The sequence below is a fragment of the Paenibacillus psychroresistens genome, assembly GCF_009728935.1.
Classification (GTDB): domain Bacteria; phylum Bacillota; class Bacilli; order Paenibacillales; family NBRC-103111; genus Paenibacillus_AC; species Paenibacillus_AC psychroresistens.
Genome location: NZ_CP034235.1, coordinates 4,993,615 through 5,051,285, shown reverse-complemented (window position 1 = coordinate 5,051,285; position 57,671 = coordinate 4,993,615). Strand labels below are relative to the sequence as shown.

Annotated in this window: 51 protein-coding genes and 1 pseudogene (2 of these 52 only partly in view); 38 read left to right on the top strand and 14 right to left on the bottom strand. The window is 36.8% G+C overall.

The features are described 5' to 3' along the window. A protein-coding gene (locus EHS13_RS23200; RefSeq protein WP_155702673.1) for a hypothetical protein crosses the window boundary here: on the top strand, positions 1–649 show its 3' portion. 173 nt of this gene lie to the left of the window's left edge; only the last 649 of its 822 coding nucleotides appear in the window; its start codon lies beyond the left edge, outside the window; its stop codon occupies positions 647–649. Between the two features lie 539 nt (positions 650–1,188). Here EHS13_RS23200 and EHS13_RS23195 read toward each other — a convergent pair. Together EHS13_RS23195 and EHS13_RS23190 are read right to left on the bottom strand one after the other, a co-directional pair. Continuing rightward, positions 1,189–2,400, bottom strand: a complete 1,212-nt coding sequence (locus EHS13_RS23195) for a site-specific integrase (RefSeq protein ID WP_155702672.1) — start codon at positions 2,398–2,400, stop codon at positions 1,189–1,191. A gap of 47 nt (positions 2,401–2,447) precedes the next feature. Then, positions 2,448–2,642 (bottom strand): helix-turn-helix domain-containing protein, encoded by a 195-nt coding sequence (locus EHS13_RS23190; protein ID WP_155702671.1) that lies wholly within the window; start codon positions 2,640–2,642, stop codon positions 2,448–2,450. A gap of 358 nt (positions 2,643–3,000) precedes the next feature. Here EHS13_RS23190 and EHS13_RS23185 point away from each other — a divergent pair, with 358 nt between their 5' ends. Continuing rightward, positions 3,001–3,357, top strand: coding sequence for a hypothetical protein (locus EHS13_RS23185; RefSeq protein ID WP_227013487.1), 357 nt, complete (start codon positions 3,001–3,003; stop codon positions 3,355–3,357). Positions 3,358–3,482: 125 nt separating this feature from the next. On the opposite strand, the gene EHS13_RS23180 is transcribed toward EHS13_RS23185, so the two are convergent. The 5 genes from EHS13_RS23180 to EHS13_RS23160 form a co-directional block, all read right to left on the bottom strand. Continuing rightward, positions 3,483–4,511: a tyrosine-type recombinase/integrase gene (locus EHS13_RS23180; RefSeq protein ID WP_227013486.1), complete on the bottom strand. Its 1,029-nt coding sequence runs from the start codon at positions 4,509–4,511 to the stop codon at positions 3,483–3,485. A gap of 714 nt (positions 4,512–5,225) precedes the next feature. Next, positions 5,226–5,753 (bottom strand): hypothetical protein, encoded by a 528-nt coding sequence (locus EHS13_RS23175; RefSeq protein ID WP_155702669.1) that lies wholly within the window; start codon positions 5,751–5,753, stop codon positions 5,226–5,228. 612 nt (positions 5,754–6,365) lie between these two features. Beyond that, complete coding sequence (locus EHS13_RS23170) at positions 6,366–6,815, bottom strand: hypothetical protein (RefSeq protein ID WP_155702668.1); 450 nt, start codon at positions 6,813–6,815, stop codon at positions 6,366–6,368. Positions 6,816–6,841: 26 nt separating this feature from the next. Further along, the gene (locus tag EHS13_RS23165; RefSeq protein WP_155702667.1) at positions 6,842–7,474 is read right to left on the bottom strand and encodes a hypothetical protein; all 633 of its coding nucleotides are present in this window, start codon (positions 7,472–7,474) and stop codon (positions 6,842–6,844) included. Continuing rightward, on the bottom strand, positions 7,475–8,155 hold the full coding sequence (locus tag EHS13_RS23160; protein ID WP_162463213.1) for a nuclease-related domain-containing protein: 681 nt from the start codon (positions 8,153–8,155) through the stop codon (positions 7,475–7,477). Positions 8,156–8,343: 188 nt separating this feature from the next. Here EHS13_RS23160 and EHS13_RS23155 point away from each other — a divergent pair, with 188 nt between their 5' ends. Beyond that, complete coding sequence (locus EHS13_RS23155) at positions 8,344–8,682, top strand: helix-turn-helix domain-containing protein (protein WP_155702665.1); 339 nt, start codon at positions 8,344–8,346, stop codon at positions 8,680–8,682. Positions 8,683–8,685: 3 nt separating this feature from the next. Here EHS13_RS23155 and EHS13_RS37260 read toward each other — a convergent pair whose 3' ends face one another. Further along, positions 8,686–8,811 (bottom strand): hypothetical protein, encoded by a 126-nt coding sequence (locus EHS13_RS37260; protein ID WP_264373547.1) that lies wholly within the window; start codon positions 8,809–8,811, stop codon positions 8,686–8,688. Between the two features lie 75 nt (positions 8,812–8,886). Next, on the bottom strand, positions 8,887–9,165 hold the full coding sequence (locus EHS13_RS23150) for a hypothetical protein (protein ID WP_155702664.1): 279 nt from the start codon (positions 9,163–9,165) through the stop codon (positions 8,887–8,889). 148 nt (positions 9,166–9,313) lie between these two features. On the opposite strand from EHS13_RS23150, the gene EHS13_RS23145 reads away from it, so the two are divergent. The 7 genes from EHS13_RS23145 to EHS13_RS23115 all read left to right on the top strand — a co-directional run bounded on the left by EHS13_RS23145 (position 9,314) and on the right by EHS13_RS23115 (position 16,670). Further along, positions 9,314–9,526 (top strand): helix-turn-helix domain-containing protein, encoded by a 213-nt coding sequence (locus EHS13_RS23145; RefSeq protein ID WP_155702663.1) that lies wholly within the window; start codon positions 9,314–9,316, stop codon positions 9,524–9,526. Positions 9,527–9,714: 188 nt separating this feature from the next. Beyond that, complete coding sequence (locus EHS13_RS23140) at positions 9,715–11,052, top strand: competence protein CoiA family protein (RefSeq protein ID WP_155702662.1); 1,338 nt, start codon at positions 9,715–9,717, stop codon at positions 11,050–11,052. Between the two features lie 74 nt (positions 11,053–11,126). Further along, positions 11,127–13,109: a DUF262 domain-containing protein gene (locus tag EHS13_RS23135; RefSeq protein ID WP_155702661.1), complete on the top strand. Its 1,983-nt coding sequence runs from the start codon at positions 11,127–11,129 to the stop codon at positions 13,107–13,109. A 73-nt stretch (positions 13,110–13,182) separates the two neighbouring features. After that, a complete protein-coding gene (locus EHS13_RS23130; protein ID WP_155702660.1) occupies positions 13,183–13,395 on the top strand; it encodes a hypothetical protein in 213 nt (70 codons plus the stop codon). A gap of 121 nt (positions 13,396–13,516) precedes the next feature. Next, the gene (locus tag EHS13_RS23125) at positions 13,517–13,864 is read left to right on the top strand and encodes a DUF4062 domain-containing protein (RefSeq protein WP_155702659.1); all 348 of its coding nucleotides are present in this window, start codon (positions 13,517–13,519) and stop codon (positions 13,862–13,864) included. Between the two features lie 77 nt (positions 13,865–13,941). Continuing rightward, positions 13,942–14,967, top strand: coding sequence for a YaaC family protein (locus EHS13_RS23120; RefSeq protein WP_155702658.1), 1,026 nt, complete (start codon positions 13,942–13,944; stop codon positions 14,965–14,967). A gap of 362 nt (positions 14,968–15,329) precedes the next feature. Continuing rightward, positions 15,330–16,670, top strand: coding sequence for an AbiJ-related protein (locus EHS13_RS23115; RefSeq protein WP_155702657.1), 1,341 nt, complete (start codon positions 15,330–15,332; stop codon positions 16,668–16,670). 78 nt (positions 16,671–16,748) lie between these two features. Here the strand turns inward: EHS13_RS23115 and EHS13_RS23110 are convergent, their stop codons facing one another. After that, positions 16,749–17,054: a hypothetical protein gene (locus tag EHS13_RS23110; protein ID WP_155702656.1), complete on the bottom strand. Its 306-nt coding sequence runs from the start codon at positions 17,052–17,054 to the stop codon at positions 16,749–16,751. Positions 17,055–17,382: 328 nt separating this feature from the next. Here EHS13_RS23110 and EHS13_RS23105 point away from each other — a divergent pair, with 328 nt between their 5' ends. The 4 genes and pseudogenes from EHS13_RS23105 to EHS13_RS23090 all read left to right on the top strand — a co-directional run. After that, positions 17,383–19,470, top strand: coding sequence for a type I restriction-modification system subunit M (locus EHS13_RS23105; protein ID WP_155702655.1), 2,088 nt, complete (start codon positions 17,383–17,385; stop codon positions 19,468–19,470). Further along, the gene (locus tag EHS13_RS23100; protein ID WP_155702654.1) at positions 19,470–20,852 is read left to right on the top strand and encodes a restriction endonuclease subunit S; all 1,383 of its coding nucleotides are present in this window, start codon (positions 19,470–19,472) and stop codon (positions 20,850–20,852) included. The genes EHS13_RS23105 and EHS13_RS23100 overlap by 1 nt, the downstream gene beginning before the upstream one ends. Continuing rightward, positions 20,849–23,839, top strand: a complete 2,991-nt coding sequence (locus EHS13_RS23095) for a type I restriction endonuclease subunit R (protein ID WP_155702653.1) — start codon at positions 20,849–20,851, stop codon at positions 23,837–23,839. Before EHS13_RS23100 ends, EHS13_RS23095 begins: the two co-directional genes overlap by 4 nt. 5 nt (positions 23,840–23,844) lie before the next feature. Beyond that, positions 23,845–24,063 (top strand): annotated as a pseudogene (locus EHS13_RS23090) (YdbC family protein); the annotation flags it as partial. Between the two features lie 1,005 nt (positions 24,064–25,068). On the opposite strand, the gene EHS13_RS23085 reads toward EHS13_RS23090, so the two are convergent. Next, on the bottom strand, positions 25,069–25,749 hold the full coding sequence (locus EHS13_RS23085; protein ID WP_155702652.1) for an MvaI/BcnI family restriction endonuclease: 681 nt from the start codon (positions 25,747–25,749) through the stop codon (positions 25,069–25,071). 131 nt (positions 25,750–25,880) lie between these two features. Here EHS13_RS23085 and EHS13_RS23080 point away from each other — a divergent pair, with 131 nt between their 5' ends. The 5 genes from EHS13_RS23080 (at position 25,881) to EHS13_RS23060 (ending at position 33,944) form a co-directional block, all read left to right on the top strand. Further along, complete coding sequence (locus EHS13_RS23080) at positions 25,881–27,365, top strand: P-loop ATPase, Sll1717 family (protein WP_155702651.1); 1,485 nt, start codon at positions 25,881–25,883, stop codon at positions 27,363–27,365. A 141-nt stretch (positions 27,366–27,506) separates the two neighbouring features. After that, on the top strand, positions 27,507–28,148 hold the full coding sequence (locus EHS13_RS23075) for a hypothetical protein (RefSeq protein ID WP_155702650.1): 642 nt from the start codon (positions 27,507–27,509) through the stop codon (positions 28,146–28,148). Between the two features lie 1,366 nt (positions 28,149–29,514). Continuing rightward, on the top strand, positions 29,515–31,479 hold the full coding sequence (locus EHS13_RS23070) for a beta propeller repeat protein (RefSeq protein ID WP_155702649.1): 1,965 nt from the start codon (positions 29,515–29,517) through the stop codon (positions 31,477–31,479). Positions 31,480–32,040: 561 nt separating this feature from the next. Beyond that, positions 32,041–32,358, top strand: coding sequence for a hypothetical protein (locus EHS13_RS23065; protein ID WP_155702648.1), 318 nt, complete (start codon positions 32,041–32,043; stop codon positions 32,356–32,358). After that, positions 32,355–33,944: an alpha/beta hydrolase fold domain-containing protein gene (locus tag EHS13_RS23060; protein WP_155702647.1), complete on the top strand. Its 1,590-nt coding sequence runs from the start codon at positions 32,355–32,357 to the stop codon at positions 33,942–33,944. The genes EHS13_RS23065 and EHS13_RS23060 overlap by 4 nt, the downstream gene beginning before the upstream one ends. A 262-nt stretch (positions 33,945–34,206) precedes the next feature. Here EHS13_RS23060 and EHS13_RS23055 read toward each other — a convergent pair whose 3' ends face one another. After that, a complete protein-coding gene (locus tag EHS13_RS23055) occupies positions 34,207–35,094 on the bottom strand; it encodes a fructose bisphosphate aldolase (RefSeq protein ID WP_155702646.1) in 888 nt (295 codons plus the stop codon). A gap of 472 nt (positions 35,095–35,566) precedes the next feature. On the opposite strand from EHS13_RS23055, the gene EHS13_RS23050 reads away from it, so the two are divergent. The 10 genes from EHS13_RS23050 to EHS13_RS23005 all read left to right on the top strand — a co-directional run bounded on the left by EHS13_RS23050 (position 35,567) and on the right by EHS13_RS23005 (position 47,741). Next, on the top strand, positions 35,567–36,403 hold the full coding sequence (locus EHS13_RS23050; protein ID WP_155702645.1) for a helix-turn-helix domain-containing protein: 837 nt from the start codon (positions 35,567–35,569) through the stop codon (positions 36,401–36,403). A 95-nt stretch (positions 36,404–36,498) separates the two neighbouring features. Continuing rightward, complete coding sequence (locus EHS13_RS23045) at positions 36,499–37,074, top strand: dihydrofolate reductase family protein (RefSeq protein WP_155702644.1); 576 nt, start codon at positions 36,499–36,501, stop codon at positions 37,072–37,074. 68 nt (positions 37,075–37,142) lie between these two features. Beyond that, entirely contained in the window at positions 37,143–38,969 is a 1,827-nt protein-coding gene (locus EHS13_RS23040; RefSeq protein ID WP_155702643.1) for a sensor histidine kinase, read from the top strand. Continuing rightward, positions 38,947–40,104, top strand: coding sequence for a response regulator (locus tag EHS13_RS23035; RefSeq protein ID WP_155702642.1), 1,158 nt, complete (start codon positions 38,947–38,949; stop codon positions 40,102–40,104). Before EHS13_RS23040 ends, EHS13_RS23035 begins: the two co-directional genes overlap by 23 nt. A 148-nt stretch (positions 40,105–40,252) precedes the next feature. Then, the gene (locus tag EHS13_RS23030) at positions 40,253–43,915 is read left to right on the top strand and encodes a cadherin-like beta sandwich domain-containing protein (RefSeq protein ID WP_162463211.1); all 3,663 of its coding nucleotides are present in this window, start codon (positions 40,253–40,255) and stop codon (positions 43,913–43,915) included. A gap of 101 nt (positions 43,916–44,016) precedes the next feature. Next, positions 44,017–44,439 (top strand): DUF1801 domain-containing protein, encoded by a 423-nt coding sequence (locus EHS13_RS23025; protein ID WP_155702640.1) that lies wholly within the window; start codon positions 44,017–44,019, stop codon positions 44,437–44,439. 155 nt (positions 44,440–44,594) lie between these two features. After that, positions 44,595–46,067 carry a sensor histidine kinase gene (locus tag EHS13_RS23020; RefSeq protein WP_155702639.1) on the top strand — a complete coding sequence of 491 codons (1,473 nt, stop codon included), beginning with the start codon at positions 44,595–44,597 and terminating at the stop codon, positions 46,065–46,067. Further along, positions 46,064–46,756, top strand: coding sequence for a response regulator transcription factor (locus EHS13_RS23015; protein ID WP_155702638.1), 693 nt, complete (start codon positions 46,064–46,066; stop codon positions 46,754–46,756). The genes EHS13_RS23020 and EHS13_RS23015 overlap by 4 nt, the downstream gene beginning before the upstream one ends. A gap of 21 nt (positions 46,757–46,777) precedes the next feature. Then, the gene (locus tag EHS13_RS23010; RefSeq protein WP_155702637.1) at positions 46,778–47,290 is read left to right on the top strand and encodes a hypothetical protein; all 513 of its coding nucleotides are present in this window, start codon (positions 46,778–46,780) and stop codon (positions 47,288–47,290) included. Between the two features lie 19 nt (positions 47,291–47,309). Next, a complete protein-coding gene (locus EHS13_RS23005; RefSeq protein ID WP_155702636.1) occupies positions 47,310–47,741 on the top strand; it encodes a DUF6220 domain-containing protein in 432 nt (143 codons plus the stop codon). Here the strand turns inward: EHS13_RS23005 and EHS13_RS23000 are convergent. After that, on the bottom strand, positions 47,738–48,550 hold the full coding sequence (locus tag EHS13_RS23000; protein WP_155702635.1) for a metallophosphoesterase family protein: 813 nt from the start codon (positions 48,548–48,550) through the stop codon (positions 47,738–47,740). The genes EHS13_RS23005 and EHS13_RS23000 overlap by 4 nt on opposite strands. Before the next feature lie 143 nt (positions 48,551–48,693). Here EHS13_RS23000 and EHS13_RS22995 point away from each other — a divergent pair, with 143 nt between their 5' ends. The 9 genes from EHS13_RS22995 (at position 48,694) to EHS13_RS22955 (ending at position 56,931) form a co-directional block, all read left to right on the top strand. Beyond that, positions 48,694–49,725: an ATP-binding cassette domain-containing protein gene (locus EHS13_RS22995; protein ID WP_155702634.1), complete on the top strand. Its 1,032-nt coding sequence runs from the start codon at positions 48,694–48,696 to the stop codon at positions 49,723–49,725. After that, positions 49,722–50,537: an ABC transporter permease gene (locus tag EHS13_RS22990; protein WP_155702633.1), complete on the top strand. Its 816-nt coding sequence runs from the start codon at positions 49,722–49,724 to the stop codon at positions 50,535–50,537. The genes EHS13_RS22995 and EHS13_RS22990 overlap by 4 nt, the downstream gene beginning before the upstream one ends. Before the next feature lie 212 nt (positions 50,538–50,749). After that, positions 50,750–51,967, top strand: coding sequence for a sensor histidine kinase (locus EHS13_RS22985; RefSeq protein WP_227013485.1), 1,218 nt, complete (start codon positions 50,750–50,752; stop codon positions 51,965–51,967). 2 nt (positions 51,968–51,969) lie between these two features. Beyond that, the gene (locus tag EHS13_RS22980) at positions 51,970–52,596 is read left to right on the top strand and encodes a response regulator transcription factor (RefSeq protein WP_155702632.1); all 627 of its coding nucleotides are present in this window, start codon (positions 51,970–51,972) and stop codon (positions 52,594–52,596) included. A gap of 91 nt (positions 52,597–52,687) precedes the next feature. Continuing rightward, on the top strand, positions 52,688–53,818 hold the full coding sequence (locus EHS13_RS22975) for a response regulator (protein ID WP_155702631.1): 1,131 nt from the start codon (positions 52,688–52,690) through the stop codon (positions 53,816–53,818). Positions 53,819–54,022: 204 nt separating this feature from the next. Next, the gene (locus EHS13_RS22970) at positions 54,023–54,523 is read left to right on the top strand and encodes a MerR family transcriptional regulator (RefSeq protein WP_155702630.1); all 501 of its coding nucleotides are present in this window, start codon (positions 54,023–54,025) and stop codon (positions 54,521–54,523) included. Positions 54,524–54,526: 3 nt separating this feature from the next. Further along, the gene (locus EHS13_RS22965) at positions 54,527–55,027 is read left to right on the top strand and encodes an SRPBCC family protein (RefSeq protein ID WP_155702629.1); all 501 of its coding nucleotides are present in this window, start codon (positions 54,527–54,529) and stop codon (positions 55,025–55,027) included. Positions 55,028–55,336: 309 nt separating this feature from the next. Then, on the top strand, positions 55,337–56,434 hold the full coding sequence (locus tag EHS13_RS22960; protein ID WP_162463210.1) for a glycosyltransferase: 1,098 nt from the start codon (positions 55,337–55,339) through the stop codon (positions 56,432–56,434). Further along, positions 56,431–56,931, top strand: a complete 501-nt coding sequence (locus tag EHS13_RS22955; protein WP_155702627.1) for a PIG-L family deacetylase — start codon at positions 56,431–56,433, stop codon at positions 56,929–56,931. The genes EHS13_RS22960 and EHS13_RS22955 overlap by 4 nt, the downstream gene beginning before the upstream one ends. Before the next feature lie 128 nt (positions 56,932–57,059). Here the strand turns inward: EHS13_RS22955 and EHS13_RS22950 are convergent, their stop codons facing one another. Beyond that, positions 57,060–57,671 carry the 3' portion of a DeoR/GlpR family DNA-binding transcription regulator gene (locus EHS13_RS22950; RefSeq protein ID WP_155702626.1) on the bottom strand. The gene runs 150 nt beyond the window's last position, so the window shows 612 of its 762 coding nt (coding positions 151–762); its start codon lies beyond the right edge, outside the window; the stop codon is at positions 57,060–57,062.

Sequence of the window (57,671 nt, the reverse complement as noted above, 5' to 3'; positions counted from 1 at the left end):
TTTTTGTATTGAATTTTTGACGAGAAGGTTTATTTCGGCAGATTATAATCAAATAGCCACAGTAAACTACAGCAAGATTGAATACTTATGCTCGTACCAAACAGGTGCTTATTGTTTTCAAAAGCTCTCGGACAGCCAAATAATAAGAAAGAAATATCTTTCACTCTCGAACACTCCAGTGTTTATTGAGGACGAACCAATAGTGGTAATTAATAATATCCCGGATGCTATCTATAAAAAAAATGAAGATGTTTTATACTTTAAAAAATTGACTACTATTTCAAGTATATTTAGAGGTATTGATTCCCTTTATAAGGAAGCAACACAAGTAGAAACCGAATCGTTTTTACAAAATGATTTCATCCAACTTGAGAATGAATTTGATGCTAACAAAGTAAAAACAGCCAATAGAAAACGTATAGCTATGGCAATGGACACAGTAAACACATTCTCAGATACTGATCGACAAAGTATATTTGGGTATATAAAGGATTATTGTGAAGATTTACAATATGATGAAGAGAGTTCTCATTTTAATATTACATCTGAAATCGATCTAAAGAAACTACTTTTCGGAATCGAACAAAGGTACTATACTACATTGCTCGGTGGTGAAAAAAGATTAGCAAATTCTATTTTAGTTCTGTAATTACAGTTAATAATGAAAAGAAAGAAAATTAATATACGGTAGTTTATCGTTGACAATGCTGAGGTTAAGGTTCGATCTTCCTAGGATGCGTATAGTTCTGAATAGAGAATGGCAGAATGCCGAATTTTTTCGATAATGGCGGGCACATTATTCATGTACTTCCAACTGATGAAGTCATATTTAAGTGGGCTTTAAGAGTTGTATTCTGTGAAAGAAGTTTCAAAGAAAATTAAAACCAATGAAATAAGATTCCAGCAATATGAAACAGAAACATTATTACTAAGTAACTCATTGAGCCTATGAAAATGAAATAAATTCGTGGACTTTTGCAACGATTTATCGAGCGACACGAGTGGATCGAAATTGAAGTGGATTTTAATATAACCAAAGTTACTACTATAATTTCAAAAATCCTTTATTGCAGGGAGCTAGGCTGCCCCTAGTTATTTGGCAAAATTACGCTCTCCATGCATTTAGAATGCTTGGCTTTTAGACTTGCCATAAACAATTGTGGGGATATAGAAAAACCGAAGAGTGTTTCACTCTTCGGTTTCCTCAGATTCATTTGCTGCAATACTTGCCATAAGAGCACGATATTTTTTAAAACTATCGGCTTGCATTCCATCGATGTAATGCTGATAAATGTCTTGAGTTATACGAGTGGAGCTGTGACCGAGTATTAATGAAAGAATCTTCACATCGACCCCTGCAATTAAAGAATGTGTTGCAAAGCTATGCCGTAATTCGTGGAAAGTTATTTTGGTAATTTTAGTTGCCTTGATAATTTTATTTAAACTCCTTCTTAAATTGCTGGGGTTAACTGGCGTACCAAACCCTGTTGGACAGACAAGATCAAGATCCTGATATAAGTCACCATGTAGCTTTTTATCCTGTTCAACTTTTCCCTTCTGTTTTAATAATACAAGAATAATTTCATTATCAATCTCAATAGGACGTGTTCCTGCTGAACTTTTTGTCCCATCGCTTACTGAATTTTCTTCATCTTCATTATCTAGAGTACGAGTAATCCGCATTGTAAGTCTGTGAAAATCAATATCATTCCATTTAAGTCCAAGTATTTCCGCTTGGCGTAGACCAATTGTTATTGCGAGATAAAAAATACAGAAAAAAGGATCATCTGAAGCTCCAATTAAAAATGGTTTCACTTCTTCTGGTTTCAACACTTTATAATTTTTTTTATTAACTTTTGGCGATACAAGTTGAAAGGAAATATTTTTAGGAATGATGTCATCTTTATATGCTTGTGATAATGCCATTTTTAATACTTTGTGAGTATCGTAAATGGTACGACTAGAAAGCTTATAGGTACTTGTTTTATCATTAATAATTTTAGTGACGGCACTTAATTTGAGTTCCTTATAAAAATTGTGGATTAAATCTTTGTTTACTTGATTTAATTCAATTCCACCAATAAATTTAATGATCAGATTAATACGAGCTCTGTACGATTGCAGTGTTACGCTTTTAAGGCTTAACTCTTTCTCGTCTAACCATTGGAGTAGCCACTGCTTTAAGGGCATTCTAGAAGGTTCTAAATAGATGCCTTTATGTTGATCATTCTTCATTCCAGTAAGATTCATATAGGCATCTTCGTGGTTAGTAAACCCACCATATTTTTTCTGTTTACGTCTTCCGGTTGTTGGGTCAATTGTAGCAAACATAAAATAATATGATTTACCATTGGTATCATTTCTCTCATAAATACCAGGATATTTTTTTGCTCTAGCCATTTTTGATACCTCATTTACATATATATTTTTACGAAATTTTGTAGGTGTTACCCAACTTGACCTTGAAACCAATTTAAAAAGTTTTTCTTGCTAAATCGTATAGATCTGCCAATTCTAACAATATGAAACTCGCATTTTTCAATTTGTTTATAAGCTTGCACTCTGCCGATTCCTAAAAAAACCTGCATGTCTTGAACATTCATTACCTCTGGCAGTGCATCCACATTACAGTTCTTCTTCATATTGTTGTCCTCCTTAGAATTGAATTCCTATCGCGAATAAACTACCAAATTTCCTTGAGAAAAAAGAGGTTGTTCTGATGTGATCGTTTATGCGATAGTTTAATTCAGTGGTAGTAACAAAATGATGATCATCAATTGATTAAATAATGTTTTGGATTCCTATAATATGAATTTTATGAAGATTTTCTTAATGATCAATTGGTCATCTTTACTACACAATATCTAAATTTAGATTCCTTCTTGATGGCTTGTTTATTTGTCGTGGCTAGTATAGAAACGGTTTTTTTAGATTTACAGGGGAAAATAGAGGGTTTAGCAAAAAAATCTCTTAAATGTGTCTATGATGTGACAATGTGTGGTGGGATTAGTACCGTTAGAAGACAATTGGGGTGTTGGTATGGGGCAAGGTTATGTTCTAATAAATAAAAGTAGTAAAGAAGTTATTACCTATGCTTTTCTAAGAGCTAGTAAAGCGAGAGAATTATCTGGGAATTCTGTTACATCAGCAATTACATCATGGTATTTGCTAAAGAACATGGGAGAGAATATTCAATTTATTGAGGAAGAAAAAGTGGTAGATGGCTATACTGACGTAACAAATCAAATTATTGATGAATTGATAGTGAATAAAATATTAATAGACAACGGTCTTGAAGTCTTTGATGAAGAGCCAATAGTCTATATGAGAAAATTAGAGAATTTTTGGGCAAAATAGATTATAAGTTGTTGGGGAAAGTTATATTTGGTTGCAATAGCAGTTCGGTCAACGGAATGGAGATAAGGTAAGCCCAGAACTTATTTAAGGCTCTGGACTTCCTATTTTGTTATAGGAATGCAATTTTAAATTTCCGAAATTAATTGTTGTAAATAAATCTCAATAACCTCTTTTCGCTCGTGGCCGATTTCTTTAGTTACTAATTTGTAGGCTTCTTCTAATGAAAGGCCCTTATTTATAAAATGAGTTACTCGATCTTTTACATAAGCATATCGCAATCCATGGTAGGTCAATTCATGGGATTTGGAAGGATCACGAGTATCAACCCTGATTTTTTTACCCTCCAAGGTTGTGAATCTATCTCGATAATAATTAATAAAGTTTTGAACCTTGTTTACAACTTCATGAGTTTTTTCTCCATCCTTAATAAATAGCCTATATTGATTGCTTTCTTTCAATTTTCTTTCGAAAACTTCTCGCGCTTCTTTTGATAAACTTACCTCACGGTGTTTTCCGTTTTTGGCTTCGCCCTTAACAGAATATATGCCCGTTTTTAATGCATTTATTGCTTGGGGTCTAGAACAAGCAACTGCTTCTGTAACTCTAACTCCAATGGTGCGGGACAAGATCAGTGTATCTGATACCACATCTTTTCCAAGTTTTTCAGCAAAATTTTTGAAATTACTATACTCTTGATTAGTCCAAGCCCTGTCACCGTTCTTTGGATTCGTTTTTTCTAGGTCTAATCCCTTTAGTTTTAAACCATTGTTATCTGAAATTTGCTGACGAACTTTTGGTGTATGATAGTTCATATACCGAATTGCTGAAAGGTCATTTTTCAAACTTTTCGGACTAATTCCATCTTCTTGTCGATGTTTTATAAATGCAATGAGATGCTTGTCAGAAATATTTCTTAAGTTTTGTAATTTAAAGTGGTCAACACAGAATGCAGTAAATTGTATACAGGAATGCATATATCGGTCTTGGGTTCCATATGAATTTGTCTTGGCGTGTTTAAAAATCTTCTCCATTTGTTGTTCAATTGCGTGTTTACCTTTTTCATTATCATTATGATTATTCATATTCTCAGCTCCTATAAATTTAATGATTACTTTTTTGATTTTTAAAAAAGGACAGATTCCACCTATTGGCAAATCCCTTATCCTCTGACCATCCTCATATTTATAAAAAACATATGAAGGTTTTTTTGAGGAAACATAAGGCTTTGCGACTGGGCGTTATTTCCTTCTCTCTTGGCTCCGCTAAGAGAGAAGGAAATGGTTTGTTTAAAATAGCGAGTTTGAGTATTAAAGTTGCATATATACCCACGAATGGGTGTAGCATTGCTACTGCAACGAAAGCTGACCAAATGTTTGGTTTGCCAATTTGGCAAAAGCTTTCTTTTCCCAATTATTCTACCTGCATCAGCCAGTCGGGTTAGCCCTGATTAATGTAGTCTTCAATGAAGACAAGTAAATGTTTATCCGAAATATTCGACTTTCCACTACTTTCAATTTCAATAAATAAAAAATATTACGGGTTGTCCAAGTTCTTTTTTTTACGACTGTTTAAAATGATTAATTTTGTCTTGATGCTTTTGTCCATTTTTTATACCTTCTTTCTTATTGTTTTTTTGGGTCGAGAATACAGTAACTGGTTATTTGAAAATTACAAGCCAAGTTTGAATTTTTTTAACATAGAAAAAATATCCTTTATAATAAGAAAAAGATGTCATCCCATTAAAGGAGACATCTTCTATTTAAAACTACTATTTGGTTAACATGCTGGATTATTATCATTTTCTGCTGAGTTACTATGACCATTGTTGTTGGTAATAATGTCCGGAAGCCTCAAAAGACACTTCTCTGCTATCTAGAATTAGTTACCGAGTATGGTTTGAATTTTAGAAGATTGAATAGCAAATGATATTTTACGAAATCTTTTAAGGAAACTCCCCAAAGGTTATTTAAGATTTGAGTATAAATATCTGCAATAGAACTTTGATCAATTAAATCATCGTCAATTTCTCTGGAAATTAATATCATTCTTTCATTGACCAATTCTTTCATTATACCTTTTACTTCATGAACGTACTTATTAACCAAGAATTGGGCATATTCAAATTTAATATTATTGATAATGATTTGATTAGAATCAGAGTAATTGTAATTTTTACAATTAGATCTGATATATAATTCTAAATCTTCGACTAACTGATTCTTCAAAAAAATAGGTAAAGCTTTCTTAATAAAGGAATCATAAATGTCATTTATTTGGAGAGAGCTTATAAAATGTTCCTCGATTTGCTTGCGTAAATTATATATATGATAATCCGGTACATTAGCTCGATTATGAAATATATCTAATATTTTATTAATTCTTTCTTGGCTTATCATTTTGTATTCCAGCTTTCTTTATTTAAAAAATTATCAGTCTTCATCTAGTACAACCAATGAATAAAAATCAATTGTACCAGTAATCTTCAATTCTTGAATCAACCGTGCAGCTCGTAAATGCAATAACGTTGAGAAGGTGTATTCGCATGAAAGCAATAGATTTTGACAATCATACGTTGGGAATTGGGTTACTATAATTTTTTCTATTTCTATAGTTCGCTTTATTACAGATTGCTTCTTCAAACATTGATGACATATATGATCTCGGTTCATGTCACGTAATAAATGATTTAAATTAAAGTCCGAAAAGAGCATTACATCATCCCTCGACTCTCTTGTAATCAGGATTACCCTCAGTATCCAAGAACAGATCTATCCCAAGTACATCTTCTGCGTCGAAACTCTTCCCCAGAATAGATATTGTGCTTACAAATATATTTGAAAAACCTCTATAATGTGAAGTATTGTTTAAACACTCTCTACTTAATTCCATTTGACCATACGGGTCAGAACTACTTATTTTGCTTCCACATATGGGACAACATATCCGACTAAATTGAATGTGCTCAAACTCTTTAGGGACTTGGTTCCAAGTCATATGATTTCCTCCCGTTAATGAAGATGCAACCCTTCAGGTTGATCCATCTCTAAATCAATTCTAGATATTGTTCGACCGTAATAAAAACCTGAATGATGATCGTAAGTATAGGTGTGCTGAAAAATGCCATATAGATTACAATCGTGACCCATTAAATCAGTTATCCAAACATGAAGGATTCTCTTTGAGGCTTTTTCGATAGTTTTAGTTCGATTGGGCACAAAGTTCATGAATGAGGAGATTGCTCCAAGGGCAATTACATCTATATGCGTAACATAAAGACAGATTGTTTCATTATTGGTTGATTTCTTTTCAAGTATCTCTTGCATGCTGTTGTATGAATCCAGATACCCTATTTTATTAGGATTAACAGTTTCCTCGAATAATGTACAACTGTAATTAATAGGAACACCTGAGATACTGATATATTCTTGCTCCGAGGGTGTAGTGATAATAGATAGCAAAGGGAGTCATCCTTTCTTAAAAGAGATTAGTTTACTAATTGGCTTGTAATGCGCTTTATTTGTTTTATGGTTGCCTTAATATCATCGGAATTACTTTGAATGAAAAAATCTTTGCCTTGTCCGTCACCATCTAATTCGTCAAGAATTCGATTTCCAGAAGTTTTCAAAAAATTGATTTTTGAGTTCAAGCTAAAGAGTTCATCGCTATTATCTTTCTTGCCGAAAAAGGCTTCACTATGGGACTGATCGACTTGATTATGCCATTTCTTTGATAACAGAATAGCAGAATTAGCTAAATCTTTATCAGCAGCGTTCATGTTAAAACTCTCTAAATCAACCCGCAAATCTTTAATCCAATCTAGAGAAGGTTGCGCTTCTTTTGAATTATCTTTTGGAAGATTGGTTGATTCGGGAGGTTTCATATTTGCAGCTTTATATACTTTATCTATTTTTTCTTGTGTGAATACACTTGATGTAAGCTGATCTTTTTCAATATCAGGAGAACTTGAAGGTATAAGCGCTGTTTCAACTGGTGTGGATTGAACAATATCTACTCGAGTTTTAGTGTTGTCGTTTTGAGAAAGAGCCATAGCTTCAAAGACACCGGAGAATAGTATAAATAACGTTCCAGTTCCTATAAATGCTGTTCTTATATTCATTCAACTTGCCTCCTTATTGATTTTATATTGTTCAAATAGATCTATTATTGAGTTTCTCCATTGACTAGTAAAATCAACATTTCTATCAAGCTGTTTAATATATGGAACTAATACGGTATCCTTGCAGATATGAAAACCATCTGGGCTTCCATTTATTGTAGCTCGTTCATTAGCAATACAAAGTATCCCATGAACAGGAATTTCAGCTAATTTGTTTTGTGATAGAATGCTCTTAATCAAATATTCATGATGAAATAATTGCCCTGTAGGATCTTTAATGTTTTTCTGAGATAGGATATTTCCTGAATAATTACGTTTTATTTGTTCAATTCCATTTAATGTAAAGGTTAAGTCGCCACCATAATTTTTTGTTTCGATATGAATAATGCCAGAGGGACTGAATACGAGATGATCGAACTCATGGCGAATTCCGTTTGACTCTAAGTGAACATTATGCCAGATGTCATAATCGTCAGTTTCTAAATATTGTAATTGGAACCTTACCTGTTGCTCCGCACGTTTTCCTGCTTCAATTTGTGCTTTTCGAATTTCATCTCTTTTTTCATCTGTGTAACTGTTTTGATTCTTTAATTTGAAAAGCAAATGGCTCCACGTTAATCCTAAGACAATTGAAAATATTCCGATGATAAAAAAAGTGATCGCTAAACTTTGAAAATTCATAATTCCGCCTTCTGACAACAAGTAGTGTCGAATTAGATAAAAAGATGTATACATATTAATTTTAGGTATATTAGCAATATACTTCTAAAAATGAGATGTATACAACTCATTATAAATGCAATTAATCAATTTATCTAGCTTCTTTGTTTACTTGTACTTGTCTACACTCGATAATAAGAGGTGTAGCTATGAGGAATAATCATATTTTGAAACAAGTCGGGGATACTCTTCGTGATTTGAGAAAACAAAAACATTTATCACAAGAAGAATTAGGTGAACGGGCTGGCTTCCATTTTAGTTATATCGGTAAGATGGAGCGAGGAGAAGTGAATATTACATTAGTAAATTTAGAACGGATTTCAACAGCATTAGGGGTAGGACTACATCAATTTTTTCCGTTTTCATATAGCGAAGAAAAGCTGACTGAAAAGGAAAAGTATATAAATGCTATAGCTGCCAATTTACGAAGTCACGAATTAGCAAAAGTTAAAACAGCAAAAAATATAATTGAAGAGCTTTTAAAATAATTTTTAAGCTTTTTTAATCTTACTCAATTTTTCTGTTTTTTCGATTGTGATTTTTTGAGTCTCTTGCATTTTTGCATAAAATCGAACTTTATTTTTTTCAATATAATCATTCAAATTAAAGCGACTCATAAGAAACCTCCCAAAGTGTTTAATATAGCTTTTCAACCAAGTTAAGTGTAAAATATAATTTCATACATAGATTTATTAAAATGTTGATTCGGTGATGCCATGATGGCTTATCTGTAATTCACAAGCTACTAATGCCTTTTCCAAACGCAATGTTAATACCTCTTTACGTAAACCAACTTCAATTTGGTGAACAGCTTCTAAAATATGTTCTACCCACAATTTATCGATTAAATTTCCATAACGAAACATATAATGAATTATTGCCGTGGTACAAAGTTCGGTCGTATTAAGTTGCTTACTGAGCTTATCATCTTCAATGACCAGTTTTTCATAAGTATATTTTAAACTATCCATTGATCACTCTACTTTTGATTTTTTTGTTTGTTAATTTAGTTTATTAAATTTCTAATGAATACAATTACGAATAACGTAATCGACTTATTGTTATTATAATTACGAAATACGTAATTGTCAAGGCTGATAAAATATAGGACGTGAACCCTTGAGAAAAATTCGCAATAATTTAAAAAGCCTTCTTGAATCTAAAGGTTGGGAACAAAAAAAATTATCTGAAGTAACAGGAATTAGAGAAGCAACAATTTCAGATATGTGTCGCAATATTAATAAAATGTATTCTCGACAGGTATTAGAAAAAATTGCAGATGCGTTAGAAATCGACGATATAAATAAGATCATAGAAATTGAGAATGGATAAAATTTGCTTTGAACTTACTATATTCGGAAGCCTGCGGAGACCATTAATTGGTTTCGGCTTTTTTTGGTATTTACAGGGTTCAACAAATATTTACTTTTTCTTACTATTTTAGTTGTGGAAGCAGGTATTTCGAACTAGTAGGTAGAATTTGTAATGTATGGATTCTTCGCATTGTGAGGAGAGATAAAATGAATATCTCAAAGTACTTAGGTGATGACTTTAACCTTACTAATTACATAAGCCAATCTACTGAACTTGAAAGAAGCATCACAATTGAAAAAGTAAAACGTATGTCAGAAAAAGGTGCAATGACATGTCCTTTTTGCAATGAAGAATTGAATGTAAGAGCAGGAGCAATGAGAGATATTCATTTTGCTCATCTTAAAGGGAAATCCTGCCTATTCTCTGAAGCACACGATACTTACCAAGCTCAAATTCATCGTGAGAACCAGAAACATTCCATCATAAAGGAAGCTATATATAATGAATTGAAGAGTCAAGTAATCATCAAACCGGATTTACATGTTGAGTATGGACATATAGAAAAGGCATCTGAGAAATGGAAACACTATCCTGATATTTACTTGAAAAAGAATGGGAAGGAATTTGCTATTTCTGTAATCACAAAAGTCCATTCAGCTGGTGATGAAAATGTCGTTAAAATGATAAAGAAGCGAAATGAATATTTTAAAAGTAAAGGATTAAACGTTATTTGGTTCGTTGAAGATAGGGAATTAGCTAATGATTATGGAAACAGAGTCATTCACTTATGGGAAGCAGAATATGAGCTTGCTATTAAAACCTCACAAGATACAATTTGGGATTATTTATTGCATAAGCTCGATCAAGAAGACCCAAAACAATCGATATTTGATATTTTTAAATACAAGAAGACAATAGATCCATCAATCGATGTTAAAAGCCTTTATTATGTGCATTCTGGTGATGAAATGACGTTTTCTGTCTATCGATTAATACTTGATGAGAAAAGGCATCCGTATAAAGCTTTTGCTGTAAATGCTGGATACAGAGTAAGTATGTCCGATGCATTGGTTATACGAGACAGCATTATACTAAGTGATGCTGAAAAAGATGATGAAGATCGCCGTGAATTCGAAGTGCTTTATTACAGCAATAAGAAAAAGCTTCAAGAGGAATACGAAGAACAACAACGAGAAATATTGCGGCAACAAAAACAAAAGGAAGAAGAGCAACGGAGTGAAAATGAAAGGCAACAGCTACTAAATCAAGAGAGCGACCAGCGATGGGAAGAGCGAAAACGTAATCAACCTCAATATAATCAAACTCAGAGTAGTCGATTCGATATAGGGTTAGAAGCCATTAAAGAAAAGTTAGCGAGATGCAAAATTTCTCCCATGTTAGAGATTTATCCTGTATTTCATTCGCATATTGAATATTGTGAATCGATAATATTGAAGATAGAAAATAATGAAAATACAAAGAACGAATACGACAGTTTGCTAAGTAGAATACAGAATATGATTATTCCGTTATTGAAAGAATAAAGATGGAAATTTTATTTATTACAATAAAACATTGAAAATACTCATTTTAAACTAATATTCAAATGGAGGAAGTTATGAAAGCATCGGAAACCAAATTACAGCAAATATTTGAAGGGATCAAACAATATGTTGTTCCGTTATTTCAACGGCAATATAGTTGGGATATAAAACAATGGGGAAAGCTTTGGGATGATTTAATAGAACTATCTAACACTGATAATCCCCGTGATCATTTTATTGGTTCTATAGTAACAATGCCTACTTCATCAGTACCAGAAGGTGTAGCAAAATATGTTCTTATTGATGGTCAGCAAAGATTAACTACGATATTTATATTATTAGTATTGATTCGGGATAAATTGGTTCAAATAAATGAAAAATTGGAAGCTGAAGAATTAAATAATACATTAATAGTAAACCAATATAAAAAAGGCACGGATCATTTCAAATTACTTCCTACACAGATTGACAGAATATCATTTGAAAAATTAATAAAAGAAGATGAATCCCAACTAATTTCAAATTCAGACCAAATAACGAAAGCATATGAGTTTTTTGAAAGGAAATTTAAACGTAGTAATATTGATGTTCAGGTTCTCAAAAAGACAATTACTAATAATTTGTCAATTGTTAGTATAGTATTGGATTCTGATGATAATCCTTATTTAGTCTTTGAAAGTTTAAATGCTACTGGTCGCCCATTGACTCAATCAGATTTGATTAGAAACTATTTTTTTATGCAAATTCATACAGATGATCATGAAAAAGTGTTTGAACTTTACTGGAAACCTATGCAATATAAATTAGGGGATAATCTTACAGAATTTATACGTCACTATTTAATGAAAGACGGATTAATGATAGGTCAAAACGACGTCTATCTTACCCTAAAGGAAAAGGTGAATAAATTAAGTGCAATTAATAATTTAAAGGAAATTGCTACTTTTGCAAAATATTACGAAAAATTATTACTGCCAAACACTGAAGAACATCATGGAGTAAGGAATGCCCTTAAAAGTATTAGTAGACTTGAGAGCACGACAGTTTTTCCATTTATTCTAAAGTGTTATCATGATTTTGCAAACAAGGAAGTAACATCAATTGAATTTATAGAAATTTTGAATATTATTGAGAATTTTTTGATTCGAAGATTTGTTTGTAACTATCCTTCCGATAGATTGAAAAATATTTTCCCATCATTGTATTCTCAGGTAACTAGCCAAAATATTGGATTCATAACAGGCTTAAAAAGAGTTTTGCAAACAAAAGGGTATCCTAAAGATGCAGATTTTAAGGTAAAATTTCTTACTGTAAATCTTTATGGAGGACGAGATAGAGCGAAGAAAACCAGACTAATCCTTGAGAAAATTGAAAAGTATTATGGACATAAAGAAGAGGTGCAATTTGATGAAGTGAAAATATCCATAGAACATATAATGCCACAGACATTAACAGAACCTTGGCAAGACCATTTAGGAGAAGGATGGGATACAACGCATGAACTGTATTTGCATACTCTAGGCAATTTAACGTTAACTGCATACAATTCTGAGTTATCAAATGATAATTTCGAAAAAAAGAAAGCACGATTAAATACAAGTCATTTTGAATTAAATAAATATTTTTTTGATATAGATACTTGGAAAAAAGAAGATATAGAAAAAAGGGCAGAACACTTAGCAAATATCTCAATTCAAGTATGGTCATACTTTGGTGATGAGAATTACGAGCAAAGCTTAAAGGATATTGTTACAGGAACTACCCCTAGATATCTTTGGATGCTTGGACAAAATATTGTTGTGAATTCTTGGAGAGATGTATTTGAACAAACAATGAATTTAATTGCAGAGTTAGAACCAGATCTTTTCGAGCAACTTATAGAAAAATACCCTAGATTTATCGGACCAAGCAAGAGCAAATTTCGCGAATTTAGAAGATTGAAAAATAACGCATATATAGAAGTTAATTTGAGTGCGAAAGAAATTCAAAGATTTTGTGTTCAAGCAATTGAAAGTATTGAACTTTCAATCGAAGATTGGAAAGTCGAAGTTGTTTAAGGGATGTCAAACGATTGATATAATGATGCAAAGAAATTACGATAAAAATAATTTTAAGGTGGACTGAATTAACATGACAAACAAAAAACCTAAAAATCATGGAAAAAGATGGACTTCCGTGGATCAATCGAAAATTGAAGGCATTGCAGATCAGATTGAAAATAGAGAACAATTGGAAAGAATATCCTTTGAAAATGCTCCAGAGTTTGAACGAACATCCGTTGCTGTTGCTAAACGGATTGAGTTGTATAAAGGCTGGCATTATCGTCAAAAAAATAACAAATAAAACTGATTTTTGAAAAGTGAATATATAAACACTCACTAACATAGATAACTGTGCGACAAGATAGCACCAAGAACTCTATATTAGTCATTCTTTTGAAAACCCGATTGAAAACTTGTTGTAAGTGGGATTGCTAGTTGAAAAACTATCTGCACATTTCTTGGTGATGAACGGGATAGGATTGAGGTGGAAAAACAGTAATTATTTATTTTTTACTATGAACTTGAGAGAACTGAGAATGCGATTTTTTATTAGTTCAACTGCTTATGACCTTCACGATTTTAGAGCAGTAATTATTGAACAACTTGAAAAGCGTGGACACGAGGTGCTTTATCATGAAAGCCCAACAAACACAGAGTTGAGAAAAAACTTTAATTTAGAAAATGCTATAGAACTTGCACAGAATTTTAAGAGATTTATAGAGAGACTAATCTTTATAGGTGGTAAAACAGAGAAAATAAGTAATGATTAATTTTTAGATTAAACATGACTTGGACTTTTTTGAAATAATAATTGAGGTCGAGTAAATATTAAATAAGGAGTTTATTGATGCACAAGCCAATAATGTTTAATAGAAAACCAATGAGTATTATGAAAGCAATTGTTAAGCCGAATTTTGATAACAAAACGATTTTGACTGATTCTTGCTGGCAATACGTTGAAATGTGGTTAAAAAGAAAGCATGAAAAGGATGCCCTATTCTACTGGCAGCAGTCTCAACATTTTTATAATGCGTCGCTTACATTACCATTAATATCTTCACCATTGACTTCATATTATTGTTTCTTAAATGCTGCTAAAGCATTGTTGATTGTAAAGAAAGCTCTGATTGCAGATCATCATGGTGTTTCTGGTCGTCAGAATAAAGAAACCAAAGTTTCACTAAATAATGAAATAGTTTCATTTAAAGGAGCGGGATTATTACATTCATTATCACGGCACTTTGATGAGCCATTATCTTTAGAGGAATACTCTTTAAAGAACATATTGTATAATCTTCCCTTTATTCATCGAGCATACAATCTAACGTACACTTCAGAACCGGAATTATTTATTCCGATTATTAATCCTGTTTTTGTTAAGAAAGAAAAATCAAAAGAAGCATGGTTTGAAGCAGAATTAGAACAACAACATTCAAGCAAACATACGCTAAACAAGTTGCCAGAAAAATACGAGCGTGATGAGAGCTACAAAGAAAAATGTATTATTAGAAGAACAGATAGATTTTATTGGACATCAGGTCGAGATTCTGGATCTATAAAGAATTTAACGAGTTACCACAAAAAAATCAGAAAACAATTATTATATATTTATAGTCCAAATCGACTTTGGTATATTAAGAGAAATGCCTCGATTTCTATAATAAATAGAGGTACAATAACTCTTACATTTGCAGCTATGCACAAATTAAGCGAACTTGCTCGTTATACTCCTCAAGTATTAGAAGCACATTTAGAAAGTCAACATAGTTGGTTACTTTCAGAATTTATTAAAAAATCGTTATTGCAATTTATTGATGAGATATCATCTGAGATCACTGGCGATGATTTCCGTGTTACGGGATTTAGAAATTAGTGTTGATTGATGATACCCATTTCTAGCAATAAAATAATATGTTAAAAACTCAAATAGGATAAGATTTCCAATATAAAATGAGTTTTAAGGTTATGCTATGTTTTTTAGTAATACATATCTACTTGCTGGAATATGGTGGACAAGCATAAGTGTGCAGCAGTTTTACAGAGTGAAAGCGAGAAGGTAGACTATTATGGATTAATTGAAAGATGTAGGCGTTGAAGATCAGATTGAAAACAGAGAACAATAAAAAAATTGTATTACAAAAACTCCATACTTTGACAACTCATATATTAATTAAGCAAATATTGTGAATTTATGTATTGAGAATAGTCATAATCTTCTAATTATTGGGGGGGCACATGATCAAACATCAAGATATTATAGATCAAATTTCACTCGTTTTATCAGGTGAAAAGTCATACGACCTTCCTGTTGTTTGTGTTAAATATGGTCTTGATAATGGTGATGATTCCGAGGCGTTTAAAAGCAAAAGAATGTATATAACAAGAAGACTTAAAGGCAAGGATCAAGTAGTCTTAATTGATATTGCAAAGCGGATAGCCAAAGATTATCAATCCAAGGAGTTGTCAAAGTTATTAAATATCCTTTCTCCTTCTGGCTTTTTTCAAATTACTCAGATTACTCGAAATAATATATTCAGCTATTTATATTCTGCTGGGAACATTCAAGGCGATCTTGATCTAATCGATTTTTTGAACAGATCATGGAATTTAGATACTATGCCACCTATTGATTCTAGATATCCGAACGCTACTAGAGATATTATTCAGCATATGTATGCGAATGATGATTGGAATGATGAATATTTATACGAAAAGTATTTGGATATATTTAATCTGCCTGATGAGTTGTTCATCCATTTTATTGAACAATTAGTTCACCCACAGGTTCGAAAAAAGAATCAAGAGGATTATGTTAATGAAATTAACAAGCATCTTATGTTTGATGGATATAAATTACAAATAACAGAACATATCTCGGGTTACCCCGTTCACTCTGTTGTGAAATTGTTTGAAGGAGTTAAGGGAAGAGTCAAAAATCTTATATTTGCTGCTGATGGATTAAAGCCTGAGATTGTTTTAAGTGATTCTATAAGTAACGATATCAAAATTGTTAAAAATGAAGAGTTTTGTCTTGTTTATGACCAACAAATTCCACCAAACGGTTTACTTTGGAGGGACTTGGTAGATTGGTGGGCTGAAAAGAAAGTTGAAAATGTGGAAACTAAAGCAATTGAATCTGAATTATACTTTCGTTTATATAAATCTTTGGATTCGGAACCAGAAAAAATTCTATTCAAAGCTTATTTTACATTTTTCAAAAAAAAATTAGGGGATAAATTTCCGGCTCTAATACCACAAGTTTATTTGCATTATGATCCATATACTATAAAACAACTAGAAAAAGGAAAAAGATTATTAAGGCAAAGAATGGATTTCTTGTTATTGTTTTCAAATCAAATAAGAATTGTGTTGGAAGTAGATGGGAAACAACATTATTCAGAAGGTGACATATCAAGCCCTAAAATCTATTCAGAAATGGTTTGTGCAGATAGAGAATTAAAATTAAATGGATATGAAGTATTCAGGTTTGGTGGTCATGAATTAACAAGAAGTGATGAAAGTCAAAGTATGATTCAAAGCTTTTTTGATAAGTTATTTAAGAAGTATAACATCTAGATTTTTGAGATATTTGGTAAGCCCATCTTTCGAAAAGTATACACATGATTTATAGTGATTGGTGGTTTTAATTGATTGTCAATATCTCGTGATCTCACAAATATAGGGTCTAATCATTGCGGTATCTTCATAGCCAAAATCATGTCTTAAACCACTAAAATAATTTAAAGTTAATTGCGTTCTGTGAATTTTAGATAAATCAAAGAGTCTCCAATTTTGTTTCTCAAATGATTCATTTGAATTTTTTAGTTGGAATGCCCTTAAAACTTTATTATTTTGAGTGGATATCCCTAAGCGGAATGGTTCAACAGTTCTTATACCATTATCATATTCAAATATAATAATCTGTTTGTTCTTTATTGCTTCACAAATGATTCGATCCATATTCAAATCCCCCGATATAAATAATTCAATCAATACAAACTTCGGATTCTCACATTCTTATTCCCTATCATTTCATTATACACGAAAAATACTATTATTTTTTCTGTACTGAAAACTTATCAAGTTAATCATATGATTACTGATAATCACTTGTCTGAATACTTTTATATAATATATAGATGCTTAAACACATTTTGTCGAATAAAGGAATTTCCAGTTAGATTGTGGAATAGTCTAAAAGGTTATATATTTAGAATTAATAAATAGACCGTTCAACCACTTTTCCATCAATAGGGATTAATTCACAACAATAGAGGAGAAATAAACAATGCACAACTTCAACGAGAAAATCAATTTTATATGGAAAATAGCTGAATTACTTAGAGGTCCATATAAACCAGAAAAATATGGAGATGTCATCCTACCAATGGCAGTTCTGAGAAGATTCGATTGTCTACTAGAAGCAACCAAAGAACAAGTTGTAGAAAAAGCGAAGACAACAGATATCGAATTACTTCTTAACAGTATTACTGGTTTTGGATTTTCAAACAAATCAAAATTTGACTTCAGTAATTTACTTGGTGATTCAGATAATATTAAAACCAATTTTGAAAGCTATATTCAAGGATTCTCTGCTAATATCAGGGAGATCATGGAGAATTTTGATTTTGACAAAGAAATTAAACGAATGGACGACAATAACTTATTATTTTTAGTTGTTAAAGAATTCAAACAGATCGATTTGCACCCAGATGTCGTAAGTAATCAAGAAATGGGTTACATTTTTGAAGAACTCATTAGAAGATTTTCTGAAAATTCAGAAGCTGGAGATCATTATACACCAAGGGAAGTCATTGAACTTATGACTAATCTGTTGTTTAACAATTTGGAGCAGGAATTAACACGTGAAGGTGTTATACATACGATCGGAGATTTTGCTTGCGGTACGGGTGGTATGCTTTCTGTTGCTGCAAATCATATTCAATCCATGAACCCTCATGCACAAATTGAAGTGTTTGGTCAAGAGCTTAATCCACAGTCCTACGCAGTCTGTAAAGCTGACATTCTTATTAAAGGACAGAAGGAAAATAATATTGTACTTGGCAACTCATTCACGGCTGATGGGCATCGAAATGAAAGAGTTAGATTCGCGTTGATGAATCCGCCATTTGGTGTGGATTGGAAGAAAGATAAAGAGATAATTGATAAAGAGTTAAATGATCTAGGATTTAAGGGTCGATTCGGTGCAGGAACACCTAGAACCTCAGATGGATCTTTGCTTTTCCTACAACATATGATCTCGAAGATGCAGCAAGATGAGAAAGGCTCTCGTATGGCGATAATCTTTAATGGTTCTCCCCTATTTACAGGAGATGCAGGCTCAGGAGAATCTGAAATTAGAAGGTGGTTAATCGAGAATGATCTACTCGAGGGCATCATCGCATTACCGAATGATTTATTCTACAATACCGGTATTGCCACATATATATGGATCGTAACCAATCGTAAAAATGACAATATCCTTCAAGGTCCAATTAGAAAAGGTAAAATACAACTCGTAAACGCCATTAATTTCATGCATAAAATGAAAAAATCGCTTGGTTCAAAACGAAATGAAATTAGCAAATCAGATATTGGGGAAATTTCACAAATATATGGTGCTTTTACAGAAAATGAGTACTGTAAAATTTTTGATAACAAAGAATTTGGTTATCTAAAAGTAACAATAGAAAGACCCCTTCGATTGAATTTCCTGATTTCACCTACAAGAATAGAGAATTTACATGCTGAGTCAGCTTTTTCCAGTCTATATGATAAAGAGAAGGTAGAAGAATTAGAACTGAAAAAGGTGAAGCTAACAATTAAGAAGGCAGAGCTTACAGATTTGGATAAGCAATACAAAGGCAAGGAAATTCAAACCCGAATTATCGATGTATTGAAAGCAGAAGTCAATGAACTGCTCTATAAAAATAGAGACGAGTTCACAAAGGTACTAGAGAAGCTATTTAAGGAAATAAAACTGAATAATTCCTTATTCAAAGCTGTCCTCATGGGCTTATCTGAACGAGATGATACTGCGGATTATTGCTACGTTGGCAAGAAAAAAGAGGCGGATGCTTTCTTGCGTGATACTGAGAGCATTTCCCTATCTGTAGATGTATCTGATTATGATGTCGATATGGAGAAGCATATCAAAAAAGAAAAGGCTAATATTGCTAAGTATTTGGAAGATGAAGTGAAACCACATGTCAAGGAATTTTGGGTTGATCATACGAAGACGAAGATTGGATACGAAATTCCATTCACCAGATATTTCTACAAATATGAAGAACTAAGACCATTCGCGGAGATCATGATTGAAATCGAAGAGCTTGAAAAAGAGATTCAATCTGAGATCAAGAAGGTGATTGGGTAATGGGTGAGTTCAAAAATAGGGAAGCCGAAGAGTTGAAGAATAGTGGTGTTGAGTGGAATGGTGGGATTCCGAGGGAATGGAGTTCGAAAAAACTAAAGCATATATCGTTTTGTTTTCCTAGTAACGTTGATAAAAAAACTAAATTAGGTGAAATTCCAATAAAACTATGCAATTATACTGATGTTTATTATCATAAATATATAACAGCAAATATTGAATTTATGAATGCAACAGCTACTTCAGCACAAATTATTAGGTTTAGTTTGAAATCGGGAGATATATTACTAACAAAGGACTCCGAATCTCCAAGTGATATAGGCGTTGCAAGTTATGTGATAGATAATATAACTGATTTAGTATGTGGATATCATATTACAATAGTTAAAGTATTCGAACAATATAATTCCCTTTACTATTATTATTATTTATTAAGTACCGGAGTCAAAAACTATTTTGAGACGGTAGCTAATGGAATTACTAGATATGGTATAGGAGTTGATGGGTTTAATAATACTCCAGTAATAATACCTTCAGAAGGACAACAACAAAAAATTGCGAATTTTCTCTACATTAAAACAGCACAATTTGATTCCATCATATCAAAAAAAGAACAACTTATTCAGAAATTGGAAGAAGCTAAAAAAAGCATGATTTCAGAAGTGATTACTGGCAAAGTGAAAATAGTTGATGGTGAGATGGTGAAAAGACAACCAGAGGAAATGAAGGATAGTGGTGTTGAATGGTTGGGGATGATACCAAAGGATTGGGAAATTACTCGAATAAAAAACTTGTTCTCATTGAGAAATGAGAGGAACAAGAAAAGTATGGACAGTGTACAGATATTATCGTTGTATACTGCATTAGGCGTAAAAAGACAAGAGGAAATTGAAAACAAAACAGGTAACATTGTAAGAACAGTTTTTGATTACAAGATAGTTCACCCAAATGATATTGTTGTTAATATTATTTTAGCATGGATGGGTGCAATAGGAATGTCAAGAGATAGGGGGGTTATCAGCCCTGCTTATGATATTTACAAGCCTAATCGTTTCGTTAATTCAAATTATTATAACCATTTATTTAGAACCTCAAAATTTACTGGTGAATGTTTTAAGTATGGTAGAGGTATTATGCTTATGAGGTGGAGAACATATTCAGATGAATTTATGAGTATTAATTGTTGTAAGCCATTATTAGCTGAACAAGAAAAAATCTCAGAATTTATTGATATAAAGAATAATAATATTGACAGTGTTATTGCTAAAAATAAAACCCAAATCCAAAAACTAAAACAAGCCAAACAATCCCTAATCTCTGAAGCAGTCACAGGTAAGATCAATCTTACGGATTGGGAGATTATTGAGGAAGGAGGAGTACAATGAATTTTAGCATCACGTCGAGTGCTCTAAAAGAGAGATCATTCCAGTCATTAATTAAAGACTATCTTATAGCTGAAAATGGCTATATCGAGTCGCTCAACATTGGTTATGACCAGAAACTAGCTCTAGATGTGGATCAGTTGTTTTCCTTCCTGGAGACTTCCCAATATCAACAAATGAATAAATTGAAAGAAATATATAAGACCAATTACACGAGTAAAGTATTGAATAATCTGGAGCGAGAACTAAGAACCAGAGGTTCTATCGACGTGTTAAAGCATGGAATTAAGGACTATGGTGTGAAGCTTAATCTTGCCTATTTCAAGTCACCAACTGATTTCAACCCAGATCAGGCAAAGTTGTATCAAAAAAATATTTTATCAGTTACAGAGGAACTTATCTATAACGAAGACAAACGAATCGATCTTGTTATTTTCCTGAATGGGGTTCCAATTATTACCATAGAATTGAAGAACGCCTTCACTGGGCAAACCTACAAGAATGCAATCACTCAATACAAACAAGACCGTAGCCATACCGAACAATTATTTCGTTTCAAAGAGCGTAGCATTGTTAATTTTGCCATGGATACTGATGTAGCTTTTATGACAACCAAGCTAAGTGGGGTAAACACGATATTTCTCCCCTTCAATAAAGGTGTAGGCGATCACACTGGCAATCCCATTGTCGAAGGCAAATTGAATACACATTATATCTGGGAAGATATTCTCAAGAAAGATATATTACTTGAAATTATTCATAAATTCGCTTTTGTCAGTAGAAAGGAAGAAATATTAGAAAACGGTGATAAGATCATGAAGGAAGCGATTATTTTCCCTCGTTATCATCAATTGGATGTTGTAAAGCGTGTACTTCAACATGTAAGACAGCATGGATCAGGAGAGAGGTATCTGATCCAACATTCCGCAGGTTCAGGGAAGACAAACTCTATTACTTGGCTCACCCATAGATTAGCTTCGTTGCATGATTCCGCGAATAATATCATCTTTAATGGCGTTATTGTCATAACAGATAGAAAGGTGCTTGACCAACAATTACAAGATTCCATCTATCAGCTTGAGCATAAAATTGGTCTTGTTGCTAAGATTGATGATGACTCAAATCAGCTTGCAACAGAGATTGAGAAGGGTACTAAGATTATTATAAGCACTATTCAAAAATTCCCGTATTTACTTGAAAAACTCTCTGGAACGAAGGGGAAAAAGTTTGCCATCGTCATTGATGAAGCACATTCGTCGACTACAGGACGGAATATGATGGCTTTGAAGGAATCGCTGTCGCTTGAAGAAGCAACAACACTTGCAATGCGTGAAGAAGCAGAAGAATTAGACTCTGAAGATAAAATTAACATCGAATTGGAGAAGCTTACAAGACGAGATAACGTTAGTTTCTTTGCATTTACTGCAACTCCTAAAGGTTCGACTTTGAAGTTGTTCGGAGTACCTTATGATGATGGAAAACATTATCCATTCCATCTATATAGCATGAGACAGGCTATCGAGGAAGGCTTCATACATGATGTGCTTAAACATTATATGACCTATAAGATGTTCTATAATGTCAACAAAAAAATTGAGGATGATCCTTCGTTTAGCAAAAGTAAGGCAAATAAATCAATAGCTAGATTTGTTAGCCTACACCCTCATAACATTTCACAAAAAACTGAAGTCATTATTGAACATTTTCGGAATTCAACCATGAAACGAATCGGTGGCGAAGCCAAAGCAATGCTAGTCACTTCATCTAGACTACATGCTGTAAGATACAAGCTCGCATTTGATGAGTACATAAGATTAAAAGGATATAGCGACTTGAAAACACTCGTCGCCTTTTCAGGTTTGGTCAAAGATGATGGCGAGGAATATAAAGAAACACAGATGAATAATGGGGTAAGTGAATCACAACTGCCTAATCAATTCGATAAAGAAGAATCCAGAATACTAATCGTGGCAAATAAATATCAGACAGGATTTGACCAACCTAAGCTTCATACAATGTACGTAGATAAAAAACTGTCAGGAGTTAAAGCAGTGCAAACTTTATCCAGACTGAATAGGATTTATCCTGGGAAAGAAGATACGTTCGTCTTAGACTTCGTAAATGAACCAGATGAGATGAAGGAATCTTTCATACCATTTTATCAAGTGACGGTGCTAGATAATGACATCGAACCAAATGAAATATACGCACTAGAAAGAATGATCTACGACAAACAGGTAATCGATAGAGCGGATGTTATACTTTTCACGGAAATATTTTATAAGGACTTAAATACTCCAACAGACATTAGTATCATGAACAATTGTGTCAATCATGCTGTGAATCGAATGACTGATTTCACAAAGGAAGAAATAATAGATTTCAAAAGTCTTATTAGCAAGTTTATTAATCTATACATGCTCATCATCCAAGTGGCACCAATCATCGATACCGATCTTCACAGATTGAGTATTTACCTTCGTTTTCTTATTAAGAAAATAGAAATTGAAAGTACGGGTGGCGTAAATATTACCGATAAAGTAATGCTAGAATATTATAGATTGGAGAAAAAAACAGAAGGTTCTATTTATCTAAATAATGATAATCAAGGTGTTGGCTTGAGCGTTGGCGGCAGCGGAAATGTAAAAGAGGAACCAGTAGATTATTTAAGCAATATTATTGATAATCTGAACAAAAAGTATGGAACAAGCTTTTCAGAATCCGAAAAACTGGCTGTAGATCAAATCAGGTCGAATCTTAAAGCAAATAAGGAACTAGAATTAAATGCGCAAGAAAATAGCTATGAAGTGTTCAAACATGCATTTCATCCGAAATTCCTAGATGGTGTAGTAAAAGAATATGATAAAAACCAAGTGTTTTATGGCAAAATCTTAAGGGATGAAGGTTTCCGAGATAAACTGATGGATTTAATCATGTTGGATATATATTCTTCATTTAAAGAAACTAAAATACAATATAAAAAGGGGTAGCAAACATGGCTGAACTTAAATTTGAAATCACCAAAAATATCGGAATCCTATCAGAAGGTGATAAAGGCTGGAGTAAGGAACTTAATCTCATTAGCTGGAATGACCGTGAACCAAAATACGACATCCGCGAATGGTCGCCTGATCATGATAAGATGGGCAAAGGGGTTACTTTGTCGCAGGAAGAGATTGTTGCATTGAGAGATATGTTGAATTTGTTGAAAATAAATTTGACGGAAATTAACAATAAAAGAGTTGTTCTTGCTGATGTTTTATATACTAATACAGATGAAACCTTCTACGTATTAAACGGATTAAGTAAGTATTTTGAAAATTACAAAGCAAATTCAATGCATACTTGTATTGAATTATTAAGAAAAGACAATTGGGGATTATGTGGTAAAGTTCAACGACACGATTATTCACCAGTAGATATGCTTGTGAAAGATGGAGAATATATTGCTATTTGGGAGCAGTAAATAATGGATTTGATATTAGGAATATAAATCTAATTCTTTTTGAATGATTTAATACTTAATTTAATACCCATATCGATTTATAATTAGAATTGATAGAGCGATCTTATTAGACATCTTGTTGGAAGATGTAGGGGGCGCTCCCCGGGGTTCAGTCCCGCGCGGACGGAATGATTAAGTGGATTCGAAGAAGAACTTCTAATGTAGGCTCTGTAGTTTACCATTTATAGTAGCTGGCTCTTGGTAGTCCTGTAATGGCTAGAAGCCGTATAACCTCATGTAGATCGCTCAACCTTTTATCAATTGGTACTTACCACGCTGACTAATGTCGTCTCTTTTACTAGATTTGGATCCCGATTTTTAAATATTCTACCTGCGAGTTCAGAGTTTTGAACCATCTTTACGCACATCAAACGTCTCTCCATTTTGCCATCATTTTACCCATACTTTTAATTGTGTGCAATTCCTTATCTTCAGCATTTCTGATACCACTTTGTAGCTCATAGATCCTTCCACATATTCCTTAACTGCTGCTAACTTTAAATTCTTCCGTATATTATTGAAATTGCTGTCTTTTTGTTGCCATAGAAAATATCCCCTCTGAGTTCACTCGTTCCCTTATAATAACATAAGGTTTTATATTGAGTGTCTACTTAAAGGGGATAATACAAGGTAGGATTTTACCCATACTCTTTGTTCTTCATGAAAAGATAGCATTTCAAATTAATATGTTGGTAAAGTTTACTCATAGAGATACTATAATATTCTTTTCACTTCTTCAAACATAAATTTAAATGATTTTTTGCGAATCCTAAATAATGTACCATGTGTATGAACACTTCCGTTTGGTGCTAGGTTTGCCTGTATATCAATGGTAATAAGTCCTGAATTAATACATTGAATTAGATTTGTTTTTGAAAAATTAGCAAATTGGTAAACTTCACTAAAAAGAACTGTTTTATCTACTTTATTTATATTATATAAAGCTAAAATCATTCTATTTCTGTATTTATCGGAGAATTTATTGATTATATCCAAAATATTAAAATGAGCAATTTTTTCATTGATTGAATTATTGTTTTTAAAAATTACTAATTTATCATCTTCTATTTCAAAAAACAATCCATTAGAAGTATTTTTGAAATTAGTAATTGTAGCGGAAAAAGAAGGTCTACCTCTATAATCAGCATGACCGTAAAGGTTAATAAAATCAAACCAAGTGATATTTTTTTTCGGTTCTAATGAAAACATTGTCATCAAATTATTATTGTTTGCTGAAATGTTGACATTACCAAAATTTGTGCTAAGAATTGATATCATACTGTTTTCAACTAAAAAAGATTCAAAGGACTTTGAGATTAGATTTTGATTGTTATGTAACATTTCACCATGTTTGTTAAATTCTAAAAATAGATTTGTTAAATCGTTGATATTCATTCTATATCACCTCTAATTATGGTAAAATGTAAATAAAATTTAACTCATAAATACTTTTCAACCTTTATACATCTTAACACAGTTTTCTGTTGTATTTCTTAAATAAATTTAAGTTAGAGAATGGAGATTATATGGACAAGAAGGAGATATTATCTAATCTTATATTAGGAAATAGAGTAGCTGAAGAAGAAAAAAACTCATTAGGTTCCTATTTTGTTGAAACAATTATGTGGAAAAGAGTATTTAATGGTGATATAGATATAGTCTACGGTCCTAAAGGAGCGGGGAAAAGTGCGATTTATTCACTACTTATTGAACGTAAAAATGATTTAATGTTGAAAAATATTTATGTTATTTCAGCAGAAAACCCAAGGGGTGCAACAGTGTTTGAAGAATTAAAATCAGAGACGACTGAAATTGATTTTAGGAATCTTTGGAAATTATATATAATGGCACTAATTATGGACAATTTGATACATATTGAAAATTCGAAAGTTAAAAAAATCCGTAAGAAACTTATTGAAGCAAAGATAATAAGACCTACAAAAGTTAGCAGTTTAAGTTCAACTCTAAATAATGCACTTGGTTACTTAAAATCGTTAATTACTGCAAAAAGTTATGAATCTGAAGTTAAATTTGACCCAGTAACAGGTTTGTTTGCAGGAATTAGTGGCAAGATAACCCTAAGAGAACCTTCAGATACCCAAAAAAAAGAGGGTTATTTTTCAATTGACAATTTATATGAGATGCTTAAATTATCTTTGGATGAATTAGATATTAAAATTTGGATTGCAATTGACCGATTGGATGTAGCATTTTCTGAATCTCCTAATTTAGAACAAAATGCTCTGAAGGCATTATTTAGAGTTTATTCAGATTTTGGAAAGTATGATAAAATAACACTAAAAGTGTTTCTTAGAAATGATATATGGAATAATCTTGTTGATAGTGGATTTAGAGAAGCTACTCATACAACAAGATCTATATCGATAACTTGGGATAAAAGATCTTTAATGAATATAATTATTAGCAGATTATTAAATAATATACAAATTATTGAATATTATAACGTAGATAAATCTGAGATTTTATCAGATATTGATAAGCAATTTGAACTATTTTATAGAATTTTTCCTATAAAAGTTGAAAATGGGGAAAAACAGTCATTAACTTTTGATTGGATATTAAGTCATACATCAGATGCAACTGGCTTTAATGCACCAAGAGAAATTATTCATTTATTAACTGAAGCAATTGACAATCAAGTGAGAAATTTAGATATCGGAACTAGATTACCTGAGGACCTATTTCTTTTTGAAAGAAAAGTGATTAAGGATTCCTTATTGAGTGTATCTAAAGAACGATTAGTTAAAACATTATATGCTGAATACCCAACAAGTATTGCTAATATAGAAAAGCTTAGAGGGAAAAAAATTGAACAAACAATCTCTTCATTGGCACAAATTTGGTCTATTGATGAACGAAAAGTTATAGATGAAGCACAAATATTGGTCAAGATTGGTTTTTTTAAGTCTAACACTGGGCAAAAAAATTCGTATAAAGTGCCTTACATTTATAGTCAAGGCTTAAATATGGTTCAAGGAAAAGAAAAATAAATTTAGTTATGGAAATTGGTTTTTAATTTCTGTGATTTATCAAATTCTATTCATTGAAATTACATGGACAAGTTAAAATTACTTTGTAGATTTTGATTAATGAGTATAGAAGATTTTTTCTAAGTAGGTTTGGAGGAAGTTATGGATACTATTGAGCTGAGCAATATATTAAAGGTGTTAACTGATAACCAAAATATAATTATAGAACCACCTATCATTGATACGGAATACAATGGTGATTCACCTCAAGGTATATTTGATCATGATAATCGTCGAATAACACTATATACAAAGGTAATTTTAAAAACATTCGATTCTCGTTCAAATGAGTATAAAGGAATTAATAAATTAGATTACTGTGTTTTGGTTTACTGTCACGAGTTAGGTCATTTGACAAATGAGAATTTAGAAATCACTGAAAGAATACAATCACTTAAGGGTGCTTTTAATGTAAGTGTTAAAGCGGATTTTATTAGCGTGTTTAGTTTATTGATAAACCTCGTTATTAAAAGTGAACATCTTGCTTGGAAAAATGGAGAAAAATATCTTAATCTATCACATCAGAGTTTATCCGATCAATTTAACCTAATGAATGGTTATAATATTGTTGATAAGTTTAATATTCTGTTTTCAAAAATTAAATTAGCACTTGACGGAATTAACAACAAAGAAAAATTTGAGGAAATAATAAATGGAATAATTGATTGCTTAACAGACGAAGCTGAATTATATATTAAAAAATTCGAAAAATATATACGACTTCCAGTAAGGCATGCTATCTAAAGAGAATTTTTTATATCCACAACTCAAATGTTGTCTTCACAGAAAAACGTTTACTGAAACAATAACTCATCAGTATAACCTGTCGGTAACAATCTGGTAACAAACAGGCGATAATTAAGTTGAATTAGTGATAATCATCAATAATATAAAGTACAATAAACCTATACTGTATAAGGGTTTTAGGACTTATCAATAACCAGCGATAACGTAGAATTATCGCTGGCAGTGATGAGGTCAGGGGTTCGATCCCCCTAGACTCCATACAAAATAAAGTCGATCCTTCGGGATCGGCTTTTTTGTATGGAGTCATGTAGGGGGCGACCCCTGGGGTTCAGACCCGCGCGGACGGAATGGTAGGAGTGGATTCGCAGAAGAACTTCAAGTGTAGGAGCACGGCGTCTGAATCTACCTCTAAAATCTCCATCCGAGTATGCTTCGTCAGCCTTCAAATCAAAGATTCATACATCCCCCTCTAGACTCCACGAAGTGAGGTTGGTGAACCTCGACTTGTTAGGTATGATTGCTTGATTGATTGTGCGAGTGGTTGTATGAGAACTTATATGAGTTGATTTAATATGAACTCTGCCAAGTTGAGGTTGATTTATAAATATAAGCCGTAATCTCTTAAGAGATTATGGCTATTTAAATTGGGATAAGAGTTTGTTGGAGAGGAAATATTACAAAATTCATCTTTATTCTACAATCCCAGGATGTTACAATAGAAATAAATGGGAATAGTGGTTTGTTATAGGATATAGCGCAATGCGGGTTGTTTTTCATATTGTTCATAAATTTTAAGTTGATAGTTTGGGGGATAAATAGTGGGAGTAGTCATATTTAATTCTATTTTGACATTAGGTCTAGATACGATAGGTGAATCTTTTATAGAGATCCTTCGAAACGAATTGCAGGATTATGTGGATGTAAGAGAGATAAGATCGGAATGGGTTTACACTCCACACTACCCATCCAGATGATTTAATTGTTATTTTTAATAAAGATGATCAAGACTATTCTGAATATATTCTCGAGTTACTTAGAGAAGCCCTGATACAAAAGTGTGAAGTCATTCCTGTATCCTTATATGAGCAAACAAGAACGCCAGCTTCGGTTATAAGTCATATTAAAAAAATAGTTGTCGAAAATAGGTCTATTGTGTAGTATTAGATCGACGAATAAAATGTAAAAAAATGGAACTTTAATAAAAATATTGAGATGTAAAATTGATATATTATTTTGGAGGATTTTGGTATGAATACATAGTTGTTTTGGTTTGATATGAGGTGATTTGAAGCTAAACATTGTTATCCTATAAAATTGTAATGAAAAAGCAATACAAATATAGAAGGGTGAGTGCTGAAATATCATGAAAAAAATCATAGTTACAATGGTATTAATAGGTTTGTTATTTTGTACTTTAGGTAAAACTATATTTGCAGAAGGCGTGGATAGTAATGCAAAAGTGAAAATGGATGATGTAGCTGATGCATTAAGTATATATTATCCAGAATTTAACAATTACATCGTGGATAAGCATGCTAATAGAATCGATGCTGTTAGCATAAAACTAAACAATAAAACTTATTATATAGAAGCCAAAAAGCCATATGTACTTATCGATAAAGTAAAAATTAACTTTGACTTAAATGCTGAGTGGAAAAGAGATGGTTTTAATATTGAACAAGAAGGTATGTATGTTCAATTAAGTGCAATTGCTAAGTTACTTAAAGTAGATGCCATAGATTTATTAAAAGAGATTAGAAAAGATAGTGATTATAATGATATATTATTCGACAAATCATTAGGATACGTCGCAGTGGGTAATAATGGATTAATTAATTATTCTCTTGATGGAGAATCGTGGGTAGAAGAAAATTACAATTCGTCAGACAACCTCAAAGCAATTGCCTTTGGTAATAAAAAAATGATTGTAGTAGGGAATTACGGAACTATACTTAGCTCTGAAAATGGAAAAAAATGGAATGTTATGAATATAGATTTGCCTAAAATCAAGGATTTTCTTGGGGGAAAACTAGCGATGACATTCAAAGATAACCATCAAAAATATTATAATATTTCTTTGAATTTAGATATTAAATTAAATAAAAACGAAGTGATATATAATGATGTGATTTGGGATGGGAAACAATTTATTGCGGTAGGTTATGTTACAATTTCAACTTTTAAGGCTGATGTTCAACATCATATTATTGCACGATCTAAAGACGGGGTTAAATGGAATATTTCCAGAATTAATGATAACAATTACTCTGGTATAATATATTCCCTTAAATCAATTTCTTATAATGGAAAAAAATACGTGGCAGTTTCAAATGGCTATATACTTTTTTCTGATGATTTGATTAAGTGGAAGATAAATGAAGATCTTAAAGGCGATTTAATAAAAATAATTTCTAAGAAAGATATGTTTGTAGCAATTGGATGGGACGGGGCAATTGGGACGAGTAAATCAAAGCAAAGAACAACTGGGGTCATTTATATGTCGAAAGATGCTAAAACATGGAAAGAAGTACTTCCAAATAAAGATTTCGGAATGTACCCAGTATATGAAGAAGATTATAATTATAATGGTTTTCGAATGTTTAATTTACTCTCTGTAAACTGGGATAGCTCTAAATTAGTTATAGGAAGTGACTGTGGGTTTTCGTTTAATTCAAATGGCGATTTAAATTGGAAAATTTCAACTAATTTTTGTGATTCCAGTGATGGTTTTTTCTCGATTGGCTTAGGGAAAAAGGGTATTAGTACAAATATAACTGGAATTGCGTATGATGGTGAAAAATATATTGGGGTAGGTACTAAAGGCACAATTCTTGCATCAAGGAGTCTAAATCAATGGAGAGTGGTTGTTCCAGTACCAATATTAATAACTCCTAAAATTGAAAAAGTGGATAGAGTGTCTTATGACACATTCTCAATTAAGGCGATAAACGGAAATAATCTAAATGAATTTTTTGAAACTATAAAAGACGAAGAACTTCCTTTTTCAAATATATTTAGTTATCTGTATATAGATGATAAAAGATATGAACTAAGTACAGCGGGATATTATATTGGAGAAGATGGATCTGTACGAGAACATATAGGAGAATATATCGGTAAACCTTTTAGTCATTCGGATGCCGAAAAAATACTAGATTATATCGTAAAAATCAAAATAAAAGAAGTATTAGACTTGAAAGATGTGCCAGAGACTTTGTTTAAAATTGTAAGAGAAACGTTAGAGATTTACTATCTAACCATAGATAAAACACTGGAAGTTATAAATAATCAAACCTTAAATAATGAGATTGAAAATTTAGAAAGATAATTGAATAAGTTAACGTCATAGAGCCATTGAGTTAATACTTGAGAGCCACTTTGCAAATGAGTCTTTATTACTCAAGATTAATCAATTATTTTCCGAAAAACTTAAATCCCCCTTCCGTCCCCCAATGGGGGAAACGCAGAAAGCAACGCCTCAGGGTTTTGTAACTTACAGAAGACAAAAGATAACATAGAATAATCGCTGTCAGTGATGAGGTCAGGGGTTCGATCCCCCTAGACTCCATACAAAAATAAAGTCGCTCCTTCGGGATCGGCTTTTTTGTATGGAGTCATGTAGGGGGCGACCCATGGGGTTCAGTCCCGCGCGGACAGAGTGGTGAGGTGGCTTCGAAGAAGAACTTCTAATGTAGGAGCACGGCTACCACTAATATCTCAATTTAAATAACCTCTCTTCTCAAAGATCTAGAAACAAGCAAGAAATGCGTAATAATACTCTCAATAAACCAAGGTATGCATCATTGTTAAATACAATTTGTGTCTCTATAATTAATCTGATTATGTAAATTTATTACATTAATTCACGGAGAAATGGGAGGTATTCATATTGAAGCGGTGGTTTATTTATGTTGTTCCGATTTTGTTGATTATTTTAGGAGCTTGGTTGTTTATTAACCCACAGGGAAATAAAAGCGTTATCGAAAACTCTAAGCAAGAAATTCTCCCTACTAATACGGTTGGTAAAAAAGCGATTCCCGTCAGTGTTGCCGTTAGCAACGAGAAGAGCAAAGTCAGGTATTTGGCTCCCCTATACGATGTTAACGTAAAAAGCGATATCGTCTATGCGAGCAAGAAGAATGAAACAGATACCGAACAATCATTGAAATTTGATTTGTATGAGCCGGTAGTGATAACAGTAAGCTGAGGCCAGTATTTATCTTCATTCATGGAGGTGGATATAAGGAAGGTACCAAGTCTGATACGGCAGACATTTCCAAGAATCTAGCTAAGCGAGGGTACGCGGTTCTGTCAATGGATTATAGACTAAAACAAGACCCGAATGCCGACTTTTCTCGAACTCTATCTGATGCTTATGAGGATATAGTCGATGTAATGGGCTGGATTAACAAAAACGCTGTCACCTATGGACTGGACTTAGGACAAATAGCTATAGGCGGGGATTCGGCTGGAGGCCATTTGTCGATGAATTTTGTAAACGAATATTTGAAAATCGATCCTTCAATCGTGAAACCTATATTTGCTATCGTTGATATATACGGCGGGTTGCTGATATCCAATATTGAAGAAAAATTGCCCCCCGTATTGATTATTCATGGAACAATAGATCAAATAGTACCCTATCAACAGAGCCTGGAATTGAACGATGCATTAGCGACTAGCGGGATTTATCATGATATGTTCACTATGGAAGGTGTCGGGCATGATTATAAAAATGTTAAGTATATAGACGAGGTCGTTGAGACAACATCCCACTTTCTATCGAATGTTATGAATAGTCCGAAGACCGAATGGCTTCCAGAGAACTCGGGTATCGTGATCGCTTCCGGGGATCAATTCGAAATTAAATTACCTGAAGGCTATATACGTAATCTTGCTGAAGGGCAGATCAAAGTTATTTTGCCGAAAGGGTGGTTATGGGATAAGAATACAGGCGGACCGTCCCTTCACGTACAAGTTCCCTTAAGTCTGGATCGAGGTAATTATTCGATCTCTGTCTCTCTGGATCAAGGCCAAGAGGCTGCTCCTGGCTTTGCAATCAACGTCAAAGTCGTAGATCCTTTGAAAGAAAGCTTTGAAACTTATTTTGATTCGGTAGACCACACTATAAAAACTAATTTGCAAATTACCAACCAATCGAATAGTAATTTTAGCGGCGCCCTTCATGTCGCTTACGAAACGGAGGAATCGTCCCAAGGAACATTTACGACCAATGTGGATCAGCTTGGTCCGGGGATGGACGCAACTTTCTATATACCAGAATTAGCAAGAGGGAAACGGATCGTAAGAGGATTTAACGCCTCGGGCACATTGCTGCAAATGACTGAGGACTTGTCTCATACACTTCTCCTTCATAAGCTCCAAAAGCCGATCCATATCGATGGAAGCTTGGAAGAATGGAAGGATCAAGTACACTTTGATGTGAACGACGTTCAGGTAATCGGCTGGAAAGGAATTGAAGATGCTAGTGTGGGCGGTTATTTATCGTGGGATGTTAACAACTTGTATCTCGCTTTGGAAGTTACGGATGATAAGCATTCCCAAAATGTGGATGACAACGCAATCTGGAGCGCGGACAGTGTTCAACTTGGAATAGGTATAGCAAATACGGATGGTAGTGTTCCACTTAATTATCACGAAATGGGTGTAGCGATGAATGACAATGGGGAATTGCTCAAGTGGCGTTGGCTTGCACCGAATGGCTTCAGAACCGATGGATCTGTTGCAATTGATCTTGCGATCAGCCGCAAAAATGCAAAAACTACCCTATGAAATGACTATTCCCTGGAATGATTTGACCAATAACAAAGAGCAAGTGACACAAGGAATGAAAGTAAAATTTTAATTGCTGGTGAACGATAACGACGGCGAGGGTCGCAAAGGATGGCTGGAATTCAATAGTGGAATAGGTACGACAAAGGATATTAATGCGTTTGGCGATTTATATTTCGGTGATTGAAAGGGCTCGGCTTCTTTAGCAAACAAGTAACGCCCAGAACTTTTATAAAGTTCTGGGCGTTTATGATTTGTTCTCTTATTTGATAGATGCTTCATAAATGTCCTGAATGGATTTGGACAGCATCGTGTTAAATTCATCGTCTGTTTGTCCTGCAGTTAGTCCCTGTGATAAAGCACGCGAGAAACTGGCAATCAATCCATGATTATGGGCAAGCTTTTCATTAGCATCCGCTTGAGTATAGCCGCCGGATAAAGCTACAACTCGGATAACATGTGGATTATCCATTAAATCGCTGTAGAAATTGTTTTCCGTCGGGATAGAAAGTTTAAGCATGATTTTAACGTCTTTACCCAGAGTGGATAATTGTTCGAGAATCGCAGCTTTTAATAGTTTTTCCGAGGCTTCTTTATCCACGCTGTGGATATCAACTTCCGGTTCGATAATTGGAACTAGCCCCATCTCAGCTATTTGGTTACCGATGGCAAATTGTTGTTCAACGACTTGTTTGATTCCGGCTGGATTGGCTTCCTTAATAAGTGAGCGCATCTTTGTCCCAAAGATGTTTCGTTCAACCGCCCGTTTCAGAAGTTCGTTTAAACCGGGAATGGGCTTCATGAGTTGAACTCCATTTTCAAGGTCGGCAAGCCCTTGATCGACTTTTAGAAAGGGTACAATGCCTTTTTTCTCCCATAGATAATCGGCAGTAAATTGCCCATCAATGGAACGATCCATTGTATTCTCAAATAAAATAGCACCCAAAATGTATTTGGAATCAAACGAAAAACCTTTAATAGTACGCGTTCTCATTTCGTGCACCGCTGTATACATCTCTTCTTCATTGGAATAGCTGTTTTCTTTAATTCCATACTGTAGCAGAGCTTTAGGAGTACTTCCGCCGCTTTGATCCAAGGCTGCTATAAAGCCTTCTCCTGTACGGATTCGATCTAATTGATTTAAATTCATGAATATTACACCTTCCATCTCTTGTTTTGAATGGCATCTTGAATCGTACTAATTATAGCACATCTACTTGATGGCATATATTCCAGGTCAGAGATGAAAGATTGATTTTTGGTAAAGAAACGCCAATCTTTCAAGGTGTATGACCATAATTGTAGCCTTTTTATTTGTTGGAATAAGAATGAAAAAGCTATCACTTTTATTATCAATCAATATGGAGGCTTACTTACTGCGATTATTAAATACCTCGTAAATTACCAGCACCAAGATTATGAGGAATGCCTTGACGATGTGTTGCTAGCGATTTGGAATAATATTCATCACTTCAATCCTGGATGCAGCTGGCCCTGCCCCTTAATGTTTAATAGTATGAGGACATCGCGTTTGGAAGGAGTAACATCCCTCCAGATGGGTTTTATTTATTTTTTCTGTGATTAATTATGCGCAGTGCACCTCATTACTGTAAAATAGAAAGATGACAACAATTAATTTTACCGTATTGCCGCCACCTCAAGAATTAAGCAGGGATATCGAATGCGTGCGTATTGCTACCCATACAGGACATTTACCGCTGGAGGTTAAAGTATGTCCAAGTGGTTACCCTGGTATCGTATTTCAGTTAGCAGTTGATCAAACCGCGGCTTTGGAAAGTATAGCAATTCGCTCTGCGAAAGCATTGGATATTCCAATTTTGTTTCTGCATGGGCAGGGGTCAGAACCTAGTATTATGCGCTTTAGAGACATTCCATTTACTACGATTCAGGTGGTTTTTAAGCCATACGCGTTATATAGCTTATTTGGTTGGGATACGTCTAATTTTAACCAAAGTCTCCTCATCCCTGACCAGTTTGGTGCAGTGGATCTTGAAAAACAGCTCATGTCGGTGAACTCCATTGAGGAACAGGTTTCTTTGATTCATTATTTTCTAATAGCAAAAATGAACCAGACCCATAAACGGGACGAGCTCATTGAATTAACACTTGATTATATACGAGATCATATCTCGAGTATTTCAGTGAAGGAGTTAGTGACTGAGTTTCATATATCTGAACGGCAATTTCAGAAGCGCTTTACCCGTGTAGTGGGCATGGCACCTAATTTATTCATAAGAGTAAGGCGCGTAAATGAAGCATTAAAGCTAATGCATTCAGGCCAGTACGAAAGATTGTCCGATGTGGCTTATGCGTTGAACTATTGCGATCAATCTCATTTTATACGAGATATGAAGGCTTTCTCCTGGGTAAGCCCGAAACATATAGCAATGAAGGTTAGAGAATTTCATACTGACTTAGCCGGATCCTCATACTTGTAGAAATGGACGGTTTTATACAATTTATATAATCATAATTCCGAGTATGATTGGGTTATTCCAATAGGAATAAGTAAACTTACAATGGAGTGATGGATATGCGGAAAATTAAAATGTTGAATCGAATATCGATCGATGGGTACTTTGCTAGCCCAAATGAGGAAAGCTCTGGAATGGCTTGGTTTATCCATGACCCTGAGGTTGACAAGGTGGCCCACGAAATCGGGGGAAAGATGGACACGCTTATTATGGGAGCTACAACCTACAAGCTTTTTGAAAGCAGCTGGATTCCCTTTCTTAATAATCCCGATGCGCCTAAGCAGATGAGAGAGATCGCAGAAGAGTTGACTGAAATGGATAAAATCGTGTTCTCCAAAAAAATCAAAGCCTCAAACTGGCAGAACACTCGGATCCATGATGATCATTTAATAGAAGTTGTACAACAATTAAAACAAGAAATAGGTACTGATGTTCTTGTGCTGGGAAGTGGTTCCATAGTAAAGCAGCTTGCGGCACAAGGTTTAATCGACGAGTATATGTTTATTGTTTCTCCTGTAGTTGCTGGACAAGGTGAGCCTCTTTTTCAGCACATCAAACAATTTAAACTCTCTCTGTTAGCAGCGAGAGCATTTGAATCTGGTAACGTTCTACTGCATTATGAGCTTAAGAAATAGGTCAAGCTGTTCATTGCGATGATGATAATATCAACTAGATTGATTCTGATACGAGGGGAGCTTTAGCCATGGATACAAGACAAGGGATGTCGATACTGCTTTTTTTGGCAGCTGCGCTGATGGGGTTCATCTCATTTTTGTCCTACCGGAAACGTCATCTGCCAGTTGCCAAAACGATGATCCTGATGATGCTGGCAGCGGCTTTCTATGCGCTTGGATATGCGTTCGAGGTGTTGAGCCGTAGTCTGAATGAGGTTAAGCTGTCCCTTCAAATTGAATATTTAGGCATCCCATTCGTCACTACGCTGTGGCTCTTTCTGATCATCCAATTTACTGGGACTGCGACGGGCTATCGGAGGCGTCTCGCGCTGCTCCTGTTCGTTATCCCTATAGCAGTCTTTTTCATCCATTTGACCAACGGTTGGCATCACCTTATTTATGAGCGCTATATTTTAAATACAGAAGGTTCGGTTCCCTTGTACACGACGGTCAAAGGCCCTTGGTATAAGGTACATACGGTCTATAATTATTTCGTCCTGCTGTGCGGGATCGTTTTGTTCATTCCAATGTATTGGCGTGCTTTGCCCATGGTGCGGAAGCAAATTTTCCTCCTGCTTTTAGGTGCTATCGCACCGATGCTGTTTAATCTGTTTTTTTGGTTTGGAATCAGTGTCGATTTGACGCCATTCGGATTTGCTGTATCGGGCATCGTCTATGTATGGGGAATTTTTCGGTTTAATCTGCTTCGTTTAACGCCGCTTGCGCTGGCTAAAGTATTTGAAACGATCAGAGATGGGGTCGTTCTGCTCGATTATGAAAACCAAATCATCAGTTACAACAGTGCGGCCGAAAAGGTACTCCCCGAACTCGGCTTAATGAAACGCTACCCCGTCTATGCGGGAGATGTTTTGTCGGCAAGTCCGGAATTGCTTGAGCGTTTACGCAGCGAGAGTGTCGCGGATGAACGCTTCTCATACCAGAGATTCAATGAGCAGCAGAACAAATATTACAGCTGCAGCTTGTCGTTCATTTACGATTCAGGGAGTATTCCCGTTGGCAAAATGCTAATGTTTAACGATATTACAGAACTCAAGGAAAACGAGGTTCGACTTCGCGAGAATGCCAGACAGTTGTTCGAGTTGAATGCATTCAAGGACAGAATGTTCACCGTTGTGGCGCACGATATTCGCGATCCGATCGCATTGCTCGTCAGTTTGACTCAATTGCATGGTGAAGAACTTGCCGCCGCCGACATCGAGCAAACGGAATTGTTCCAGGAACTCAAAGGTCAAGTGCAAGGCACATTTCATCTGGTTGATAATTTGTTGGACTGGTATCGCAGCCAGAAAGGAACGGTCGCATATCTTCCGTTCAGTTGGAATTTGCAGCAGGTCGTCAGGCAAGCGATCTCGCTTGCTGGTGTGAAAGCAAGCATGAAGCAAATTCGCCTGATTGAGCATATCGATGAAAAGATATCGGTTAGCGCTGATAAGGAGATGTTGGATCTCATTTTGCGTAATTTGTTATCAAACGCAATCAAGTTTACGGGACTTGGAGGTAGGATCGAAATCGGAGCCGTTCTGGAAGGCAAGCTGATTGTTGTGACCGTACGCGACAATGGAGCGGGAATCGATGAGAAGACAGCGGAAATGCTTAGTCTTGAGGAGCCGTTCCCGAAAGCAGCAGTAACAGGCGGTGATTCGGGGGATATTAGATTCGGACTGGCGTTGGCCCGTGAATTCATTCGTATTCATGGGGGAAGCCTGTGGTTTGAAAGTGAACCCGGAGTCGGTACGACCTTCTCATTCACTTTGCACAGTTCTATCGATGGACGAGATACTCTAGATAATTTTGGGATGGAGGGAGAGACAGATGAAAGTCATTCTAGTGGATGATGATCCGACCATGCATTTGATTTTGCGCAAAATGCTAGTCAAGATTCCCGAGGTTCAAGTTGCTGGCGCGTTTACGAATACGAAGTCTGCAGCTGATTTTTTAAGTGAAAGTATTGACATTGGGCTTGCTTTCGTAGACATCTCTATGCCGGAAGAGAGTGGGATGGCGTTCGCTGCTAAAATGGGAAGCTCAGGATCTCTGGTGCAACTCGTCTTCGTAACGTCGCATAAGGAGTTCGCCTTGGAAGCTTACGAGCTGTCCGTGACAGATTACTTGGTCAAGCCTGTCTCGCAGGAGCGGCTGGAACGTGCAGTTAATAAGGTATTGGCAATACATAAGGTTCTCCAATCACCGGTATCGGAGGCTGCCGAATCTTCTGGCAGGCTTGTAATAACAGCATTCGGCGATGTTTCTGTTAGTAATGAAGCAAGCCGCATTAAATGGATTTCACGGAAATGCGCGGAGCTGTTCGCTTATTTGCTGCTTCACCGCGGCAAACGGATTCCGCGTTCCAGACTGGTCGCGGATATATTCGGAGGCATGCATCAGACAAGTGCAGATAAATATCTCAATACAACTGTCTATCAATTACGTAAATCGCTTGAACCACTGGGTCTGCGAGAGGCTATACTCTCGGAAAACGATGGTTATACGCTCGAACTGAAGGATCCGGTTATCGATTATGCCGAATTCGAAAAACAAACGATGATGCTGTCAGTTATCGAAGGTGGGAACGTGGAGGCAGCGCAACAAATCGAACGACTGTATACAGGAGATCTGTTCGGGGACAAGGCGTATGTTTGGGCCATTTACGAAACGGAGCGATATGCTAAATTGTATGCGTCTTTCGTAGTGAGGGTTGCCGCAGCGCTAATTACCTTGAGGGATACAAATGCCGCGTCTAAGCTGCTGCTCAAGCTAAACGAGCGTAATCCGCTGGACGAATCGGTTATACATCATCTTATGGTGATACGCGAGATGACAGGGGACAAAAAAGGATTGACTGCTGTTTATGGCGATTATGTTCGGCTGCTCAACCGAGAGCTTGGCATTCGCCCATCCGAGGAGCTCATACATCTAAACGACTTGTTAATGAGTAGGCTTACCGATAAAAAAAATATTATTGTCCGTTAACAAAAACCGCAAAGGCTTGACGCTACGCGGTTTTTGTCTGTTTATGGACTGATTTTTTCATTATTCTTTTATTAGCATTTAGTATAGTTACAATATGAAAGAGAAGAGAGGAGAGTTATTCATGAACATCATTCAGAGTTCGCCCGGTTTGCGGCGAACTGTACGGGCTTTTTTTGTAGTCATGTTATTTGCAGCAGTGATATTAACGGCATTATCCATATACAGCAAGACTGTATTTGCAGCGTCAAGTTGGAGGATGGGCGCCGGGGCTGGCCATCCGGCGGCTCTTGGTTTTGAACCATTTGGGATGGACATCGATCCCGACAACGGTTACTTGTTCGTAACGGATGCTGCGACTGCCGCTGTAAAAATATTCGACTTGGACGGGAACACTACAGGGATGACGTTAATTGCTTCCTCTGGAAGCTTCACTAATCTTCTATCCGTTAAGTTCGACGACGCAGGGCATATATATGTAACGGATAAGCAGTACTTATATCGATTTGATTTCACCTTTTCGAGCGGGACTTACACGTTTAGCAATATGCTCAAATGGGACGGCAATATTGCTGCACCTTCTGTAGGCAGGCTTAGTTTTCCTCAGGGAATCGCCGTTTACGGCAACGATTTGTATATCACGGATACGAATGCAAACCGCGTGCTCAAATTCGATGCTGCCAGCTTCAGTCCAACGAGCAATCCGGAGGTATGGTCAGGGGATCTGGACCCGGATCCGGCCGTAGATGCGACAATTGATCATCCTTTCGGTATAGCTGCGGACAGCTCCGGTGTCTACATCGGCAACAATAAGAGCATCATCCAAAACGGAAAAATTATCAAATTGAAGACGGATGGAAAAGCCTTAATCAAAGCCATCGGTTCTCCTCGAGGGTTCATTTTACATTCCGACGGTAATTTGTATGTGGCGGTCAACGGCAGCGACAGCAGCCTTGTGACCCGGTTCGATTTGAGCTTGAACGAGAACACGGTATATTTTACGAATAACCCGATCTCAATTGCCCCTACGAATATCGCATTTGATCATACAGGTGCGCTTTATTTAAGCTCTTTTGCCCTATCAGCGGTATACGATACCGTTTGGAAGCAGTCGCTAGGGTCACCGGACAATCGGCTGTCCGGACTAACGGCAAGTGGAGTGACGCTCAGCCCGTCGCCATTCTTGCCGAATACGCAAGACTACATGGCAAGCGTAGCGAGCAGCGTCACCGCAACGACGATAACACCGGTGTTGAACGACAGTACAGCCAGCGTTACCGTAAAAGGTGTGAGCGTAACCAGCGGCAGTGCATCTTCTCCCATCACACTAAGTAAAGGCGATAATATGATTCCAGTTGTCGTTACAGCCATCAACGGTGCAACACGAACCTATACGATTAAAGTAACCCGAGCGCCTTATACGGATGCGACGTTGAGCGGGCTTACATTTAGCCCTGAGGGGCTAAACGAGACGTTCGATTCAGGGACGTATGCGTATACGGCTAATGTTGCGAATAGCGTCATATCGATTGACGTCACGCCGACTGTCAATAACAGTTGGGCAACGTTGAAAGTAAACAATGCGCTGGCAACGAGCGGTAGCCCGTCTACTGTTTCTTCACTTGCCGTCGGACCGAACACGATTACCGTCAGCGTCACAGCCGAGGACGGTACCACAACGAGCGATTACACCATCAACGTCACACGGGCTCCTTCGGCGGTTGCAACATTAGGCTCGCTAACGGTTAGCCCGGGTGCATTAAATGAAACGTTCGCTTCTGGTACATTGTCCTATACGGCTAATGCTGTGAACAGCGTCAGTTCGATCAGCGTAACGCCGAACGTGTCGGACAGCACGGCAACTTTGAAGATTAATGGTACTTCATCGGTCAGCGGCAGTGTGTATGGGCCTGTTCCTCTTGCTGTTGGTCCGAATGCGATTACAGTAGTCGTTACCGCACAGGACGGAGTGACTATCAAGTTGTACTCCATCATCGTCACGCGAGCTCCATCGTCGTTTGCTGCGCTTGGCTCACTCATGGTTAGCCCAAGTGCTTTAAACGAAACGTTCGCATCCGGTACACTGTCCTATACGGCTAATGTTGGGAACAGCATCAGTTCGATCAGCATAACGCCGACCGTGTCTGACAGCACGGCAACTTTGCAGGTTAATGGTACTTCATCGGTCAGCGGCAGTGTGTACGGACCTGTTCCTCTTGCAGTTGGTCCGAATAATACGATTACAGTAGTCGTTACCGCACAGGACGGCACCACGACTACCCCGTACAGCATCGTCGTCACGCGGGCTCCATCATCCGCCGCGATGCTAAGCGCGCTCACAATCAGCCCGGGTGCATTAAACGAATCGTTCGCATCCGGCACACTGTCCTATACGGCTAATGTTGGGAACAACGTCAGTTCGATCAGCGTAACGCCGACCGTTTCGGACAGCACAGCCACTTTAGCGGTTAATGGCACTGCATCGCTCAACGGCAGTATGTACGGACCTGTTCCTCTTGCTGTTGGTCCGAATACGATTACAGTAGTCGTTACCGCACAGGACGGCACCACGACTACCCCGTACAGCATCGTCGTCACGCGGGCTCCATCATCCGCCGCGATGTTAAGTGCGCTCACAATCAGCCCGGGTGCATTAAACGAAACGTTCGCATCCGGTACATTATCCTATACGGCTAATGTTGGGAATAGCGTCAGTTCGATCAGCGTAACGCCGACCGTTTCAGACAGCACGGCGACTTTAACGGTTAATGGCACTGCATCGGTCAGCGGCATTGTGTACGGACCTGTTCCTCTTGCTGTTGGTCCGAATACAATTACGGTAATCGTTACCGCACAGGATGGCGTCACTCAGAGGTCTTACCAACTTGATATTTTTCGAACGACAATCAACAAATCGTTCGAACCTGCGGTTAATGCGGCAGATTTAATCTCTCTGAGCTTGCAGGCTGATGAGAAAATGCTCGTTTTGAGCCCGGCATTCAAAGCCGATATACTCTCGTATACGGCAGAAACAACCGCTAAGAAGGTATATCTTAATGCAAAGACACTCTATACGGATGCTCGTATTAGCCTGCTAGGAAATAAGCTTCAAGATGGTGTTACTCTTGAATTACTTCCTGGAGACAATATCATTGAACTGCAGGTAACACATCCAAGTGGACCGTCGCGGAATTATTCCATAACGATTCAATATCTAACTGCCGGGACACTGCCGGTACAACCTTCAGGAGATAACGAGAGTGCAATGCCAACGGTCGCCCTGAACGATATTACCGGATATTGGGCAGAAACCGAAATACGCAAAGCCATGGCAGAAGGATGGGTTGCCGGCTACCCGGACGGATCATTCCATCCTGAACGTGAAGTGACAAGAGCAGAGTTCGTGCAGTTAATGGCTAGGTCACTCGGCTGGAAGGAACCGGAAGCCTTGAATATGCCCGATTATGCCGACATCGACGACATCGGGCAGTGGGCGCGACCGGCAATTTCTATGGCAGTTCAGCAGGGCATTATTAACGGCTACGAGGACGGCAGCTTCCGTCCGGACAGTCCGCTGACGCGTGCGGAAATGACCATTCTGATCATCAGAACGCTTGGTTTGCCCGTTGAAACGGATCAATCCACCTCATTCGTCGATAATTCTAGCATTCCCGCATGGGCGCTGCCCTATATTGTTGAAGCGACCAAACTAGGCATAGTCAAGGGACTAGAAAATAACCGATTTGAGCCAAATGGTACGGCAACTCGAGCCGAAGCCGTCGTCATCCTAACAAGATTGTTAAATCAAAAATAGAAGCGCCTTTTCTGAACTCTCCCATCATTTTGACAATCTTTCAAAACTTATGATACTGTAACTTTAATAGAAGAATGGTTTCAATGAAGGGAGAGATTCTCATGTACGAACTGAAAACGAAAGAAACCGACAACAGCGTCATTGAGTTTATTGAAAATGTCGATAACCCAAAAAAGCGCGAGGACGCCTATAAGCTGTTAGATATCTTCGCTGAAACGACAGGGTATGAAGCGAAAATGTGGGGACCGAGTATTATTGGGTTTGGAACCTATCACTACAAATATGAATCAGGCCACGAGGGAGATGCACCGCTTGCTGGATTTTCACCTAGAAAAGCCAAGATCAGCTTGTATTTTGCAACAGGTGATACAGAGCGAGAACTATTGCTAAAGGACTTCGGAAAACATACGTCAGGGAAAGCCTGTGTCTACATCAACAAAGTGGATGACATAGAGATTGATGTCTTAAAAGTGTTAATCAACCAATCAATTAAATTTCTAAAAGATACTTATCCAACTAAATAATCTTCCTTTATAAAAAGTCTGAGCCATATTAGGTTCAGACTTTTTAATTTATACTTTTTTTAGAATTGATTTAGATGGATTTTAGATATAGGGTGTAATATAAATATATGGGTTACAATACTGGATTTCTAGAGAAAGCCTAAGGAGACTTGTTAATGTCCATCAAAACGCGACTTTTACTTTCATATATAGCCATGACCTTCATCCCCGTCATTCTGTTCGCACTTATCGCTGCCAGCTTGGTCTCGATATTTTTCAAAGATATGACGGGAACGGGTAATGGGAAAGGGATGCCGGCCTTTTGGGAATCGTCCAACCAGCGTAGCGAGTTGTTTGCCGGATTGAAGTTTATGGCTCAAGAAGATCCCAACCATTTCAATGACAATGAATTTTTGCAAAAAACAGATGTGCAATTAAAAGCGCTGAAAGCAGGGATTGTTGTCGTCCAGAGTGACCAGGTAACCTTTGTTTCTCCATTCGTGGACAATATTGATCTGTATAATCAGCTTCTAGATTTAAAAACATCCTCGGGTTCTCATCCCTGGGGTCCAAAAGTGAACAACCGTTTTACTGTAGAGAAATACAATATTACATTTAGTGATCAATCTGTTGGCACATTGTATCTGCTAACTGATTTAAATCCATTTTTTGATAATCTAAAGAAGTTTTTCCCGTTGCTAGTGCTTTCGCTCTTTATTGTCATCGGGTTGACCAATGGGATTTTGACGTACTTGGTCTCTCGCAGCATTATTAGGCCTTTACGTATATTGAAGCAAGCGGCAGAAGAGATCAAAGAGGGAAACCTAGAGCATGAGGTTAATTTGAAACGAAAGGATGAGCTTGGACAGCTAGGCGCTGCTTTTGAAGAAATGCGCAGTCGTCTTAAAGAATCTATCCGTCTTCAGCTGCAATACGAGGAAAATCGCAAAGAATTGATTTCGAATATTTCGCATGATTTGAAAACACCGATTACAGGAATTCGAGCATGCGTTGAAGGCATTCAAGATGGAATCGCAGATACGGAATCAAAGCGAGATAAATATATGAGTATGATTGCGAAGAAAACGGAACAGATGGATCGGCTGATTGACGAATTATTCCTGTACTCTAAGCTCGATTTGAAACAATACCCTTTTTACCTAGAGTCTATGGATCTAGCTGCTTATTTACACGATTGCGTAGAGGAGCTTCGTCTGGATCTGCAAATGGAAGGCGTGGCGATTACCTTTAATAACATAAGTGGTCGAGTGGTTCTCGTTATGGCTGATCGTAAAAATTTACACAGAATCGTGATGAATATTATCGATAACAGCTTAAAGTATTTGAATAAAACAAAAAAAGAAATTCAGATAGAGCTAATCAATAATGAAGCGGAAGCAACAGTAAAAATAACCGATAATGGTTCGGGAATTGAAAGCTCCGCGCTCCAGCATATTTTCGATCGTTTTTACCGGGAGGATCCATCGCGGAACACGGCAACAGGCGGCAGCGGGCTTGGGCTTGCGATTGTGAAACAAATTATGGAAGGCCACAATGGTAAGGTATGGGCGGAAAGCAGTATCGGAGAAGGGACGAGCATATATTTCACTTTACCAAGAATAAGACAGCAGGAGGGCGATTTATCTTGAAGCGAATTTTGATTATCGAAGATGACCAGGTTATTGCAGAAGTGGAAAAAGACTATTTGGAAGCAACCGGTTATAGGGTGGAAATCGCTGCAAGTGGGGACATCGGTTTGAAGATGGCGCTCCTTGGGGATTACGATTTAATTCTACTCGATCTTATGCTGCCCAAAACAGATGGTTTCGAAATTTGCAGGCAGGTCCGTAAGGTGAAGAATATTCCGATTCTGATGGTTTCCGCCAAAAAGGAGGATATTGATAAAATTCGCGGCTTGGGGCTAGGCGCAGATGATTATGTGATCAAGCCATTTAGTCTAGGTGAGCTGGTAGCTAGGGTAAAAGCGCATATTGCCAGATACGACAGACTGATTACAGACAATCGAATGAGAGTAACAGACGAGCTGCGTATTCGCGATATTCAGATTGATAAGCTAGCTCGTAAAGTATTCATTAAAGAAACTGAAATTTCGTTTACATCCAAAGAGTATGATCTACTCCTGTTTTTATTGATGAACCCAAATCGAGTATTTAGCAAAGACGATCTGTTCGAAAAAATTTGGGGGGTAGATTCGTTTGGCGATTTCGCTACCGTGACTGTACATATTAGTAAGCTTAGGGAGAAGATTGAGACAGACCCATCCAAGCCGCAATATATCGAAACGATCTGGGGTGTGGGATATAGGTTTAATCTATAGACAGGACAGGAGGTGAGATCGTTGGCAAAACTGAAGGGGACACAACGAAAATGGCTGTTAATCCTACACCTGCTATTTTCGGCAATTATGCTGGGTGAAGCTGTTGTTTTTCTCTTAATGAGCATCACAGCTGCGAACACCAACGATGAAGGTATGCTTAAAGCAAGCTACGGCATAATGCATGTTCTAGCGCAGACTCCAATCAAAACCGCAACTATAGGGACTCTGGTGTCGGGAATACTGCTCTCTGTACTAACTTCATGGGGATTATTTCGCTACTATTGGATTATTGCTAAGGAAGCTTTAATGCTCGTCTCTATCTTGCTGGGACCTCTTGGCATGTATCTATGGACTCTAAAAGCAGTCACACTAACAACATCGGAAGGGTTAAATGCCCTTGAGGATTCAGCATTTATCATCAACAATAACCAGCTTTGGGTAGGAATTATTCTCCAAATTATTTCACTTGCTGCGATGTTCATTATTTCTGTCTTCAAACCGTGGGGATCGCGAAAAAAACCAAATCTCGCTTAAATGAAAGGGAGTATGTAAAATGAGTAACGAAAAAAGTAGAGAAAAAACTGTTTTAGCAGCAGGCAACGAAGAAAAAGGTTCGACAAGGATCCGATCCGTACGTTTTATATATGGCTTTTTAGCAATAGGTTATCTGATCTGTGTGGTGCTCCAAGTATTTTTTGCTGGGATGGGTGTATTTGTGGACTCGAGTGATTTAGAGCTGCATCGTACTTTCGCTAATTATTTTGAAATGGCTTCTATAATTATGTTCTTACTATCGTTTGCTGGACGTATTAAAGGAAGCCTGCGATGGCTTCCATTGGGGTTGTTTGCACTCACATCCTTGCAGCATATGTCTATTAACTTCTCTGGACTTCTCCCGGCAATTCACACGGTTGATGCTTTGCTCTTATTCTGGATCGCTTTGCACTTAACTAAACGCTCCTTGTCTTGGTTGCTATTGCGTTAGGACTTTACGCCCTTGACCGTGAGGTCAAATTGATTATTATTGATTGTCAAAGCGGCCTCATAATAACCTCTATCACAGCTCGAGGAATTACATTTACATTGATACGCACCCGAACATCCGCACACATAAAATTTTGTCTTTGTAAATCCTGGATAAATGTTACTTAGATTCTCATAAAAGACATGAGCATGGTGAGTGAAAATGGCAATAACTTTGTCTCTCACATTGGATGGGATGGCATCGAAAAAATGCTGTGTTTCCACGGAGCTTATAACATGAGTGGGATCTACTGTGATACCTTTCACCTTCAAGGGCCAATGACAATCGATAATATAGGAATAATTAGGATCTAGCTTCTTAAGCAAATTTATACTTGCAAAACTGAATTTTCCAGGTGCATTATCCAACCAGACATACTTTACTTTACCATTCGTCCCTGGAAAATTCATTTGACCAAGCACATTTCCTAAATACTTTTTGAATAAAACCCTAGTATTATCCTCCCAATTTCCTATAGAAGCCTTAAATGGAATCTTCTTAGGGTCCAAAATTCCTCTGGCGACGTCTTTAAATGCTTTATAATCCGTCTCCGCTGTTGTTCCCACCGAACCGTGTTTATTATCCCCTCCAAAAATAACGAATTTTTTGTCACCTGCTTTCACTGCTTTAGCTAATTGGTTTTTATAAATGCTTAGTCCATTTCCGTAGCCGACATGACTATCACCTATAATTGCAAATTTGACTATTTGAGCAGCAACCTTACGTACTGGATTGGTTTTAATTTGTTGAACTTTACTTTTCAAATTCAATTAAATTCACCGCCTTTTTTTGATTTGAATTGGAATATGTTTATTCTTAATGAAGCTTATTAGTGACGACTCGTTCCTTGTTCACATTCAGTTCATAAGTATGAGTTACAATTCGTTTAATCATTTATCAAGGAGGAACAGCAATGAATCATAAAGACATAAAGAAAATGGAACCAAAGCCTGGTGATTGGGCAATCGAAGCTCATGGATTGGTCAAGGTTTTTGGCGATAACCGAGCGGTGGATGGCGTGGATTTGAATGTTCGCACAGGTACAATTTACGGTGTGCTTGGTCCGAATGGGGCAGGCAAAACTACCGCAATTAGAATGCTTGCAACCTTGCTTAGACCGGATGCGGGCTCAGCAAGTATTTTCGGACATGATGTGGTGAAGGAGTCGCAAATTGTCCGTCAATTGATTGGAGTAACCGGTCAGTATGCATCGGTCGATGAGTCTCTCAGTGCTACTGAAAATCTTGTTATCTTCTCACGATTGCTTGGATTGGGGCGCGCAGAGTCACGGCGTAAGGCAGTGGAGCTGCTTGAAGAATTTGGTTTATTGGAAGCGGCGAAACGGCCGTTGAAAAATTTCTCTGGCGGTATGCGTCGTCGTTTGGATCTGGCAGCTAGCCTAATTGCACAGCCACCACTCATCTTTTTGGATGAACCTACTACTGGGTTGGACCCACGCACACGTCTTCAAATGTGGGAGACAATTCGCCGGCTAGCGAAATCGGGATCAACCATACTTCTTACAACACAATATCTGGACGAAGCTGATCAATTGGCTGACCGGATAGCGGTTATCGATCGTGGCCATGTTGTTGCCGAGGGGACAGTTGACGAACTAAAATCATCGGTCGGAACTTCTTCGTTGCAATTGAGAGTCCAGAATCACCAAGATATGGAGATCGCTCGTAAGATTGTCGAGCAAGTGCTCAAGATCCAGGCAAATGTATCTTCAGAAGGTGGGAAAATTACTGCACCGATGGATAACGCTGACAAGGTCACTGACCTGCTTATTGCTCTCCGCGCAGAGGGGATTCATTTGGCTGAGATAAGCGTGCAGAAACCGACCCTCGATGAGGTGTTTCTCTCGATTACTGGCCATGGTGTTCAGGATGACGCGACACCAGCATCCGATGTATCCAACAAACCGGAGGTGGCAAGAGTATGAAAAACGCTTTAATCAAACGAGGTGCTGATCGTCAGCTGAAAAACTACACGAGCTTCGGCCAAACGGTACGCAATACTTTAACAATGGCTTATAGAGGAATATTGAAGATTAGACGCACCCCAGAGCAGCTGTTTGACGTTACTCTCCAACCGATCATATTTACCTTAATGTTTACATACATTTTCGGTGGTGCAATTTCTGGTGACGTGCTGAGTTATTTGCCAGTTATCATTCCAGGGATACTCGTACAGACTGTGATCACGACCTCGATCGTTACTGGCGTCCAACTGCGTGAAGACATGGATAAAGGCGTATTTGACCGATTTAAGTCGCTTCCTATCGCGCGTATAGCGCCGTTGGCAGGAGCCTTGTTAGCAGATACCGTCCGATATTCGATTGCGACGATACTCACCTTTACTATGGGATTTATTATGGGCTACCGTCCTGAAGCAGGCTTAAGTAACGTTGCTATCGCTGCGCTTCTCGTAATTTTCTGTTCTTGGTCAATCAGTTGGATCTTCGCCTTTTTCGGAGTAATTGCACGCACAGCTTCTAGTGTACAAGGGATATCGATGCTCGTATTGTTTCCGCTCACGTTTCTTTCTAACGCTTTTGTGCCAGTCGATACCATGCCCGGATGGCTCCAATGGTTTGTTAACATCAATCCGGTCTCGCATCTCGTATCTGCCGTCCGAGAGCTTGCAAACAATGGAACTATAGGTTGGGATTTTGCTATCTCAATCTTAGGTGCTGCTGTCATCGTAGCCATTTTTGCTCCTATCACGGTACTTGCTTATATGCGCCGTACCTAATTTAGAATGAAGTTATAAAATGATCCCAGATGTAAAAAAGTAACAGGTGATAGCTGCCATGCGCCATTTTCGTGCGGCAGCTATTACAGGTTACTTTTTTTTGTTAAGGTAACAATTTGCACCTGAATATTCTAGAAAAAAATATCGAATTAACTCGAATGATGCTAGAATAAATAAGTAACAGGCTATTAGATGAAAAGGTGATTGAAAGAATGAGCAATATTAAAGATTTTTTGCTGCAATTGGTGCTTATCTCAACTGTAATTTTCACTTACCAAATATTTTTTGCGGAGAGGTCTGAGAGTAATAATAAGGTAAAGATCGTTCTATCTTTATTACTAGGCTTATCCATCGTATTGTGTATGTCTTTTCCTACTATTATTGCAAATGGCCGTTTGGATATTAGAATCGTTCCCTTACTATTAGGGACATTATATGGAGGTTGGAGAACAGGTATATTCTTGTCAGTAATTATTATCTTGTATCGGGCTTATCTTGGTGGCGGTTCAGGATTGTATTCTACTACATTGACATTGTTAATTAGCATGCCTGTGATCATTTACTATCAAAAGCGATTCATTAATGCAATGAAGCAGAATCGAATATACATGTCGTTGATCCTATGCTTCTACTATTGTATGGTTGGAATCTGTACGGTCGCTATTATTAGAGGTTTTTCATTTAAGGTTTTTCAGGTGCAGTTGGTTTATATCGTTATTACAGTAGTGTCTGTGTTGTTTTTTATTTTTTTAAACGAAACAATAAATGAAATGCTGAGGAAGAATAGACAGCTGCAGTCTGATGCTAAGGACGCTGAAATTGCCTTTTTGCGATCCCAGATCAAGCCGCATTTCCTATATAACACTCTGAATTCTATTGCCTCTTTGTGTATCGATGCACCTAATAAGGCAGAGGAGCTGACGCTTGATCTTTCTCAGTATCTGAGAAGCAGCTTTAACTTCAAACAGCTGGATTCACTAACAACCATTGAAAACGAATTAGCACTAATAAATGCCTATATCAACATCGAAAAGGCACGTTTTGGCGCTAGATTAGGTGTGGAGTTTGATGTGGATGCAAATTTGGATTTTGAGATTCCCTCACTGATTCTTCAGCCATTGGTGGAAAATGCCATTAGACATGGACTGATGTCCAGTTTGCAGGGTGGAACCGTAAAAATCTCCATTAAAAGGCGAGATGACACCGTACTCAGCTTTTCTGTAGAGGACAACGGAGGCGGGATGAGCGAAACAAAACGGGAGGAAATACTTAAACCGGATATAAACAAGAAAGGCGTTGGACTCTGGAACATAAGTCAGAGGATCAAGCTACTTTACGGTAATAACCTTCGTATTGAAAGCGCTGAAGGAGTAGGCACGAAGGTTTTTTTTGAAATTCCCGTATTGTTGAATCGGCAGATTGGAGGTTAATTATGCTGCAAGCCATAATTGTGGATGATGAGGAATTATCGGTGAACCGTTTGAAGCGGTTATTGTCCGGGAATAAAATGATCGAAATACGGCATACGTTTCTAAGTTCAATGGAAGCTTATGAATATGTGAAGGTGAATACGATCCATCTTGCATTTCTTGATATTGCCATGCCGGAAATTGACGGGATGCAGCTTTCAAGCCTTTTGCTTGAACTTGATGCTTCTATAGAAGTGGTCTTTGTGACAGCCTATGATGAATATGCAGTTCAAGCCTTTGAACTGAGCGCTATGGATTATCTTCTGAAGCCAGTAACTGCGCAGCGATTGTCAAAAACGTTAGACAAGATCATTAAAAATCATCGAATCCCAGCAGCCGAATCCTTTATCGAGGAGGCATTCATTAGAACACCTGTGGAAGAATTGTTACATAAAGCAATACTAACTGAGCAAGAGACGAAGGTTTTACGATTCGTAGCTGATGGGTTGTCGAATAAGGAAATTGCCCCGCGTTTGAATATCACAGGTGAAACGGTTAAGTTTCATATTAAAAATGTCTACAAAAAGCTTAGAGTAAATAATCGTGTACAAGCGCTGCAACGAGCCAAAGTATTAAAAATACTTGGGTAAAAGTCCACTTTTCTTCCTTTACCTCCCCATTTGGGGAGTTTTTTTTATGAGGATTTAGTCTTATAGTTAGATAAGAAGTGAGGCGTTTGGCATGAGAATCATAATGATCGATGATGAACAGGCGATGCATTTAATAATGAAGCGCATCCTTATGAAAATTGTTGATGTGGAGATCGTAGGCTGTTTCCGTGAGACAACATCGGCATTTTCTTATTTGGAAAATCATGATGCAGATTTGGTGTTTATTGATATTAGCATGCCTAAGGAAAGTGGGCTGGAGTTTGCCCAGAGATTAAGAGCAAGCGGCAAATTAGTGAGGCTTGTTTTCGTTACCTCTCATAAAGAATATGCGCTATCGGCGTTTGATGTTTATGCTTACGATTATATCGTGAAACCCGTAAAGCAAGATAGAATTCACCAAACCGTACAAAGAGTGATCCTCGAATTGCAATCAGAGAAGATACAAATGGAGCAAGTATCTTCTACTAGTAAAGTCATGTTTAACTGTTTGGGCGGTATGGATATTCGCAGTGTGCAGAATGTGGTCGTCAAATGGAAAACCAGTAAAAGTGCGGAGCTTTTTGGTTATTTACTAATGCATAAAGGCAGGTTGGTATCTAGAGGAAGAATCATTGAAGATATTTTTAGCGAAATGCCACATAAGAATGCGGAAACCTATCTGAACACGACAGTCTATCAGCTTCGTAAATTATTGGACACCTATGGACTTAAAGAAAGCTTACATTCGGACAACAACCATTATGCGCTAGCGCTGAATCAAGTTCATGTCGATATGCTTAGCTTTGAAGAGGGCTGTAAACAGATGATTGAGATAGACGATACCAATATTGAACAAGCATTGGAGCTGGAGCAGCTCTATGCCGGAGATTTATTCGGGGATCGTGCTTTTCCTTGGGCATGGAGCGAGGTCGAACGCTTATGGTTGTTGTATACCACATTTACCCACCGCTTATGCAGAGCTTTATTGAATAAGGGGGATACTCAAACAGCTATCCGATTATTAACCAAGCTTACCGCTCACAATGAGCTGGATGAAGCAACGATTATGCTGTATATGAAAGCTTTGGCGGTACAGAAAAATAAAGAGGCGCTGATTAGGCAATATCTTCACTATATGGAGACACTTTATAAAGAGCTTGGAATAACTCCCTCCCCTGAAGTCGCTGGCTATTACAATCAATTGCTGTCGGAGCTTAATTAATCCAATTGATATGAGCTTAATGTTAAGCATGATAAAACCAATTAGTAGCTAAAAACATACAATGTAAGCTCAAAAAGTAGCGTTGCCCTTATTAAGGCGGAGCTGCTTTTTTCATTATTGAAAGATAACACTTGCACCTTACGTAACGTAATGTTTTATAATAAGGATACCGGTAATTAGAAAGCGCGAATAGAGATGAGGGTAATGAAAAAAACTTGGAAGGTTGGGGAGCTTGCGAAGCTAACAGGCTTAACGATTCGAACGTTGCGCTATTATGATCAGATAGGCTTGTTTTGCCCAACAGGTTTTTCTGACTCGGGACACAGGCTTTATTACGATTCAGATATTGCTCGTTTGCATCAGATCCTTGCACTAAAGGAGCTAAATTTATCATTAGAAGAAATAAAGCTAGTACTGCTTGGGCAGAATTATAATCCAATCGAGGTAGTATCCCAGCAGATTAGGCGGATCAAGGATAATATCCTAAGTCAACAAAAGCTATTAGGAGAATTAGAATACGTGCTCAGCCTTATGAATATCAGAGAAACGATATCTGTTGAAGAGTTCACAAAGCTGCTGCAGCTTATGAAAAAGAGTCCAGAGAAGTTTTTTGCTGAGCGAAAATTAAACTGGGAGAAAAGCTTAGATCAGCTTGGGGAATTTTTGAATGAGAGTCCGAAGCGCCAACCAATAAAGGAGGAATAACAAATGAACGAACATTCTGTTAAACATGCTACTTTTAGTATTGAACGGGTTTATGCTACCACACCTAATCGGGTATTTGCCGCATGGTCAGATCCAACAAAGAAAGCAAGCTGGTTCCAACAAGCGGATGAATTCGACTTTCAAGTCGGAGGACGAGAACTTAATCATGGTGGTCCTCCGGGAGGACCCATCTATACCTTTGATGCACACTATCAGGAGATTGTCCAAGATAAGCGTATTGTCTACACCTATTCAATGGATATGACAAAGACTAGAATCTCGGTATCCGTGGTAACGGTTGAAATGGAAGCTACTGATTCAGGAACACGATTGATATTCACAGAACAAGGTGTCTTTCTAGATGGTCATGATACACCGGAAATACGTGAAGAAGGTACGAATCTCATGCTGGACAAGCTTGGGGAATGGCTAGAAAACGAAGAGCCAAAAAGTAAAGGAAGCAATGAAACGATCCACACTCGTATTATCGATGCACAGACCTGAATGGTCAAACAAGGCTAACCTTTACTCAAAGCTTTGAGACTGCTGCGGAGCTAGATAAGCTGAGGAAGCTTGTTGTTCCTGCCAATGAAGAAAATTTGGATCGTTTGGTAGATGTAATAGGCAGATTAAAGAGCTAATTATCCATAGCGGTTCTTGAAAAAAAAGCATGAAAAGCTCAAGCAGGTAAATAGGCTTGAGCTTTTTTACGTTGCATTTATAAAGTAAGCGAAAAGCCGTTTCCAATCTCTGGTTTTCACCATTTAATAATAGGAAAGAAAGCACACATCCTAAGAGAAATGGGGAAAGAAGTTGCATGATAAAGATATAAGAGTACTTATGATGCTGGATGCTTTTGACATCGGTGGGACAGAAACTCATGTTTTATCACTTACAAATGAATTATTAAAGCAAGGAGTGTCCGTTTTTGTTGCAGGAGTCGACGGACCTTTGAAAAATATATTTAATACGCTTCCTTGTGAAATCTATAACTACCAAAACAACAAGCAAGGATTTGAGGAATGGATACAAATCAACAAGATAAATTTAATTCATGCTCATTTGGAAAGCAGTGGAAGATACGCCGTTAGATTATCTCATAAATTGAATATACCTTTGATTTATACGATCCACGGATTTTACTACGATATTCCAAAATTACAGTATTTACTCATTAAATACTTTGTTCAGCCTATTATTATTGGGATCAGCAAACCTATTCAGAAATGGTTGGAAAAGGAAGGCGTCTATTCAATTTATGTCCCAAATGGAATTGATATGAATGAATTTCATGCAAAACAGTCCAATCTCAGAGTAAGTTTAAACATTCCTGAAAAATCTAAAGTTATCTTATATGCCAGCAGATTGGAAGATAAGAAATATGAAATATGCAAGCAGTTGTTAAAAGCTTTTGAAAACAAATTATTAAAAGAGTTTCCAAATATACATTTTCTAGTTGCCGGCGGCGGAAAGAAGACCGAATTAATTAAAAAACACATTTATGAAAAAATCCAATCCAAACGTATCCAGTATATTGGAAACAGAGTGGATATGCCTGATTTATTTTCAATAAGTGATTTTGTCGTTGGAACTGGAAGGGTTGCTTTGGAAGCCATATTTTGCGAGCGTCCCGTGATCGCTATCGGCTCAGCTGGAATATTTGGCTTAGTGAAACCGGAAAATTTTAAAAAGGCGTTAGAATATTATTTTTGTGACCATAAATGTTATCAACCCTTAAATCAAATTAATATTATTAACGCAGTCAGAAAAGGGTTACTCTCGGAGGGCCAGAGTTTTCATTTCAGCAAAGTTCTGAAACAACAGGTTCAGAAGCGATTTGAAGCTTCACTTGTAACCAAAGAAATACTAGAAATTTATAAGAAGAAATTACAGGAGGAGGAAGTTCTATGAGCTACAATAAGTTAATGATTGTTACGCATCCAGATGATGAAACCATTTTTGGCGGCGCACAGCTGATACAAGAAAAGGGCTGGATGGTCATTTGTATGACAAATGGGGATAACAAGGTAAGACGCAAAGAGTTCATAAAAGTAATGAAAAAGGTAGATGCGGAATTTGAAATATGGGAGTATGCGGATAAATGGGATGGTGATTTTGATCGGATTCGCCTAAAGACAGATTTAGCCGAGCTACTTGAACGGCAACCATTAGACAAAGTTGTTACCCATAATTTAAAGGGGGAATATGGTCACACGCAACATAAAGTTCTATCAAAACTAGTTCATGAATTGGTGAATAAAAATATTTATGTATTTGGTACCTCAAAAAAGAAATTGGATAATGATCTATTAAAAAAGAAAAAAAAGCTGTTAAAGTGCTATAAAAGTCAAGACATTAAGGCGTTTAAGAAATATGCCCATTTTGAAAAAATTAAGCAAGTACGCTAAAGAAGGTCGTCCAGATAGTATAGTATATGACCGCTGTTTTCTCCCCTAAGCGCGAAATATACTAGCTACTGAATGGCCCTTTTTTGCTTTTTCCTATACTATTCCCGTATTCATCTGCGATTAATCGATTATTTCTCCGCAATAAGCAGCTTGATTCCCTTCGCTTGAAACAATTCTTTGAACATTGAGCCCGGATCACGATCTGTCACAACCGTAGTTACCACATCGAAGCTGGCAATGTTAAATATCGTTTGTTTTGTTGTGAATTTACTATGATCCGCGAGAACAATCACCTCGTCAGCAGAATCGATCATTTTTTTACGAATGGCAGCCTCTAGCATGATATGGTCGCGCAAGCCTTCAGGCAAGATGCCTTTTGGAGCGATAAAAGCTTTTCTGACGCGCAGATTCTCAATCATTTGTTCCGCAATTGGACCTACAAACGATTGTGTAATCGGATTTAATGCCCCTGGAATACCGATTAAGGTACCTCTATTATATTCTTTAAGCTGGTGAAAAATTGGAATTGAGTTGCTGATGACCGTCAAATTGTCGATTTCTGCTACATAAGCCGACAGAAGGAGGGTAGTTGTACTGGCATCAAGGAAAAGGCTGTCCCCGTTTTGGATAAGACCTGCAGCTGTTTGAGCAATCAATTCTTTGGCATCGTTTAGCAGCATTGTGACTTCGGAGAATGGTGGGATTTTAATATCCTTAATCGTTGCTCCACCGTAATTCCG

Coding starts and splice junctions, on each gene's coding strand:
- EHS13_RS23095 (WP_155702653.1), top strand. CDS start 20,849: ATGAATTTTAGCATCACGTCGAGTGCTCTAAAAGAGAGATCATTCCAG.
- EHS13_RS23105 (WP_155702655.1), top strand. CDS start 17,383: ATGCACAACTTCAACGAGAAAATCAATTTTATATGGAAAATAGCTGAA.
- EHS13_RS23075 (WP_155702650.1), top strand. CDS start 27,507: ATGGATACTATTGAGCTGAGCAATATATTAAAGGTGTTAACTGATAAC.
- EHS13_RS23040 (WP_155702643.1), top strand. CDS start 37,143: ATGGATACAAGACAAGGGATGTCGATACTGCTTTTTTTGGCAGCTGCG.
- EHS13_RS23165 (WP_155702667.1), bottom strand. CDS start 7,474: ATGAATATAAGAACAGCATTTATAGGAACTGGAACGTTATTTATACTA.
- EHS13_RS23070 (WP_155702649.1), top strand. CDS start 29,515: ATGAAAAAAATCATAGTTACAATGGTATTAATAGGTTTGTTATTTTGT.
- EHS13_RS23100 (WP_155702654.1), top strand. CDS start 19,470: ATGGGTGAGTTCAAAAATAGGGAAGCCGAAGAGTTGAAGAATAGTGGT.
- EHS13_RS23055 (WP_155702646.1), bottom strand. CDS start 35,094: ATGAATTTAAATCAATTAGATCGAATCCGTACAGGAGAAGGCTTTATA.
- EHS13_RS23160 (WP_162463213.1), bottom strand. CDS start 8,155: ATGAATTTTCAAAGTTTAGCGATCACTTTTTTTATCATCGGAATATTT.
- EHS13_RS22990 (WP_155702633.1), top strand. CDS start 49,722: ATGAAAAACGCTTTAATCAAACGAGGTGCTGATCGTCAGCTGAAAAAC.
- EHS13_RS23190 (WP_155702671.1), bottom strand. CDS start 2,642: ATGAAGAAGAACTGTAATGTGGATGCACTGCCAGAGGTAATGAATGTT.
- EHS13_RS23025 (WP_155702640.1), top strand. CDS start 44,017: ATGTACGAACTGAAAACGAAAGAAACCGACAACAGCGTCATTGAGTTT.
- EHS13_RS22965 (WP_155702629.1), top strand. CDS start 54,527: ATGAACGAACATTCTGTTAAACATGCTACTTTTAGTATTGAACGGGTT.
- EHS13_RS23140 (WP_155702662.1), top strand. CDS start 9,715: ATGAATATCTCAAAGTACTTAGGTGATGACTTTAACCTTACTAATTAC.
- EHS13_RS37260 (WP_264373547.1), bottom strand. CDS start 8,811: ATGAGTCGCTTTAATTTGAATGATTATATTGAAAAAAATAAAGTTCGA.
- EHS13_RS23155 (WP_155702665.1), top strand. CDS start 8,344: ATGAGGAATAATCATATTTTGAAACAAGTCGGGGATACTCTTCGTGAT.
- EHS13_RS23195 (WP_155702672.1), bottom strand. CDS start 2,400: ATGGCTAGAGCAAAAAAATATCCTGGTATTTATGAGAGAAATGATACC.
- EHS13_RS22985 (WP_227013485.1), top strand. CDS start 50,750: ATGAGCAATATTAAAGATTTTTTGCTGCAATTGGTGCTTATCTCAACT.
- EHS13_RS23035 (WP_155702642.1), top strand. CDS start 38,947: ATGAAAGTCATTCTAGTGGATGATGATCCGACCATGCATTTGATTTTG.
- EHS13_RS23085 (WP_155702652.1), bottom strand. CDS start 25,749: ATGAATATCAACGATTTAACAAATCTATTTTTAGAATTTAACAAACAT.
- EHS13_RS22955 (WP_155702627.1), top strand. CDS start 56,431: ATGAGCTACAATAAGTTAATGATTGTTACGCATCCAGATGATGAAACC.
- EHS13_RS23050 (WP_155702645.1), top strand. CDS start 35,567: ATGACAACAATTAATTTTACCGTATTGCCGCCACCTCAAGAATTAAGC.
- EHS13_RS23020 (WP_155702639.1), top strand. CDS start 44,595: ATGTCCATCAAAACGCGACTTTTACTTTCATATATAGCCATGACCTTC.
- EHS13_RS23110 (WP_155702656.1), bottom strand. CDS start 17,054: ATGGATCGAATCATTTGTGAAGCAATAAAGAACAAACAGATTATTATA.
- EHS13_RS22980 (WP_155702632.1), top strand. CDS start 51,970: ATGCTGCAAGCCATAATTGTGGATGATGAGGAATTATCGGTGAACCGT.
- EHS13_RS23005 (WP_155702636.1), top strand. CDS start 47,310: ATGAGTAACGAAAAAAGTAGAGAAAAAACTGTTTTAGCAGCAGGCAAC.
- EHS13_RS23080 (WP_155702651.1), top strand. CDS start 25,881: ATGGACAAGAAGGAGATATTATCTAATCTTATATTAGGAAATAGAGTA.
- EHS13_RS22975 (WP_155702631.1), top strand. CDS start 52,688: ATGAGAATCATAATGATCGATGATGAACAGGCGATGCATTTAATAATG.
- EHS13_RS23120 (WP_155702658.1), top strand. CDS start 13,942: ATGCACAAGCCAATAATGTTTAATAGAAAACCAATGAGTATTATGAAA.
- EHS13_RS23175 (WP_155702669.1), bottom strand. CDS start 5,753: ATGATAAGCCAAGAAAGAATTAATAAAATATTAGATATATTTCATAAT.
- EHS13_RS23135 (WP_155702661.1), top strand. CDS start 11,127: ATGAAAGCATCGGAAACCAAATTACAGCAAATATTTGAAGGGATCAAA.
- EHS13_RS22970 (WP_155702630.1), top strand. CDS start 54,023: ATGAAAAAAACTTGGAAGGTTGGGGAGCTTGCGAAGCTAACAGGCTTA.
- EHS13_RS22995 (WP_155702634.1), top strand. CDS start 48,694: ATGAATCATAAAGACATAAAGAAAATGGAACCAAAGCCTGGTGATTGG.
- EHS13_RS23150 (WP_155702664.1), bottom strand. CDS start 9,165: ATGGATAGTTTAAAATATACTTATGAAAAACTGGTCATTGAAGATGAT.
- EHS13_RS23115 (WP_155702657.1), top strand. CDS start 15,330: ATGATCAAACATCAAGATATTATAGATCAAATTTCACTCGTTTTATCA.
- EHS13_RS23130 (WP_155702660.1), top strand. CDS start 13,183: ATGACAAACAAAAAACCTAAAAATCATGGAAAAAGATGGACTTCCGTG.
- EHS13_RS23045 (WP_155702644.1), top strand. CDS start 36,499: ATGCGGAAAATTAAAATGTTGAATCGAATATCGATCGATGGGTACTTT.